54 protein-coding genes (2 of these 54 cut by a window edge) are annotated in these 56,557 nt (G+C 71.1%); 26 read left to right on the top strand and 28 right to left on the bottom strand.

Annotation, left to right across the window (positions count from 1 at the left end):
* On the bottom strand, positions 1–1,804 hold the 5' portion of the coding sequence (locus ACZ7CF_RS29170) for a nitrate- and nitrite sensing domain-containing protein (protein ID WP_470371047.1). The gene continues 875 nt to the left of window position 1, outside the view; 1,804 of the gene's 2,679 nt are visible here — the first part of the coding sequence; the start codon lies at positions 1,802–1,804; its stop codon lies beyond the left edge, outside the window.
* 332 nt (positions 1,805–2,136) lie between these two features.
* On the opposite strand from ACZ7CF_RS29170, the gene ACZ7CF_RS29165 reads away from it, so the two are divergent.
* Together ACZ7CF_RS29165 and ACZ7CF_RS29160 are read left to right on the top strand one after the other, a co-directional pair.
* Entirely contained in the window at positions 2,137–2,547 is a 411-nt protein-coding gene (locus ACZ7CF_RS29165) for a DUF485 domain-containing protein (protein WP_360400249.1), read from the top strand.
* Complete coding sequence (locus tag ACZ7CF_RS29160; RefSeq protein ID WP_360400246.1) at positions 2,544–4,121, top strand: solute symporter family protein; 1,578 nt, start codon at positions 2,544–2,546, stop codon at positions 4,119–4,121. The genes ACZ7CF_RS29165 and ACZ7CF_RS29160 overlap by 4 nt, the downstream gene beginning before the upstream one ends.
* Here ACZ7CF_RS29160 and ACZ7CF_RS29155 read toward each other — a convergent pair.
* From ACZ7CF_RS29155 to ACZ7CF_RS29145, 3 genes are read right to left on the bottom strand one after another with little or no spacing between them, the layout of a single operon-like run.
* Complete coding sequence (locus tag ACZ7CF_RS29155; RefSeq protein ID WP_470371046.1) at positions 4,107–4,901, bottom strand: alpha/beta fold hydrolase; 795 nt, start codon at positions 4,899–4,901, stop codon at positions 4,107–4,109. The genes ACZ7CF_RS29160 and ACZ7CF_RS29155 overlap by 15 nt on opposite strands.
* 28 nt (positions 4,902–4,929) lie before the next feature.
* A complete protein-coding gene (locus tag ACZ7CF_RS29150; protein ID WP_360400240.1) occupies positions 4,930–5,775 on the bottom strand; it encodes an ATP-grasp domain-containing protein in 846 nt (281 codons plus the stop codon).
* The gene (locus tag ACZ7CF_RS29145; protein ID WP_360400237.1) at positions 5,772–6,062 is read right to left on the bottom strand and encodes a hypothetical protein; all 291 of its coding nucleotides are present in this window, start codon (positions 6,060–6,062) and stop codon (positions 5,772–5,774) included. The genes ACZ7CF_RS29150 and ACZ7CF_RS29145 overlap by 4 nt, the downstream gene beginning before the upstream one ends.
* 37 nt (positions 6,063–6,099) lie before the next feature.
* On the opposite strand from ACZ7CF_RS29145, the gene ACZ7CF_RS29140 reads away from it, so the two are divergent.
* Together ACZ7CF_RS29140 and ACZ7CF_RS29135 are read left to right on the top strand one after the other, a co-directional pair.
* Complete coding sequence (locus ACZ7CF_RS29140; protein ID WP_360400234.1) at positions 6,100–7,686, top strand: DUF885 domain-containing protein; 1,587 nt, start codon at positions 6,100–6,102, stop codon at positions 7,684–7,686.
* A 99-nt stretch (positions 7,687–7,785) separates the two neighbouring features.
* On the top strand, positions 7,786–8,727 hold the full coding sequence (locus tag ACZ7CF_RS29135) for a quinone oxidoreductase family protein (RefSeq protein WP_470371045.1): 942 nt from the start codon (positions 7,786–7,788) through the stop codon (positions 8,725–8,727).
* 192 nt (positions 8,728–8,919) lie between these two features.
* Here ACZ7CF_RS29135 and ACZ7CF_RS29130 read toward each other — a convergent pair whose 3' ends face one another.
* Positions 8,920–9,429: an FKBP-type peptidyl-prolyl cis-trans isomerase gene (locus tag ACZ7CF_RS29130; RefSeq protein ID WP_360400228.1), complete on the bottom strand. Its 510-nt coding sequence runs from the start codon at positions 9,427–9,429 to the stop codon at positions 8,920–8,922.
* A 405-nt stretch (positions 9,430–9,834) separates the two neighbouring features.
* Between ACZ7CF_RS29130 and ACZ7CF_RS29125 the strand changes: the two genes are divergently transcribed.
* The 3 genes from ACZ7CF_RS29125 (at position 9,835) to ACZ7CF_RS29115 (ending at position 12,205) form a co-directional block, all read left to right on the top strand.
* Entirely contained in the window at positions 9,835–10,839 is a 1,005-nt protein-coding gene (locus ACZ7CF_RS29125) for a hypothetical protein (protein WP_360400335.1), read from the top strand.
* Positions 10,840–10,845: 6 nt separating this feature from the next.
* Complete coding sequence (locus tag ACZ7CF_RS29120; protein ID WP_360400225.1) at positions 10,846–11,493, top strand: hypothetical protein; 648 nt, start codon at positions 10,846–10,848, stop codon at positions 11,491–11,493.
* 61 nt (positions 11,494–11,554) lie between these two features.
* The gene (locus tag ACZ7CF_RS29115; protein ID WP_470371063.1) at positions 11,555–12,205 is read left to right on the top strand and encodes an HD family phosphohydrolase; all 651 of its coding nucleotides are present in this window, start codon (positions 11,555–11,557) and stop codon (positions 12,203–12,205) included.
* A 2-nt stretch (positions 12,206–12,207) separates the two neighbouring features.
* Here the strand turns inward: ACZ7CF_RS29115 and ACZ7CF_RS29110 are convergent, their stop codons facing one another.
* Both ACZ7CF_RS29110 and ACZ7CF_RS29105 read right to left on the bottom strand, forming a co-directional pair.
* Positions 12,208–14,205 (bottom strand): hypothetical protein, encoded by a 1,998-nt coding sequence (locus ACZ7CF_RS29110; protein WP_470371044.1) that lies wholly within the window; start codon positions 14,203–14,205, stop codon positions 12,208–12,210.
* Positions 14,206–14,227: 22 nt separating this feature from the next.
* Positions 14,228–15,160 (bottom strand): heme o synthase, encoded by a 933-nt coding sequence (locus ACZ7CF_RS29105; protein ID WP_360400217.1) that lies wholly within the window; start codon positions 15,158–15,160, stop codon positions 14,228–14,230.
* Between the two features lie 264 nt (positions 15,161–15,424).
* Between ACZ7CF_RS29105 and tkt the strand changes: the two genes are divergently transcribed.
* The 7 genes from tkt to ACZ7CF_RS29070 all read left to right on the top strand — a co-directional run bounded on the left by tkt (position 15,425) and on the right by ACZ7CF_RS29070 (position 26,740).
* The gene (tkt, locus tag ACZ7CF_RS29100) at positions 15,425–17,515 is read left to right on the top strand and encodes a transketolase (protein ID WP_470371043.1); all 2,091 of its coding nucleotides are present in this window, start codon (positions 15,425–15,427) and stop codon (positions 17,513–17,515) included.
* Entirely contained in the window at positions 17,512–18,624 is a 1,113-nt protein-coding gene (tal, locus tag ACZ7CF_RS29095) for a transaldolase (RefSeq protein WP_360400211.1), read from the top strand. Before tkt ends, tal begins: the two co-directional genes overlap by 4 nt.
* A 25-nt stretch (positions 18,625–18,649) precedes the next feature.
* A complete protein-coding gene (locus ACZ7CF_RS29090; protein WP_458431205.1) occupies positions 18,650–20,236 on the top strand; it encodes a glucose-6-phosphate isomerase in 1,587 nt (528 codons plus the stop codon).
* Between the two features lie 53 nt (positions 20,237–20,289).
* Entirely contained in the window at positions 20,290–21,777 is a 1,488-nt protein-coding gene (gene zwf / locus ACZ7CF_RS29085) for a glucose-6-phosphate dehydrogenase (RefSeq protein WP_360400332.1), read from the top strand.
* Entirely contained in the window at positions 21,774–22,823 is a 1,050-nt protein-coding gene (gene opcA, locus ACZ7CF_RS29080) for a glucose-6-phosphate dehydrogenase assembly protein OpcA (RefSeq protein ID WP_360400205.1), read from the top strand. The genes zwf and opcA overlap by 4 nt, the downstream gene beginning before the upstream one ends.
* Positions 22,820–23,599 carry a 6-phosphogluconolactonase gene (pgl, locus tag ACZ7CF_RS29075; protein WP_470371042.1) on the top strand — a complete coding sequence of 260 codons (780 nt, stop codon included), beginning with the start codon at positions 22,820–22,822 and terminating at the stop codon, positions 23,597–23,599. The genes opcA and pgl overlap by 4 nt, the downstream gene beginning before the upstream one ends.
* 237 nt (positions 23,600–23,836) lie before the next feature.
* On the top strand, positions 23,837–26,740 hold the full coding sequence (locus ACZ7CF_RS29070; RefSeq protein ID WP_470371041.1) for a substrate-binding domain-containing protein: 2,904 nt from the start codon (positions 23,837–23,839) through the stop codon (positions 26,738–26,740).
* On the opposite strand, the gene ACZ7CF_RS29065 is transcribed toward ACZ7CF_RS29070, so the two are convergent.
* A complete protein-coding gene (locus tag ACZ7CF_RS29065) occupies positions 26,728–27,117 on the bottom strand; it encodes a response regulator (protein ID WP_360400196.1) in 390 nt (129 codons plus the stop codon). The two genes, ACZ7CF_RS29070 and ACZ7CF_RS29065, sit on opposite strands and share 13 nt — an antisense overlap.
* A gap of 226 nt (positions 27,118–27,343) precedes the next feature.
* Between ACZ7CF_RS29065 and ACZ7CF_RS29060 the strand changes: the two genes are divergently transcribed.
* Both ACZ7CF_RS29060 and ACZ7CF_RS29055 read left to right on the top strand, forming a co-directional pair.
* Positions 27,344–27,940, top strand: coding sequence for a DUF4360 domain-containing protein (locus ACZ7CF_RS29060; RefSeq protein ID WP_470371040.1), 597 nt, complete (start codon positions 27,344–27,346; stop codon positions 27,938–27,940).
* A 256-nt stretch (positions 27,941–28,196) separates the two neighbouring features.
* On the top strand, positions 28,197–29,444 hold the full coding sequence (locus tag ACZ7CF_RS29055; protein WP_360400190.1) for a sensor histidine kinase: 1,248 nt from the start codon (positions 28,197–28,199) through the stop codon (positions 29,442–29,444).
* Positions 29,445–29,523: 79 nt separating this feature from the next.
* On the opposite strand, the gene ACZ7CF_RS29050 is transcribed toward ACZ7CF_RS29055, so the two are convergent.
* Together ACZ7CF_RS29050 and ACZ7CF_RS29045 are read right to left on the bottom strand one after the other, a co-directional pair.
* Positions 29,524–31,116, bottom strand: a complete 1,593-nt coding sequence (locus ACZ7CF_RS29050) for a serine/threonine-protein kinase (RefSeq protein ID WP_470371039.1) — start codon at positions 31,114–31,116, stop codon at positions 29,524–29,526.
* A gap of 10 nt (positions 31,117–31,126) precedes the next feature.
* Positions 31,127–31,855 carry a hypothetical protein gene (locus tag ACZ7CF_RS29045; RefSeq protein ID WP_360400184.1) on the bottom strand — a complete coding sequence of 243 codons (729 nt, stop codon included), beginning with the start codon at positions 31,853–31,855 and terminating at the stop codon, positions 31,127–31,129.
* Positions 31,856–31,964: 109 nt separating this feature from the next.
* On the opposite strand from ACZ7CF_RS29045, the gene ACZ7CF_RS29040 reads away from it, so the two are divergent.
* Positions 31,965–32,828 (top strand): hypothetical protein, encoded by an 864-nt coding sequence (locus ACZ7CF_RS29040; protein ID WP_470371038.1) that lies wholly within the window; start codon positions 31,965–31,967, stop codon positions 32,826–32,828.
* A gap of 94 nt (positions 32,829–32,922) precedes the next feature.
* Here the strand turns inward: ACZ7CF_RS29040 and ACZ7CF_RS29035 are convergent, their stop codons facing one another.
* The 9 genes from ACZ7CF_RS29035 to ACZ7CF_RS28995 all read right to left on the bottom strand — a co-directional run bounded on the left by ACZ7CF_RS29035 (position 32,923) and on the right by ACZ7CF_RS28995 (position 41,046).
* A complete protein-coding gene (locus tag ACZ7CF_RS29035) occupies positions 32,923–33,267 on the bottom strand; it encodes an RNA polymerase-binding protein RbpA (RefSeq protein WP_053738343.1) in 345 nt (114 codons plus the stop codon).
* Between the two features lie 66 nt (positions 33,268–33,333).
* Complete coding sequence (gene secG, locus ACZ7CF_RS29030) at positions 33,334–33,579, bottom strand: preprotein translocase subunit SecG (protein WP_030470276.1); 246 nt, start codon at positions 33,577–33,579, stop codon at positions 33,334–33,336.
* A 94-nt stretch (positions 33,580–33,673) separates the two neighbouring features.
* On the bottom strand, positions 33,674–34,462 hold the full coding sequence (gene tpiA / locus ACZ7CF_RS29025) for a triose-phosphate isomerase (RefSeq protein WP_360400177.1): 789 nt from the start codon (positions 34,460–34,462) through the stop codon (positions 33,674–33,676).
* Position 34,463: 1 nt separating this feature from the next.
* The gene (locus tag ACZ7CF_RS29020) at positions 34,464–35,657 is read right to left on the bottom strand and encodes a phosphoglycerate kinase (protein ID WP_470371037.1); all 1,194 of its coding nucleotides are present in this window, start codon (positions 35,655–35,657) and stop codon (positions 34,464–34,466) included.
* 20 nt (positions 35,658–35,677) lie between these two features.
* Positions 35,678–36,682 (bottom strand): type I glyceraldehyde-3-phosphate dehydrogenase, encoded by a 1,005-nt coding sequence (gap, locus tag ACZ7CF_RS29015; protein ID WP_053738345.1) that lies wholly within the window; start codon positions 36,680–36,682, stop codon positions 35,678–35,680.
* A 135-nt stretch (positions 36,683–36,817) separates the two neighbouring features.
* A complete protein-coding gene (gene whiA / locus ACZ7CF_RS29010; protein WP_360400170.1) occupies positions 36,818–37,804 on the bottom strand; it encodes a DNA-binding protein WhiA in 987 nt (328 codons plus the stop codon).
* A complete protein-coding gene (locus ACZ7CF_RS29005) occupies positions 37,795–38,763 on the bottom strand; it encodes a gluconeogenesis factor YvcK family protein (RefSeq protein ID WP_458434354.1) in 969 nt (322 codons plus the stop codon). Before ACZ7CF_RS29005 ends, whiA begins: the two co-directional genes overlap by 10 nt.
* Before the next feature lie 5 nt (positions 38,764–38,768).
* Entirely contained in the window at positions 38,769–39,626 is an 858-nt protein-coding gene (rapZ, locus tag ACZ7CF_RS29000; RefSeq protein ID WP_053738354.1) for an RNase adapter RapZ, read from the bottom strand.
* Positions 39,627–40,473: 847 nt separating this feature from the next.
* Complete coding sequence (locus ACZ7CF_RS28995; protein ID WP_470371036.1) at positions 40,474–41,046, bottom strand: HD domain-containing protein; 573 nt, start codon at positions 41,044–41,046, stop codon at positions 40,474–40,476.
* Positions 41,047–41,095: 49 nt separating this feature from the next.
* On the opposite strand from ACZ7CF_RS28995, the gene ACZ7CF_RS28990 reads away from it, so the two are divergent.
* Positions 41,096–41,524: a hypothetical protein gene (locus tag ACZ7CF_RS28990; RefSeq protein ID WP_470371035.1), complete on the top strand. Its 429-nt coding sequence runs from the start codon at positions 41,096–41,098 to the stop codon at positions 41,522–41,524.
* A gap of 139 nt (positions 41,525–41,663) precedes the next feature.
* On the opposite strand, the gene uvrC is transcribed toward ACZ7CF_RS28990, so the two are convergent.
* The 4 genes from uvrC to ACZ7CF_RS28970 all read right to left on the bottom strand — a co-directional run bounded on the left by uvrC (position 41,664) and on the right by ACZ7CF_RS28970 (position 45,117).
* Positions 41,664–43,586: an excinuclease ABC subunit UvrC gene (gene uvrC, locus ACZ7CF_RS28985; protein ID WP_360400161.1), complete on the bottom strand. Its 1,923-nt coding sequence runs from the start codon at positions 43,584–43,586 to the stop codon at positions 41,664–41,666.
* A 42-nt stretch (positions 43,587–43,628) separates the two neighbouring features.
* The gene (locus ACZ7CF_RS28980) at positions 43,629–44,114 is read right to left on the bottom strand and encodes a Rieske (2Fe-2S) protein (protein WP_360400158.1); all 486 of its coding nucleotides are present in this window, start codon (positions 44,112–44,114) and stop codon (positions 43,629–43,631) included.
* 106 nt (positions 44,115–44,220) lie between these two features.
* The gene (locus ACZ7CF_RS28975; RefSeq protein ID WP_360400155.1) at positions 44,221–44,619 is read right to left on the bottom strand and encodes a Rieske (2Fe-2S) protein; all 399 of its coding nucleotides are present in this window, start codon (positions 44,617–44,619) and stop codon (positions 44,221–44,223) included.
* A gap of 9 nt (positions 44,620–44,628) precedes the next feature.
* Entirely contained in the window at positions 44,629–45,117 is a 489-nt protein-coding gene (locus tag ACZ7CF_RS28970) for a hypothetical protein (protein ID WP_360400152.1), read from the bottom strand.
* Between the two features lie 268 nt (positions 45,118–45,385).
* Between ACZ7CF_RS28970 and ACZ7CF_RS28965 the strand changes: the two genes are divergently transcribed.
* The 4 genes from ACZ7CF_RS28965 (at position 45,386) to ACZ7CF_RS28950 (ending at position 48,848) form a co-directional block, all read left to right on the top strand.
* Positions 45,386–46,930 carry a helix-turn-helix domain-containing protein gene (locus tag ACZ7CF_RS28965; protein WP_360400149.1) on the top strand — a complete coding sequence of 515 codons (1,545 nt, stop codon included), beginning with the start codon at positions 45,386–45,388 and terminating at the stop codon, positions 46,928–46,930.
* Positions 46,930–47,406 carry a hypothetical protein gene (locus ACZ7CF_RS28960; RefSeq protein ID WP_360400146.1) on the top strand — a complete coding sequence of 159 codons (477 nt, stop codon included), beginning with the start codon at positions 46,930–46,932 and terminating at the stop codon, positions 47,404–47,406. The genes ACZ7CF_RS28965 and ACZ7CF_RS28960 overlap by 1 nt, the downstream gene beginning before the upstream one ends.
* 123 nt (positions 47,407–47,529) lie before the next feature.
* Positions 47,530–47,991 (top strand): hypothetical protein, encoded by a 462-nt coding sequence (locus ACZ7CF_RS28955; RefSeq protein ID WP_360400143.1) that lies wholly within the window; start codon positions 47,530–47,532, stop codon positions 47,989–47,991.
* On the top strand, positions 47,988–48,848 hold the full coding sequence (locus ACZ7CF_RS28950) for a hypothetical protein (RefSeq protein ID WP_458431196.1): 861 nt from the start codon (positions 47,988–47,990) through the stop codon (positions 48,846–48,848). The genes ACZ7CF_RS28955 and ACZ7CF_RS28950 overlap by 4 nt, the downstream gene beginning before the upstream one ends.
* A 56-nt stretch (positions 48,849–48,904) precedes the next feature.
* Here ACZ7CF_RS28950 and ACZ7CF_RS28945 read toward each other — a convergent pair whose 3' ends face one another.
* Positions 48,905–49,096 carry a S1 RNA-binding domain-containing protein gene (locus ACZ7CF_RS28945; RefSeq protein ID WP_360400137.1) on the bottom strand — a complete coding sequence of 64 codons (192 nt, stop codon included), beginning with the start codon at positions 49,094–49,096 and terminating at the stop codon, positions 48,905–48,907.
* A gap of 186 nt (positions 49,097–49,282) precedes the next feature.
* Here ACZ7CF_RS28945 and ACZ7CF_RS28940 point away from each other — a divergent pair, with 186 nt between their 5' ends.
* The 4 genes from ACZ7CF_RS28940 to ACZ7CF_RS28925 all read left to right on the top strand — a co-directional run bounded on the left by ACZ7CF_RS28940 (position 49,283) and on the right by ACZ7CF_RS28925 (position 53,162).
* Entirely contained in the window at positions 49,283–50,245 is a 963-nt protein-coding gene (locus ACZ7CF_RS28940) for a helix-turn-helix transcriptional regulator (RefSeq protein ID WP_458431195.1), read from the top strand.
* Positions 50,242–51,168 carry a sigma-70 family RNA polymerase sigma factor gene (locus ACZ7CF_RS28935; protein WP_360400131.1) on the top strand — a complete coding sequence of 309 codons (927 nt, stop codon included), beginning with the start codon at positions 50,242–50,244 and terminating at the stop codon, positions 51,166–51,168. Before ACZ7CF_RS28940 ends, ACZ7CF_RS28935 begins: the two co-directional genes overlap by 4 nt.
* 129 nt (positions 51,169–51,297) lie before the next feature.
* A complete protein-coding gene (locus ACZ7CF_RS28930) occupies positions 51,298–52,014 on the top strand; it encodes a sulfite exporter TauE/SafE family protein (protein WP_470371034.1) in 717 nt (238 codons plus the stop codon).
* Entirely contained in the window at positions 52,011–53,162 is a 1,152-nt protein-coding gene (locus tag ACZ7CF_RS28925; RefSeq protein WP_458431192.1) for a hypothetical protein, read from the top strand. Before ACZ7CF_RS28930 ends, ACZ7CF_RS28925 begins: the two co-directional genes overlap by 4 nt.
* Here ACZ7CF_RS28925 and ACZ7CF_RS28920 read toward each other — a convergent pair.
* The 4 genes in view from ACZ7CF_RS28920 to egtB are tightly spaced (at most 59 nt apart) and all read right to left on the bottom strand, a layout consistent with a single transcriptional unit that may run on beyond the window.
* Positions 53,110–54,729, bottom strand: coding sequence for an alpha/beta hydrolase (locus ACZ7CF_RS28920; protein ID WP_470371033.1), 1,620 nt, complete (start codon positions 54,727–54,729; stop codon positions 53,110–53,112). The genes ACZ7CF_RS28925 and ACZ7CF_RS28920 overlap by 53 nt on opposite strands.
* Before the next feature lie 59 nt (positions 54,730–54,788).
* On the bottom strand, positions 54,789–55,760 hold the full coding sequence (gene egtD / locus ACZ7CF_RS28915) for an L-histidine N(alpha)-methyltransferase (RefSeq protein ID WP_470371032.1): 972 nt from the start codon (positions 55,758–55,760) through the stop codon (positions 54,789–54,791).
* The gene (egtC, locus tag ACZ7CF_RS28910; protein ID WP_458431188.1) at positions 55,757–56,482 is read right to left on the bottom strand and encodes an ergothioneine biosynthesis protein EgtC; all 726 of its coding nucleotides are present in this window, start codon (positions 56,480–56,482) and stop codon (positions 55,757–55,759) included. Before egtC ends, egtD begins: the two co-directional genes overlap by 4 nt.
* A gap of 3 nt (positions 56,483–56,485) precedes the next feature.
* Positions 56,486–56,557 carry the 3' portion of an ergothioneine biosynthesis protein EgtB gene (gene egtB / locus ACZ7CF_RS28905; RefSeq protein ID WP_458431187.1) on the bottom strand. 1,218 nt of this gene lie beyond the right edge of the window, so only the last 72 of its 1,290 coding nucleotides appear in the window; the start codon falls outside the window, past its right edge; it ends in the stop codon at positions 56,486–56,488.

Here is a 56,557-nt window from a genome sequence, read left to right as displayed (position 1 = left end):
GCACGTCCTCCTCGGTGCCGGAGGACAACCGGTCGTTGGCCTCGGCCAGCTCGGCGGGGCCCATGCCGATGCCCTGGTCGGCGACCTCGACGAGGACCGCTCCCTGCTGGTCGAGCCGGGAGCCGATGACGACCTGGGTGCTGGGCGCGGAGAACGCGGTGGCGTTGTCCAGCAGCTCGGCCACGAGCCGGACGAGGTCGCTCGCCGCGTAGCCGACGATCTCGACCGACGGCGTCGACTTCACGACGACGCGCTGGTAGTGCTCGATCTCCGACGCGGCGGCGCGCAGCACGTCGGCCAGCGCGACGGGCTGGTGGAAGCGGCGTGCGACGTCGGTGCCGGAGAGGACCATCAGGTTCTCGTTGTTGCGGCGCATGCGCGTCGCGAGGTGGTCGAGCTTGAACAGGTTCGCGAGCTGCTCGGGGTTCTCCTCGTGGCGCTCCAGCTCCTCCATGAGCTTGAGCTGGCGTTCGACGAGGCCCTGCGAGCGGCGCGACAGGTTGACGAAGATGTTCTTCATGCCCGACCGCATCGACGACTGCTCGACGGCGGAGCGGATGGCCTGCTCGTGCACCGCGTCGAACGCGCGGGCGAGCTGGCCGAACTCCTCGCTGGTGTGCACGGGCACCGGTTCGATCGTGGTGTCCGGCTGGCGGTCGGCGCGGATCGCGGCGACGACCTGGGGCAGGTGGTGGTGCGCCACGTCGAGCGCGGAGTGCCGCAGCTCCGACAGCGAGCGCAGCAGGTAGCGGCCGATGACGAAGCCGAGCGTCACGGCGACGAGCAGCATCGCCAGCAGGACCACCGCGGCGGCACCGGCCTTGTCGGACGTGTCGTCCTGCAGCGCGGCCGACGAGCTCGCGAGCTCGTCCTGCAGGCCGCGGGTGACCTGCTCCATGAGCCGCGCGGTGGTGCCGGAGGCCTTGTTCCACTCGTCGACGGCGATGCCGAGCGTCGAGGCGGGGTCGGGCCGGGGCTGACCGGGCCTGACCGGGATCGGGGTGCCGTCGGGCTGGGTGAGCGCGCGCTCGACGAGCTTGCCGCGGGCGGCGACCTCGGCGCCGGTGACGGTCTGGTCGTAGTCGCGGCGCTGGCCGCCGGTGGCGACGGCCTGGAAGTCGCCGAGGCGGTCCTGCAGGCGGATGTCGGACTGCTCCAGCGAGCGGACCTCGGTGCCGAGCAGCTTGCCGCGGCCGATGCCCGCGAGCACGATCGCGTGCTGCTGCGAGACCTGTTCCTGCGCGATGACCATGTTGTGCAGGCCGATGGCGGTGCCGGAGATGGCCTGGTCGCCGAACTGGCTGATCAGCGCCTGCTCGAAGTCCAGCAGCGACTTCACGACACCGGTGTAGCCGGCGGTGGCCTCCGCCGAGTCGCCGTTGCCGGTGGTCACCTTCTCGCGGAAGGTCTTGAGCTGACCGATCTGGTCGCCCATCTCCGTGAAGCGGCTGCGGGCGACGTCGCTCAGGCCGGCGGTGCGCTCGACGCGGCGGCGCACGGTCGCGGCGGCGTTGTCCGTGGCGCTGATCTGGTTCTGGTAGGCGCCCACGCCGGAGCCGCTCGTGGCGCTCTGCGCGGCGAGCGTGCGTTCCTGCTGGACGCTGGAGATCAGCGGCGCGAGGTCGGCCCTCAGCTTGACCAGTCCCTGCATCCGCACGTACGAGTTCGACCGGTCGACGTACCCGTTGATCTGCAGTGCGCCCGCACCGACGGCCACGGCCACGGGGACCAGCAGCACGACGCCGAGCTTGACCGGCAGCCTCCAGTTGCGCCAGTCGCTGATCTTTCTCCACTCGACATTCACGAAATGATCCCCACGGCGCGCTCGAAGTGCCCCACTATCGGCTACCTCCTGGCCGGTGAATCCCCACGAGTTGAGTCACCCGGGGGTTCGATATCGAGATCCGCCGCATCGGGTGTGTGCGGATAGTAGGCCAGAGAGCGTGCGGCTACAACGACCTCAGGCGTGCACGATTGATCACCGGCTGTCACGAACAACCTCTTGGGGTGGTGTTGCACGCGCAAGGGATTGACTCGCCGCCACGCGTGGTTACGCTGGCGCCCTCCACCTCCGGCACGGCAGCGGCGTCCGCGCACGCGCCCGCCGGGTACTCCCCGTAACGAAACGAGCGGTTGATGACGAAGGCGCTGCCCTCCGTGTCACGCCCGGCGACGCCCGGTTTCGCGACCTTTGACGACTCCCGTCACTCATTGCTCATAGACGGTGACGGTGAGCCGGATTTCAGTGCCATCCAAACGAGTGAGGATTTCCTCGTCCTGAAGCGCCGGGTGACACGTTTCATTCTTCCCGCAACCGGTTTGTTCCTCACGTGGTACGTCACGTTCGTGTTGCTTTCGGCTTACGCCGCCGATTTCATGCGCACTCCGCTGTTCGGAACGGTGAACGTCGGCCTGACGCTCGGATTCCTCCAGATCGTCACGACCGTCGTCATCACAATGGCGTACGCGCGCTACTCCAAGAAGCGGCTCGACCCCCAGGTCGACCGGGTCCGTGCGCTCGCCGGCGCTGATGAGGAGCTCGCGTGACCGGGGCGAACACCGCGATCAACCTGTCCGTCTTCGGCATCTTCGTCCTGCTCACGCTCTACGTCGTCTACCGGGCGTCGACCAGGAACGTGAGCGCGTCGGACTACTACGCCGCGGGCAGCAGCTTCACCGGGACGCAGAACGGCATCGCACTGTCGGGTGACTTCCTGTCCGCCGCGTCGTTCCTGGGCATCTCCGGTGCCATCGCCGTCAACGGCTACGACGGGTTCCTGTACTCGATCGGGTGGGTCGTCGCCTGGCTGATCGGCCTGATGCTGATCGCCGAGCGCCTGCGCAACACCGGCCGCTACACCATGGGCGACGTCATGGCGTTCCGGATGCGCCAGCGCCCGGTGCGCGCCGCGGCCGCCAACTCGACGCTGGTCATCTCGATCTTCTACATGATCGCCCAGATGGCGGGCGCCGGCGGTCTCATGGCGCTGCTGCTCGACGTGCACAGCAAGGTCGGCCAGGCCGTCATCATCGCCGTCGTGGGCATCGTCATGGTGCTGTACGTGCTGGTCGGCGGCATGAAGGGCACCACGTGGGTGCAGATCATCAAGGCCGTCCTGCTCCTGCTGACCGTGTCGCTGCTGACCATCTTCCTGATCGGCAAGTTCGGCTTCGACCTGTCCTCGATGCTCGACCGCGCCACCCAGCGGTCGCCGCGCGGTGAGGCCGTGCTGTCGCCGGGCGTGAAGTACGGCGCCACCGACCTGTCCAAGATCGACTTCCTGTCGCTGGCACTGGCCCTCGTGCTCGGCACGGCGGCACTCCCCCACGTGCTGATGCGCTTCTACACGGTGCCCAACGCGCGCGAGGCGCGTCGTTCGGTCGTGTGGGCGACGTGGATGATGGCGATCTTCTACTCGTGCACCCTGGTCATCGGCTTCGGCGCGATGGCGCTGGTGGGCTCGGACAAGATCACCAGCGCTCCCGGCGGCGAGAACTCGGCGGCCCCGCTGCTGGCGTTCCAGATCGGCGGGGCGGTGCTGCTCGGCGTCGTGTGCGCGGTGGCGTTCGCGACGATCCTCGCGGTGGTCGCCGGTCTGACGCTGACCGCGTCGGCCTCCTTCGCGCACGACGTGTACGCCAACGTGATCAAGCGCGGTGAGGCCGACCCGCGCGACGAGGTCAGGGTCGCCCGCTACACCGCGGTCGGCGTCGGCGTGCTCGCGATCGCCGGTGGCATCGCGGCGAACGGCCAGAACGTCGCCTTCCTGGTCGCGCTCGCGTTCGCGCTGGCGGCCTCGGCGAACCTGCCGACGCTGCTCTACTCCATGTTCTGGAAGCGGTTCAACACCCGCGGCACGCTGTGGAGCATGTACGGCGGCCTCACGTCGTGCGTGCTGCTCATCGTGTTCTCCCCCGCCATCTCCGGTTCGCCGTCGTCGGTGTTCCCCGACGTCGACTTCGCCTTCTTCCCGCTCAGCAACCCCGGCATCGTGTCGATCCCGCTGTCGTTCCTGGCCGGGTACCTGGGCACGGTGTTCGGCGGCGAGCCGGCCGACCGGGAGAAGCAGGCGGAGATGGAGGTCCGCGGGCTGACCGGGATCGGGTCAGACCTCCGCTAGCAGGGAGCCGAGCGCCTCGTTGAAGACCTCGGGGCGTTCGAGGTTGGGCATGTGCGCGGCCCCGTGCACGACGACGAGGGTCGAGCCGGGGACGCGTTCGTGCATGTACTCCGCGTCGCGCACCGGCGTGTACTCGTCGTCGCTGCCGACCACCACCAGGGTCGGCACCTCGATGGTGCCCAGCAGGTCGGTGTAGTCGGGGCGTTCGGCCCTGCCGCGCAACGCCGCCGCGGCACCCTTCGGCGGCGCGTCGTGCATCATCCGGCTGACGTGGGCGGCGACCTCGGGCAGCGCCTCGGCGTTGTGCGGCGCCACCATCTTCGTGAGCACCTCGCCGGCGTAGCCGGACATGCCCTCGCGCAGCAGCCGGTCGGCCATGGCGTTGCGGTGGACCTTGCCCTCCGGCGTCTCAGCCTGGGCGAAGGTGTCCGCGAGCACGAGACCGCGGATGCGCTCGCCGAACAGCCGCTGGCACTCCAGGACGACCTGGCCGCCCATGGACAGGCCGCCGAGCACGAACCGGTCGACGCCGAGGTGGTCGAGCAGGCCCGCGACGTCCTGGGCGAACGCCGACAGCGGCGTGACACCGGGCACGACGGTCGTCTCGCCGTAGCCGCGCAGGTCGGCCGCGACCACCCGCCAGCCCCGCCGGCCGAAGTGCTCGACCTGCGGGCGCCACATCGTGCGGTCGAACGGGTGGCCGTGCACCAGGACGAGCACGTGGTCGCTCACGCCCTCGTCGTCGTAGCCGATCGTGATGCCGTTGACGTCCGCCTTCACCGAATCCCCCCGAGGTGGTGTGGAACGACTACCGGGTGGCCGCCGCCCTGATCGCCGCGCTCATCCGGGCAGCCGCCTCCTCACCGGTGTACCGGAACCCGAGCGTCGGCTCGGTCAGCTCCAGCTCCAGCAGCAGCGGTGCCCCGTCCGCGTCCTCGACGACGTCGACGCGGGCGTACAGCAGCTCCTCGCGCGGCACCGCGAGCAGGTCCGCGGTCGCGTCCAGCACCGCGTCACCGAGTGCGCGCTGCGCCGCCGACGGTTCGACGCCCGCCAGCTTCTCCTCCAGGTACAGGCCGTTGTCGGACCCGGCACCGCCCCTGGCGAGCATCGGTCCCTTGTGGAACGAGTGCGAGTACTCGCCGGCGAAGTACACCAGCGCCGTCTCCCCGTTGGCGTCCACACTGGACTGGTAGGGCTGCACGAGCGCCGTCTTCCCCAGCGAGCGCAGGTGTGCCAGCGCCAGGTCGTGGTCGGTGAACCGGCCCGCGCCGCGCGAGCCCGCGCCGACCGCCGGCTTCACCACGAACTCGCCGGACGGCCACTCGGGCGTCTCATCGGGCCGCACGACGAACGTCGGCACCACCGGCACCCCGCGGCCGGCCAGCTCGACCAGGTAGGACTTGTCGGTGTTCCAGCGGACCACCGCGGCCGGGTTCGCGAGCACCGGCACCGTGTCGCACCACGCCAGGAACTCGTCGAACCGCTCGGGGTAGTCCCACGGCGCCCGCAGCACCGCGAGGTCGGCGTCGACCGGACCGCCCCACACCTGCCACGTGACGTCCACGCCGTCGCGGGCCAGCGCGTCGAACAGCGCGTCGTCGTCACCGTCGCCCTTGGGCAGCTCCGCGCAGGAGACCAGGACGACCCTCACGACTGCATCTTGGCCATCTTGCGGCGGTGCTCGGCACCGATCTTGGTCGCGGCGGTGGTCTCGCGGTCCCACTCGGCGGGCTCGACGCCGGGGGCGGCCTCGACGGCGGCGGTCGCGGACTCCACGTCCTCGGTCATCACGTCGCCCATGGCACCGTCCGCACCGACGAGCACGATCCGGGCACCGGCCCGGCCGATCGGCTCGACGACCGCGCGAACGGCCTGGTCCGGCTTGCCGTGGGCCTTCACGAACTCGGCGATGCGCTTCTGCGCGGTTTGATCAGACACGTCCCACACTCTAAAACCAGCAGGTAACTTCGGACGGGTGACCACCGACACGCTCACGTCCTACCTCGCCTGGTACTTCGACCAGCACCCCGCGCACGCGGCGCAGGTCGGTTCCCTCCCGCACTACGCGACGTTCGGCGACTTCTCCTCCTCTGCCTTCGAGAACCGGGCGAGGGAGAACGCGGCGTGGCTCGCGAAGCTGGAGGCGGAGCCGGCGTCGGTGGACCGCGACCTCGTGCTGTCGGTGCTGCGCGGTGAGCTGGCCGCGGAGACGTGGCCCGCGTGGCGGCGCGACCCGCACGCGTACACGGGCATGTTGTTCTTCGGGCTGCTCGCACCGTTCCTGCACCGCCTGCTGCCCGAGGCGGAGCTCGTCACCGCCATCGCCGCGAAGCTGCGGGAGGTGCCGTCGGTGCTGGCGGCGGCCCAGCACAACCTCGACCCGGCGCTCGCGGCGCCGCTGGTCGTGCGGCGCGCCCTCGGCCAGGTGCGGACCGGGCGGTCGTTCGTCCTCGACACGCTGCCGCTGGAGGTGTCCGCACCGGAGCTGCGCGCGGAGCTCGTGGAGGCCGCGCTGCCCGCCGCGGAGGCGTTCGACCGGTTCGCGGTGTTCCTGGAGGACCTGGCCCTGCGCGCCACCGGCGACTGGCGGATGGGCGAGAAGCTGTACTCGACCCTCTTGCAGGACAAGGAGATGCTCGGGTACGGGGCGCCGGAGCTGCACCGCCGCGGGCAGGACGCGTACGCGGGGCTGGAGGCCGAGCTGGTCGAGCTCGCGGGCACACCGGACTGGCGCGCGGTGATGAGCTCGCTGCAGGACGACCACCCGCCGACGCTGGCGGCGATGCGCGCGGAGTACGAGGCCGAGACGGCGCGGGCGCGGGCGGCGCTGGTCGAGCACCGGCTGGTGACGCTGCCGGAGGGCGAGGAGTGCCGGGTCGTGCCGTCGCCGCCGTTCCACCGCGCGGTGATGGCCGTGGCGAGCTACGTCGGCCCGCCGCCGATGACCGCGGGCCGGCTCGGGCACTTCTTCGTGCCGTTCACCCCGGACGGCGCCTCCGACGTCGACGTCACCCAGCGGCTGCGCACCAACGCCCGTTCGCAGCTCCCGACGATCTCCGTGCACGAGGCCTACCCCGGCCACCACTGGCACGCGTCGTGGGTCGCGGCGCAGGGGGACGCGCACCCGCTGCGCTGGGTGTTCCGGACGCCGTACTTCTCCGAGGGCTGGGCGCTGTACGCGGAGAAGCTGCTGCGCTCGGTCGGCCACTACACGACACCGGGCGCGGTGATGGGCCACGTCGAGGCGCGGCTGTTCCGCGCGGCGCGGATGGTCGTCGACACGGCGTTGCACTGCGGCGACATGACCCCGGACGAGGCCGAGTCGTTCATGGTGGAGCGCACGGCGCTGACGCCCGGCACGGCGGCGGGTGAGGTGCGCCGGTACTGCTCGTGGCCGACGCAGGCACCGTCCTACCTGACCGGTGCGCTGGAGATCGACCTGATCCGCGAGGACTACCTGGCCGCGGGGCTGGGGTCGCTGCGCGACTTCCACGACCGCATCGCCGGGTCGGGTGCCCTGCCGCTGGGGCTCGCGCGGCGCGTGGCGCTCGGCGAGGAGTAGCGGTCACGGGGTGGACCGCCCCGTGCTCCCGCGTGGTGGGACCGGGAACATCGGGTGGCGGGCCGCAGTTGTCCGGGGTGAGCCGATCTAGGAGGACAGATGCCCAAGGCAGTGGTGGTGCGCGCGGCCGGTGGTCCGGAGGTGCTGGAGCACGCGGACGTGGACGCGCGCACACCCGGTGACGGCGAGCTGCTGGTGCGGGTGAGCGCCGCGGGCGTGAACTACATCGACACCTACCAGCGCAGCGGGCTCTACCCCGTGCCGCTGCCGACCGCACTGGGCCTGGAGGGCGCGGGCGAGGTCGTCGAGTCCCGCTCGCCGGACTTCGCGGTGGGCGACCGGGTGGCGTGGATGTCGGTGCTGGGCAGCTACGCGACCGAGGTCGTGGTGCCGGCCGCAGCCGCCGTGAAGGTGCCCGGCGGGCTGGACGTGGAGCTCGCGGCCGCCGCGCTGCTGCAGGGCATCACCGCGCACTACCTCGTGCACTCGACGTACCGGGTGAAGGCCGGTGACCGGGTGCTCGTGCACGCGGCGGCCGGCGGTGTCGGCCTGCTGCTGACCCAGTGGGCCAAGTCGTACGGCGCGCACGTGATCGGCACCGTGTCGACCGACGAGAAGGAGGCGCTGGCCCGCGAGGCCGGCGCGGACGAGGTGCTGCGCTACGGGGACTTCGCCGCGCAGATCGACAAGGTCGACGTGGTCTACGACGGCGTCGGCGCGGACACGTTCGACCAGTCACTGGCCTCGCTGAAGCCACGGGGCCTGCTGGCCCTGTTCGGCGCGTCGTCGGGCCCGGTGCCGCCGGTGGACCCGCAGCGGCTCAACGCCGCCGGCTCGGTGTTCCTGACCCGGCCGTCGACCGGCGCGTACCTGCTGGACCGCGCCGAGTTCGAGTGGCGCGCGGCGGACCTGTTCTCGGCGATCTCCTCGGGCACGCTGTCGGTGCGCGTCGGTGGCCGCTACCGGCTGGCCGAGGCCGCGCAGGCGCACACGGACCTGCAGTCGCGCCGCACGACCGGCAAGCTGCTGCTCCTGCCCTGACCCTGACCGAGGTGCACGCGGGGACCTTCCGTGCACTTGCGGCGCACGCGGGGAGCTTTCGTGCACTTGCGGCGCACGCGGGGACCTTCGTGCACTTGGAGTGCACGCGGGGAGCTTTCGTGCACTTGGAGTGCACGCGGGGAGCTTTCGTGCACTTGTGGTGCACGGAAGGTCCCCGCGCGCGGTCAACGGCTACTGCGCGGCGGTGACCTTCACGCCGTCGATCACGAAGACGAGCGTTTCGTTCGGCTTGATGCCGCCGCCACCCTGCCCGTAGCCCTTGGCGGGCGGCACGACCAGCAGCCGGCGCCCCTTCTCCTTCAGGCCGACGATGCCCTCGTTCCAGCCGTCGATGACCTGCGCCTGCCCGACGTTCTCCACGTCGAACGGCTCGCCGCGCTCGAACGAGCTGTCCAGCACCTTCTTGTCGCTGAACGTCGTGAGCTGGTAGTTCACCGACGCCGTCGTACCCGGCTTCACCTCGGCACCGGTGCCGGTCACGAGGTCCTTGACGATGAGCTCGCCGGTGGGCTTGCAGGCCGGGATCTCGACCTTCGGCGCCTTGCCGAAGTCCCCGGTGACCTTGAAGTCCTCCGCCTTGCAGGGGGCGGAGGCGTCGGCGGCGGGCTTCTCCTCGGTGCCGCACGCCGCGAGTGCGGTGGTGGCCAGGGCGAGGGAAGCGATGAGCAGGACGGTGCGCATGACCGGGCAGCTTATGGGCGGCGGTGTGAGCGGGGTGTAGCAGGCCGGTCGCGGGACGCCGCCCCGATTCCACCTGACTCGGAAATGCGTGCCGAGCGGGTGAAAGGAGTCCGCCGCTTGGAGCGGGTCCAATCCGGGCGAACACAGGCCACGGGTGCGTTCGGGTGGGTGGGTCACCCTCATCCGACACGAGGGCGGAACTTCGCGACGCCGCGTCACCGGAGCGCACGGGTGCGAACGAGCGGGTGCGCCGGAAGATGACTATTCCGGCCGGGAATATCGCACGATCAGCAGCTTCCTTATCTTTTGACCGACGCGTACAGTAACTCCGCGCACTTGATCGGACACTGAGAGCATTCGTCCGATCGGGTAGCGACCATTGAGGTGATCCAGGAGGTGGGACTTGTGTCCGCGGAGGCCGGAGGCATCCGCAGCAACCTGATCCAGGAGTTGTTCTGGACCCGGACCGGGTTGCTACTCCTCGTACTCGTCGTCACGTCCGGGGTGTCGCTCGCCATTTCCAGTCAAATGGACGTGGGGACGGCGCGGAACTTCTTGACGTCGGTCGGCACCGGAACGCTCATTTCCGCTGTCGTGAGCTTCACGCAGACGCTGATCACGTCCAGGGCGGCGCACACGGCGCTGCTCACACCCGTGGTCGAGGAAAGCCGCAAGGCGCTGAAGGAGCTGAGCGAGGAGTACCGGGCGCTCGACCGGGAGTTCTTCCCCAGCCACGTGTTCGAGCCGACGGCCACGCCGGACCCGGTGTTCAACCAGCTCATGATGCAGGACCTGGAGCGGACGCGGCTGTACTGCTTCCGCGGGTTCGCGGGGCGGTACGCGGCGGGCCGGGTGCTGCTGTCGCAGACGGAGTGCGAGCTCAGGGCGGTGCTGGCGGACCCGCGCGACGACAACGCCCTCAGCGGTCGGGCGCGGTACCTGTTGCGCAACGAGGGCGCCGACGGCGACTACGAGGAGATCCAGCGCCGGCTCAAGGAACAGATCAGAATCGGTCTCGTCGGGCTGTACGCGGCCAGGAGCAGGTGCAGCAGAATCGACGTCACCATCGTTTCCGACCCACCGCTCGACCGGCTCGAACTGTTCGACGACAGCGCCTGGCTCACGTTGTACAGCAACACGGCCGGAGTGCTCAGGCCATATCCGCGGACGCTGCGGTTCACGGAGAGTTCGTTCCTGTACGCAATGGAGCGCGCGGAGTTCCTGCGGATCAGCAACTCCAGGGCCGGATACCACTTCGTCATCACGCCGGGCACCTCCCGCGCCGACTTCCTGGCGTTGTTCGAGAAGATCACCGGAACACCCCTCGGCGACGACGGGTTCACCGAGCTCGAAGAGAAGTTCCACGCATTTCGCCGCGAATTCTCCGCTTCCGCTCAGTTGAGGAGCTGATCGATCTTGCTAGCCGAGTTCACCGGGGTGTCCGCGCTCGACGAGCTCACCGCTCGGGTCAAGCGCGCCGACCCTCCCGTGGTCGAGCACTGGGCCGAGGTCGGCGGGTGGTTCCGCGAGTGGGCGGCACGGCCGGAGCTGCGCAAGGAGCTGCGCGCGCACATCGACGGGCTCACACCGCAGCAGGCGACGTGGGTGATCGCGCACTCGCGGGAGACGACGACGCACTTCGCGTGGTGCCTGCGCGACGAGCCGGGTGAGCCGTTCACGTTCTGGCTGCACGAGTACAAACCGCTCGCCGACTGGCGCACGGGCTACGCGGACTCGGTGCACAACCACCGCTACCACTTCTGCACGACCATCCTCAGCGGCGCCTACCTGCACGAACGCTTCGACGCACGGCTGGGCGTCGGCGGACGTTCGATCATCAGCACCGAGCTGACCAAGCGCACGCAGTGCGCCGCGGGCACCACGGGCACGCTGCTCGCGCACGAGTTCCACCGGATCCCCCGCGCGGCGGACGGCACGATGACGTTCCTCGTCAAGTCACGGGCCGTCACGCCGTGGAGCCTCAGCTACGACCCGGACACCGGCGTCAGCCACCGGCACGTGCCGGTCGAGGAGCGGCTGGAGGATCTGACGAACAACCTCTGAAGCCTCTGCGGCCGGGTTCGGCGCGCGCCTACCATCAGCCCACCTGCCAGGAGGGCTGATGATGCGTACGCGCACGATGATTCCGAGATCTGTCATAGCGGACGTGGAGCAACGGGTGCGGCGGCTGTGCGAGGACCTGGCCGCCAAGCTGCAGTTCCACGGCTGGCACCACGTGAGCTTCGTCCGCGACAAGGCCGTGCACTTCGCCGGCCGCAACGGCGCCGCCGCCGACGTCGTCGAGGTGGCCGCGCTGGTGCACGACCTCAACTACATGGTCCGGCGCAACTCGCTGCCGACCGACGGCGCGGCGCTGCGCCGCAAGACGCTGTTCGTCGCGGGGGTGTGCGTCGGCGACATCGACTGGATCGAGCGGATCGTGGTCGAGGCGGAGATGCGGACCCGCCACCGCGACATCTCACCGGAGGCGCAGGCGCTGTCCGACGCGGACACCCTGTTCAAGGCGCTGCCGGTCACACCGGTCGTCCTCGCCCACAAGTACCTGCAGGAGAACGGCATCACGCTGCGGGAGCTCGCGCACAAGATCGTCGGCGAGCAGGTGGGCAAGGCCGACGAGGGCTACTACTTCTACGACGAGGAGGCCGCCGCGACCTACACCCGGTGGGCCGAGGCGAACCTGTCGCTGTGGCGGTGCATCGTGGAGTCGCTCGACGACCCGTGCGTCGAGGACCTGCTCGCGAAGGTGGCTTCGTGACCTCAGCCGCCGGCCCGCAGCCGCAGGTCGGCTGACGCGTTCAGGGCGTGGGCGAGGCCCAGCACGTTGCCCCGGCCGAGCATCTCCCACCGGGTCAGCCGCAGCGCCTCGCCCGCGCCGAACCCGGCCGCGAGCCGGGCCAGCACCATGCCGGTCACCCACCCGGCCATGTCCTGCGGCACCGCCACCGCGGGGCTGATGACGCCGGACGCGCCGTGCCGGACGAGCGGCCGGACCAGCGCGCTCAGCGGGGAGGTGGCCACCACCAAGGGCTTGCGGGTGGGCCAGTGCGGCTGCGGCCACACACCGTCGTGGCTCCACCGTTCGACCTCCTCCGCGTCGAGGGACCCCTCGCGGAAGTGCAGGTGCACGACGTCCGCCGACTCATCGGCCAGCGCGTGCCCCAGCTCCGACGGGCTGACGTACGCCGACGACACGGCCTCCGGCGGAAGCATCGACATCAGCTCGGCGGCGTGCCGTTCGGTCAGCGCCCGGTCCATCCCGGGGTCGACCGCCATCATCACCTCGAACGGCCGCGGGGTCTGCGACACCTGCCGCACGAGCGGTCCGACCGGCTGTTCCAGCACAGTGGACAGGCCCCAGAAACCGAAGGGGCACAGCACGTTCCCGCTGTGGTCGGACACCGGGCAGTGCGCGGGCACCTCACCGCCGGGCCCGAACGGGCCGAACCGCCCCACCGACGCGCACAGCCGATAGGGCCCATCGGCGAACGGCAGGTCGTAGACCAGCGACCACGGCACCGGCGACTCGGTCACCTCGGCCACCAGCACCCCGGCCGGGCGACCGGAGGCACGCGCCGACCGCCGGAGCAGCTCCGGCAACGCGGACCCGGCGAACAGCCGCGCGTACAACGCCGCACCGTCGCGCGCCAACGCCGCCAGGTCCGCGCAGTACGCCGGGAAGTCCTTGCCGTACCAGGGGTCCAGCCCCGCCACGGGCAGCGCCGGGTGCCCGCAGCCGGCCAGGCCGACCCACGACGGCACCTCGTCACCGGCCGCGACCAGCGCCCGCTCCCCCACCACCAGGATCGACGCCACCCGTGACGCCAGCGGTGCCACGTCGGCGAACGTCCGCGACAGCCGGTACCGCGGCACCGCACGCCACTCACCACCACCGACCGGCAGCACGACCTGCTGGACGTGCACCGGCACCGCACCGCGGTAGAGGACCAGCTCCCCGGTCCACCGCGCCGCGGCGTACGGCGTGGTCACCGGGAAGCTCACCCACGGGCCCGCCCCGTCGGCGGGCAGCACGAACGTCTCGGTCCGCACCGCGCGACCGGACATGGCGAGCACCGCCCGCAGCTCCAGGTCACCGGGCAACGGCGTGGCGTGCGCCCCGACGTGCACCCACACCTCGTAGTCGGCACCCGGCCGCAACGCTCCCGCGACGCCCTCGGTCGCACCGGGCAGCGCGACCACGACGGTGACCGCGCGGTCGTCGGGCACGGGCGGCTGCGGCAGCGGGACGAACCCGGCCCGCCCCCGCCGTTCCAGCTCGCGGAACTGCCACAGGACGTCCTCGACCCGCACCTCGCCCGCCCGCACCGGCGCGGCCAGCACCACGTGCGGCGTGCTCCAGCCCAGGACCACGGTCGCCGGATCCACTCCGGACACCCACGCGTGCACGGCGGTGAACAGCACGACCGGCCGCCCGAGCCCGCGCAGCGCGGCGACGACCGGCGCCGAGTCCCACGTCCGGGTGTCGTGCAGCGCGACCACGTCGCCGGGCACGTCCGAGATCGGAGGCAGGCCGTCGGCCGAGGCGAAGTGCCGGAGGTCGAGCACCGCGAACCGCAGCGTCCGCAGGCGGGTCCGCACGGCGGCCGAGCCGGCCCGACCGACCGCCAGCCCCCGGCTGACCTGCGCCCACCCGCCCGGATCGGTCACGACGAACAGCGACACCCGGTCCGCGAGCGCGGCGACGTGCTCCAGCGGCGAGCCTTCGCCGCCGGAGACGGTGAACTCGACGGGCGCCACAGCCGTACGCCTGGAGGTGCAGCTAGAACGGCCAGCCCAGCACCGGCAACCCGACCACGGCGTCCACGGCGAGCCCGCAGAACACCAGCATCAGGTAGAGGTTCGACATGTGGAAGAACTTCATGGTGTTCGTGGAACCACCGCGGCGCACGACGTTGTGCAGCTTGTGGGCGAACACGGCGAACCACACGCCCGACAGCGCCGCCACGGCGACGTAGATCCACGAGGTGACCGGGGCGAGTGCGAGCGTGCAGACCACGGTGATCCAGCTGTAGATGACGATCTGCCGCGTCACCTGCGCGGCTGTGGCCACCACCGGCAGCATCGGCACGCCTGCCCTGGCGTAGTCGTCCTTGAACTTCATCGCGAGGGCCCAGGTGTGCGGCGGGGTCCAGAAGAAGATGACGCCGAACATCACGAGGGCGGGCCACTCGACCGTGCCCGTCACCGCGCTCCAGCCGATGATCACCGGCATGCAGCCCGCCATGCCGCCCCAGATGATGTTCTGGGAGGTGCGGCGCTTGAGCACGAGCGTGTACACGAAGATGTAGAAGAGGATCGTCGCCACCGCGAACGCGGCCGACATGAGGTTGACGAAGATCCACAGGAACGCGAACGAGACGACCCCGAGCACGATGCCGAAGATCAGGGCGTTGCGCGGCGGGATGGCGTTGTGCGCGAGGGGCCGGCCCGCGGTCCGCTTCATGACCGAGTCGATGTCGGCGTCCACGAAGCAGTTGAGGGCGTTTGCCGACCCCGCGGCGAGGGTACCGCCGGTGAGGGTGCAGGCGATCAGCCACAGCGGTGGCAGACCGTGCTGGGCCAGCAGCATCGCGGGGATCGTGGTGATCAGCAGGAGCTCGATGACCCGCGGCTTGGTGAGCGCCACGTAGGCGCCGACAACCTGGCGAGGCGACCTGCCCGGGGCCTCGGCAACGAGACTGTCGGCACTCATCGCGGGAACGCTCCTCATGTCGCGAGTGGGGGGAAATCCAGCAACTGATGGTAACCGCGCGCAGGATTCACAGCCCGTTCGGGTGCTGGTGTGCCTGGGCACACACCGGCCCGGGACCTTTCAGAGCACCTTCGGCAAGTGTCAGGACTAGGCTGGCCGCAGGACGAGGGACACACGCGGGTCAGGCCTTTCGGGATCGATCCACCAAGGTCGTCTGCAGACAGGTCGGGACCCGCCCAACCGACAGAGTGGAGCTGTAAGTCCGTGAGCGTCACCGACGACATCACCCGGCTCACCAAGGCCGATCTGCCTGATGACTGGACGGAGTTCGACAAGCGCGCCGTCGACACCGCTCGGGTGCTCGCGGCGGACGCCGTGCAGAACGTCGGCAACGGTCATCCCGGCACCGCGATGAGCCTCGCGCCCCTCGCTTACACGCTGTTCCAGCGGGTGCTGCGGCACGACCCCGCCGACCCGGACTGGATCGGCCGCGACCGGTTCGTGCTGTCCGCGGGCCACTCCAGCCTGACGCTGTACGTCCAGCTGTTCCTGTCGGGCTACGGCCTGGAGCTCGACGACCTCAAGCACCTGCGCAAGTGGGGCTCGAAGACGCCGGGCCACCCCGAGCACGGCCACACCCGCGGTGTCGAGATCACGACCGGCCCGCTGGGCTCCGGTCTGGCCGCCGCCGTCGGCATGGCCATGGCCGCTCGCCGCGAGCGTGGTCTCTTCGACCCGTCGGCCGCGCCGGGCGAGAGCCCGTTCGACCACCACGTCTACGTGATCGCCTCCGACGGTGACATCGAGGAGGGCGTCACCTCCGAGGCCTCGTCGCTCGCGGGCACGCAGCAGCTGGGCAACCTGGTCGTCTTCTACGACGACAACAAGATCTCCATCGAGGACGACACGACGATCGCGCTGTCCGAGGACACCGCGAAGCGCTACGAGGCCTACGGCTGGCACGTCCAGGTCGTGGAGTCCGGCGAGAACGTCAAGGGCATCCTCGAGGCCGTCGAGAAGGCCAAGGCCGTCACCGACAAGCCGTCGTTCATCCTGCTGCGCACGATCATCGGCTACCCGGCGCCGAACAAGCAGAACACCGGTGCCGCGCACGGTGCCGCGCTGGGCGTCGACGAGGTCAAGGCCACGAAGGAGATCCTCGGGTTCGACCCCGAGCAGACCTTCGAGGTCGCCGACGAGGTGCTCGCGCACGCCCGCGAGGTCGTCAAGCGCGGCGAGCACGCCAAGGCCGAGTGGCAGAAGTCCTTCGACGCGTGGGCCTCGGCCAACGGCGAGAACAAGGCGCTGCTCGACCGGCTCGTCGCCCGCGAGCTGCCGCAGGGCTGGGACGCCGACCTGCCCTCCTACGAGCCGGGCGGCAAGGAGATCTCGACCCGCAAGGCCTCCGGTGAGGCGATCAACGGGCTGGCGAAGCACCTGCCCGAGCTGTGGGGCGGTTCCGCCGACCTCGCCGAGTCGAACCTGACCACGATCAAGGACGCCAAGTCCTTCGGCCCGGCCTCGATCTCGACCGAGATGTGGAGCGCCGACCCGTACGGCCGCGTGCTGCACTTCGGTGTCCGCGAGAACGCCATGGGCATGATCCTCAACGGCATCGCGCTGCACGGCCCGACGCGCCCGTTCGGTGGCACGTTCCTCGTGTTCTCCGACTACATGCGCCCCGCGGTGCGCCTGGCCGCGATCATGCAGGCCGCCGTCACCTACGTCTGGACGCACGACTCCATCGGCCTGGGTGAGGATGGCCCGACGCACCAGCCGATCGAGCACCTCGCGGCCCTGCGCGCGATCCCGGACTTCGCTGTCGTGCGCCCCGGTGACGCCAACGAGACCGCGTACGCGTGGAAGGCCGTCGTCGAGCAGCTCGGCCCGGTGGGCCTCGCGCTGAGCCGGCAGAACCTCCCGATCCTCGAAGGCACCTCCGCGGAGGGCGTCAAGCGCGGCGGTTACGTGCTCCTCGGTGACGACAACCCGGAGGTCGTGATCATCGGCACCGGCTCCGAGCTGCAGGTCGCCCTGGAGGCCGGAAAGGTCCTGCAGGGCGAGGGCGTTGCGGTGCGCGTGGTCTCCATGCCGTCCGTCGAGTGGTTCGAGAAGCAGGACGCCGAGTACCGCGAGTCGGTCCTGCCGAAGGCGGTCAAGGCGCGCGTCGCGGTGGAAGCCGGTATCGCACAGCCGTGGTACCGCTACGTCGGCGACGCCGGCGAGATCGTCTCGATCGAGCACTTCGGTGCCTCGGCCGACTACCAGGTCCTGTTCAAGGAGTTCGGCTTCACGACGGAAGACGTCGTCGCCGCCGCCCGCCGTTCCCTTGACAACGTGAGGGGTAACAAGTGAGCAAGCCGCATCTCGACGCACTGTCCGGCGCCGGTGTCTCCATCTGGCTGGACGACCTGTCCCGCGAGCGCCTGACCAGCGGCAACCTGGACGAGCTGATCCGCGACTGGAACGTCGTCGGTGTCACGACGAACCCGACGATCTTCGCGGGCGCCCTGTCGAAGGGCGAGTCCTACGACGAGCAGGTCCGCGAGCTCGCGAACCGGGGCGCCGACACCGAGGCGACCATCCGCGAGGTCACCACGACCGACGTGCGCAACGCGTGCGACAAGTTCCGCGACGTCTACAACAGCACGAACGGTGTGGACGGCCGCGTCTCCATCGAGGTCGACCCGCGCCTGGCGTTCGAGACGGACAAGACCGTCGCCGAGGCGCAGGACCTGTGGAAGACCGTGGACCGGCCGAACCTGCTGGTGAAGATCCCGGCCACCGAGGCGGGCATCCCCGCGATCACGAAGGTGATCGCCGAGGGCATCTCCGTCAACGTCACGCTGATCTTCTCGGTCGAGCGGTACGAGAAGGTCATGGAGGCGTACATCGCCGGCCTGGAGCAGGCCAAGGCGAACGGCCACGACCTGCGCTCGATCCACTCGGTCGCGTCGTTCTTCGTGTCCCGGGTGGACACCGAGATCGACAAGCGGTTGAAGGCGATCGGCACGGACGAGGCCACCGCGCTGCTGGGCAAGGCCGCGCTGGCCAACGCGTGGATCGCCTACGGCGCGTTCGAGCAGACCTTCCAGGGCGAGCGCTGGGAGGCCCTCAAGGCGGACGGCGCGAACGCGCAGCGCCCGCTGTGGGCCTCGACCGGTGTGAAGGACCCGAGCTACTCCCCCACCCTCTACGTCGACCAGCTCGTCGTGAACGACGTCGTGAACACGATGCCGGAGAAGACGCTGCAGGCCGTCGCCGACGCGGGCGAGATCACCGGTGACACGGTCACCGGGCGCGCCGCGGAGGGCCAGGAGGTGTTCGACCGGCTCAGCGCCGTCGGCATCGACCTCCAGGACGTGTTCGTCGCGCTGGAGACCGAGGGCGTCGAGAAGTTCGAGAAGTCCTGGGAAGAGTTGCTCGAGACGGTGACGAACCAACTGGCGAAGCTGAAGGGCTGATCATCAAGTGACCTCCGTCGACATCGTGAGGTCACCGAACGCCGACCAGGTCAGCACGATCGCTGCTGACCTGGTCGCGGATTCGGTGCCGAGCAAGCTGACCGCGCAGGACCCGACCCTGTGGGGGCCGGAAGCCGAGTCCGAGGCGGGCATCCGCCTCTCCTGGACCACGCTGCACGAGTCGTCCCGTGCGCTGCTCCCCGACCTCGTGGCCCTGCGCTCCGCACTGCACGCCGAAGGCGTCGACCGCGTCGTGCTCGCCGGGATGGGCGGCTCGTCGCTGGCCCCCGAGGTGATCACGCGCACCGCGGGCGTCCCGCTGGTCGTGCTGGACACCACCGATCCCGCCCAGGTCGCCGACGCGCTCGCCGGTGACCTCGAGCGCACGGTGATCGTGGTGTCGTCCAAGTCCGGTGGCACCGTCGAGACCGACAGCCACCGGCGGATCTTCGAGAAGGCCTTCGCGGACGCGGGCATCGACGCCGCGTCGCGCATCGTGGTGGTCACCGACCCCGGCTCGCCGCTGCAGAAGGCGTCCGAGGAGGCGGGCTACCGCAAGGTGTTCCTGGCCGATCCGCACGTGGGTGGCCGCTACTCCGCGCTGACCGCGTTCGGCCTGGTGCCGTCCTACCTCGCGGGCGCCGACGTCGAGTCCCTGCTCGACGACGCCGCCGCCGAGGCGAAGGTCCTCTCCCAGGACTCGGTCGACAACCCCGCGGTGCGGCTGGCCGCGATCTTCGGTGCCGCGCACGCCAACGGCGCGGAGAAGGTCGTGTTCGCCGACACCGGCTCGGGCATCAAGGGCTTCGGCGACTGGGCCGAGCAGCTGATCGCCGAGTCCACCGGCAAGAACGGCACCGGCCTGCTGCCCGTCGTCGTCGAGGGCCCCGGTGCCCCCGGCTTCGTCGACGCCCGCTCCGACGCCACCACCGTCGCGATCGGACCGGCCACCGGGTCGGCGCACGTGGCCGTGGAGGGCCCGCTCGGCGCGCAGTTCCTGCTGTGGGAGTACGCGACCGCGCTCGTCGGCCGGGTGCTCGGCATCAACCCGTTCGACCAGCCCGACGTCGAGGCCGCGAAGAAGGCCGCGCGGGCGCTGCTCGACGCGCCGGCGGTCTCGGCCACCGCTCCGTCCTTCGTGGACGGTCCGGTCGAGGGCCACGGCACCGACTGGGCCCCGCGGGAGGTCCACACCGTCGCCGAGGCGCTCGCCGCCCTGGTCGAGGTGGCGCCCGAGCACGGCTACATCTCCGTTCAGGCGTACCTGGACAGGATCGACGACGCGTCCTTCGAGCTGCTCCGCGCGGAGATCGCGAAGAGGACGCACCTGCAGACCACGTTCGGCTGGGGTCCGCGGTTCCTGCACTCGACCGGCCAGTACCACAAGGGCGGTCACCAGAACGGCGTGTTCATCCAGATCACCGGCGAGTCCGGTGACGACCTGGAGGTGCCCGGCCGTCCCTACACGCTGGCGCAGCTGCAGCTCGCGCAGGCGGCCGGTGACGGTCAGGTCCTCGTCGAACACGGCCGCCCGGTGCTGCGGCTGCACCTGCAGGACCGCATCGCAGGTCTGGCCCAGCTCGTCGAGGCAGTCCAGGAGGACGGCTCGTGACCACATCCGCCGCCAAGTGGCGCAACCCGCTGCGGGACGCGCGCGACAAGCGCATGCCGCGCATCGCGGGGCCGAGCGCGCTGGTCATCTTCGGTGTCACCGGTGACCTGTCGCGCAAGAAGCTCATGCCCGCGATCTACGACCTCGCGAACCGGGGTCTGCTGCCGCCGGGCTTCGGTCTCGTCGGCTTCGCCCGCCGCGACTGGGCCGACCAGGACTTCATGAAGGTCGTCCACGACGCGGTGAAGGAGCACGCGCGCACGCCGTTCAACGAGGCCGTGTGGCAGCAGCTCGCCGAGGGCATCCGGTTCGTGCAGGGCACGTTCGACGACAACGAGGCGTTCGACAACCTGGCCTCCTGCCTCGCGGCGCTCGACACCGAGCGCGGCACGGGCGGCAACCACGCGTTCTACCTGTCGATCCCGCCGGGCGCGTTCCCGACGGTGATCAACCAGCTCAAGCGCGCGGGTCTGGCGCAGGCGCAGAACGACCAGTGGCGCCGCGTCGTCATCGAGAAGCCGTTCGGCCACGACCTGGCCTCGGCCAAGGAGCTCAACCGCACGGTCAACGAGGTCTTCCCCGAGGAGTCGGTGTTCCGCATCGACCACTACCTCGGCAAGGAGACCGTGCAGAACATCCTGGCGCTGCGGTTCGCGAACCAGCTGTACGAACCCATCTGGAACTCGAACTACGTCGACCACGTGCAGATCACCATGGCCGAGGACATCGGTCTCGGTGGCCGCGCCGGGTACTACGACGGCATCGGCGCCACGCGTGACGTCATCCAGAACCACCTGCTGCAGCTGCTCGCGCTGATCGCGATGGAGGAGCCCGTCTCCTTCAAGCCGTCGGACCTGCGGGCGGAGAAGGTGAAGATCCTCTCGGCGACGCGTCCGGCGGAGCCGTTCGAGGAGACCACCGCGCGCGGCCAGTACACCGGTGGCTGGCAGGGCGGCCAGAAGGTGCCCGGCCTGCTGGAGGAGGGCGGTTTCTCGCCCGAGTCGAAGACCGAGACGTTCGGCGCGATCACCTGCGAGGTCAACACCCGCCGGTGGGCCGGGGTGCCGTTCTACCTGCGCACCGGCAAGCGCCTGGGCCGCCGCGTCACCGAGGTGGCCGTCGTGTTCAAGCGGGCGCCGCACCTGCCGTTCGACGACACCGCGACCGAGGAGCTCGGCCAGAACGCGCTCGTCGTGCGGGTGCAGCCGGACGAGGGCGTGACCATCCGGTTCGGCTCGAAGGTGCCGGGCAACACGATGGAGGTCCGCGACGTCACGATGGACTTCGGCTACGGCCACTCGTTCACCGAGTCGTCGCCGGAGGCCTACGAGCGGCTGCTGCTCGACGTGCTGCTCGGCGAGCCGTCGCTGTTCCCGAAGAACGACGAGGTCGAGCTCTCCTGGGAGATCCTCGACCCGATCCTCGAGTTCTGGGCCCGCAAGGACGAACCGGCTCTCGAGAAGTACAAGGCCGGCACCTGGGGACCGCCGTCGGCGGACGCGATGACCGCCAGGACCGGAAGGCACTGGAGGCGTCCGTGATCATCGACCTTCCCTCGACCACCACCTCGCAGATCAACTCCCGGCTCGTCCGGCTGCGCGACGAGGGCGGTGCGACGACGCTGGGCCGCGTGCTGACCCTGGTCATCGTGACCGAGGACGGCCAGCGCACCGACGCCGCGATCGACGCGGCGAACGACGCCTCGCGCGAGCACCCCTGTCGCGTGATCGTCGTGGCGCGCGGTGCCCGGCAGGCGGCTCCCCGGCTGGACGCCCAGATCCGCGTCGGCGGTGACGCGGGCGCGTCCGAGGTCGTGGTGCTGCGCCTGTACGGCGAGCTGGCCAAGGAGGGCGCGTCCTGCGTGATGCCGCTGCTGCTGCCGGACACCCCGGTCGTGGCGTGGTGGCCGTTCGACGCGCCGATCTCGCCGTCGAAGGACCCGATCGGCCAGCTCGCGCAGCGGCGCATCACCGACGCCGCCGCCGAGAAGAACCCGATCAAGGCCCTGGAGACCCGGCGGGCGCACTACGCGCCCGGCGACACGGACCTGGCGTGGACGCGGCTCACGTTGTGGCGCGCCATGCTCGCCTCGTCGCTCGACCTGCCGCCGTACGAGAAGGTCGTCGACGCCGAGGTGACCGGTGAGGCCGACTCGCCGTCCACCGACCTGCTGGCCGCGTGGCTGACCGACCGGCTGAAGGTGCCCGCGAAGCGCTTCAAGGCGACCTCGGGCGAGGGCATCGTCCAGGTCACGCTGAACCGGGCGTCCGGTCACGTCGACCTGCACCGCCCGGACGGCAAGGTGGGCACGCTGACCCAGCCCGGCCAGCCGTCGCGGCGGGTGGCGCTGCAGCGGCGTTCGGTGCGCGACTGCCTGGCGGAGGAGCTGCGCAGGCTCGACCCGGACGAGGTCTACGCGGCGGCGCTGAAGTCGCTGTCGAAGATCTCCCGGGGCCGCACGCCGGCGGCGAAGCCCGAGTCGGCCGCGGCCGCGGCGGCGGCCGGTGAACCGGAGGCCGCAGCGGACCTGCCCGCGCCCAACGGCAAGGCGGCCGCGAAGAAGCCCAAGGCGAAGGCGGGTTCGTGAGCACTCCGCAAGTAGTGGTCCACCGCGACGGCGACCTCCTGGCCGCCGCCGCGGCGGCCCGCCTGGTGACCCGCGTGGTCGACGCTCAGGCCGCCCGCGGCTCCGCGTCGGTCGTGCTCACCGGCGGCCGCACCGGCACCGCGGTCCTGGAGCACCTCAACCGCAACGGCGCCCGTGACGCCGTGGACTGGTCCCGCGTGGACCTGTTCTGGGGCGACGAGCGCTTCCTGCCGTCCGGTCACCCGGAGCGCAACGAGACGCAGGCCCGCGCGGCCCTGCTCGACCACGTGCCGGTCGACCCGGCGCGCGTGCACGTCATGGCGCCCTCCGACGGCGAGTTCGGCGACGACCCGGAGGCCGCCGCCGAGGCGTACGCGGCGGTGCTGGCCTCGCTGGCCCGCCCGGAGGACCACGGCGACGTGCCGTCGTTCGACGTCTGCATGCTGGGTGTCGGCGAGGAGGGCCACGTGGCGTCGGTCTTCCCCGCTTCCCCTGCGGTGTACGAGGAGGAGCGGTCGGTCGTGGCCGTCCGCAACTGCCCCAAGCCGCCGCCGACCCGCGTGTCGCTGACGCTGGGGGCCGTGCGGAACTCGCAGGAGGTCTGGCTGATGACCACCGGGGAGGCCAAGGCCGCCGCGGTCGCGATGAGCCTGACCGGTGCGGGCGAGGTGCAGCTGCCGGCCGCCGGTGCCACCGGACGCCGCCGCACGCTGTGGCTGCTGGACACGGCGGCGGCCTCGAAGGTGCCCGCCTTGTTCACACCCCCGCTGGCATGACGAGGGCCCCCGGTTCGCACCGGGGGCCTTTTTCGTCGGGGGAACACGGTCGTACAGCGCGTGGGGCAGATCAGGCCGCCAGACCGTGAACTCCGTGCAGTACGGCCAAATCCACCGAAGAGTTCCCCCTCGCAACAGTCCGGGCATTCCCCCGGCTGCGCGTATCATCTCGAATCGCGTTGAGGCAGCGGGGGTTTTGTGGCGAACGGCAGTGCGGAGCGGCGGCCCACCATCGGGATGATCACCGCTGGCCCGCTGATCGAGCTCGCGGGCGAGCAGTGGCGCGGTGTCAGCGAGGGTGCGCAGCGGCTCGGGTGCGACCTGGTGTGCTTCGTGGGCACCGAGCTCGGCCACCCGGACCCGCACAAGCGCCAGGCCAACTCCGTGTACGAGCTCGTGTCACCGGACCGGGTCGACGCGCTCGTCGTGTGGACCACGCGCGTGGGGCAGCTCATCGGCTCCGAGGGCATGCAGGAGTACGTGAAGCGGTACGCACCGACGCCGATCGTGAGTGTGGAGACCTCCCTCGCGCAGTGGCCGGCCATCTTGATGGACAACCGCAAAGGCATGGAACAGGCCGTCGACCACCTCATCGAGGTGCACGGCCGCAGGCGCATCGCGTTCGTGCGCGGGCCGCGGTCGCACGCCGGGGCGCAGGAGCGGTACCAGGGGTACGCGGACTCGTTGCGCAAGCACGGGATTCCGCTCGACCCGCGGCTGGTGACGGTGCCCGGTTCGTTCGTCTGGGAGCCGAGCACCGCTGCGGACGCGGTGCGCGCCGTGCTCGCGTCGGTGGACCGGCCGCCGGACGCGGTCGCCGCCGCCAACGACGACTACGCGATCGGTGTCGTGTCCGCGCTGGAGGCCCTGGGGTTCCGCATCCCGGAGGACATCGCGGTCGTCGGCTACGACAACCACACCAACGTCCGCACCCACGACCTCGGGTACGCCACGACGTCCGGTTCCGGTCACCAGGTCCGGGTGCACCGCAAGGTCGACATCGACGCGGCGATGCCCGCGTTCACCACGGTCCGCGCCCCCTTCCACCAGATGGGGGTCCGGGCGGCGGAGCTGGCGCTGGCGCTGGCGCGCAAGCGGCCGACGCCGCCGGTGCAGACGATGCGCACCGAGCTGGTGGTGCGCCGGTCGTGCGGCTGCCTGCCCACCGGGCTGGGCGAGCACGCGCCCGCGCACGGCCGGCTGAACCTCGCCGAGTCGGCGAGCGCGCACACCGTGGCCGGGCACCTGCGGTCCTCGCTCGGCCCGTCGGCGGAGGCGCTGCCGGAGGGCTGGGCCGAACAGCTCGTCGTCGAGCTGATGGCCGCCGGACGCGGGGAGGTCGAGGGGGCGGAGTTCCTCAAGCTGCTCGCCGAGTACATCCGGGCGAGCGCGCGCGCCGGGTGTTCGCCGGAGAGCTGGTGGGCGCCGCTGTTCGACCTCTACCGGTTCGTCACCGCGCGGGTCACCGACGCCGCCGTGTTCCAGGAGCTGTGGTTGCGCGTGCAGCTGCTGGTGGGCGACGCGTTCCGCACAGACGCGAAGTTCGCGTACCTGTCGCACGAGCGCCACGACCAGACGGTGCGCGAAGCCGGGCAACGGCTCATCGCGTCGAGGACGGTCAGCGAGCTCACCGACGCGCTGGTCGAGGAGCTGCCGCGGCTGGGCATCCCCGGTTGCCACGTCATGGCGTACGAGGCGCCCGGCATCGCCCGTGTGCTCGTCCGCTACGAGCGGGGCGCGGTGCGGACCGCTCCGGCCAGGCCGTTCCCCGCCATCGCGCTGACGCCGTACCCGTTCCGCCGCGATGAGCCGTTCAGCGCGCTGGTCGCCCCGCTCCACGCCGACGACGAGCAGCTCGGGTACGTGATCTTCGAGGAGGGCCCGGAGCAGGGCTGGATCTACGAGGCCGTGCAGCAGCAGCTCAGCAGCGCCCTGCGCGGCATCCGGCTGATGCAGGAGCTGAAGGACGCGCGCGCCCGGCTCGAGGAACGCGTCGGCGAGACCGAGGCGCAGCTGCGGCACGCGCAGAAGATGGAGGCCATCGGCCGGTTGACCGGTGGCATCGCGCACGACTTCAACAACATCCTGACCGTGGTGAACGGCAACAGCGAGATGCTGCTGCGGCGCACCCTGCCCGACGACCCGCGGCGCGCGGCGATCGAGGACATCCGCCACGCCGGTGAGCGGGCGGCGAACCTGACCCGGCAGCTGCTCGCGTTCACCCGCCAGCAGGTGCTGCACCCCGAGTCGCTCGACCTCAGGGAGAACCTCACGAAGGTCGGCTCGATGCTGCGCACGCTCGTGGGCGAGGGGATCGAGCTGGAGCTCGACCTGCCCGGCGGCGTCTCGCGGGTGTGGGCGGACGCGGGCCAGATCGAGCAGATCCTGTTCAACCTCGCGGTGAACTCGCGCGACGCGATGCCCCAGGGCGGCACGCTGACCGTGCAGATCGGCGACGCCACGCTCGGGCCCGGTGACACCGGCCGGATCGTGGGCGTGCGGCCGGGCGCGTACGTGGTGATGCGGGTGCGCGACACCGGTGCGGGCATGGACAAGTCCGTGCTGGCGCAGGTGTTCGAGCCGTACTTCACGACGAAACCGGTCGGCAAGGGCACCGGGCTGGGACTGTCCACGGTGTTCGGCATCGTGCAGCAGAGCGGCGGCCAGATCGAGGTCATCAGCGCCCCCGGCAAAGGCACGACCATCGAGGTGTACCTACCGGTGCCGCACGAGAGAGAGGGCACGCCCACGGCGCCGTTCACGCGTCGTGTCACCACCCAGCTGGGCGCGGGCACGGTGCTGCTGGTGGAGGACGACGCCCAGGTGCGGGCCATGACCCGCCGTTCGCTGGAGGCCGCCGGGTACGTGGTGGTCGAAGCGGGTGACGGCCAGGAGGCGCTGCAGCTCGCGACCGAGCACCGCAGCACGATCGACCTGGTGCTCACCGACGTCGTCATGCCGAAGATGGGCGGACCGGAGCTCGTGGCGCTGCTGCGGTCAGCGGGGGCGGCGCCGGCCGTGATCTACATGTCCGGCTACACCACCGACGAGCCGATGACCTCCGAGGTGCTGATCAGCAAGCCGTACGTGGAGTCGGAGCTGCTGGAGGCGGTCCGCCAGGTCCTCGATCAGGACGTCTGAGCGCGCTGGGCGACCGCGAGCCGCACGGTCTCGTCGAGCGCTTCGATCCGGAACGGTTTCTGCAGGTAGCCCGCCACGGCGTGGCCCGCGAACCGGTGTTCCAGGACCGTGCGGTCGTGGCCGCTGGTCAGCACGACGGGCACGGACAGCCCCTCGCGCTCCAGCTCGGCCAGCACCTCGCCGCCGGACAGGCCGGGCATGCTGTGGTCGAGCAGCATCGCGCTGATCTCCGCGTGGCGCGCGCGCAGGACCGCGATCGCCTCCGCGCCGTCCGCCGCCTGCAGGACGCGGTAGCCCAGCTCCTCGAGCAGGCTGACGGTGTACCTCCGCACGGGGTCCTCGTCCTCGACCACGAGCACCAGACCGGCTTGCTGCATGCGCGTCATTATGCCGGAAACCATTCGTGTCCTCAGCACCAGGTGCGCGACTATCACCGAGAATTGTCCACCTGCTGCCCCACCGGTGTGACCACGGCCGTTCGGGCTACATCGTCGGATGTGTTTCTGCGCTAGCCTCCGTGCACCGCTGCCGCTCCACGCTGAGAAAGAGGCTCCAGGAAAGGCGACCTCCATGCGCAAAGCGACGGCAGCAGCCTGTCTGGCCGTGCTGTTCACATTGTCGTCCACGCCCGCGCAAGCCGCTGTGACTCCTGCGGAGCGGGTGACGATCGACGTGGTCACGATCAACGGGTCCGGGTGCGAACAGGGCACCGCGGACGTGGTCGTGGCGCCGGACAACACGTCGTTCTGGGTGCTCTACAGCGACTACCTGGCCCAGGCGGGCAAGGGCGCGGGCGCCACCGACTTCAGGAAGAACTGCCAGCTCAACCTGCAGATCAACATTCCGCAGGGCTTCACCTACGGCATCGCGGAAGCCACCTACGGCGGTTTCGCGCACCTCGAACGGGGCGCGACGGGCCACCAGTGGGTGAACTACTACTTCCAGGGCCAGTCGGCCGGCAACCTGAAGAAGCACTCGTTCACCGGGCCGGTCGACGACAACTGGCGGGTCACCCACCGCACCGAGTTCGCGGACATCGTCTACGCGCCGTGCGGTGAGAAGCGCAATCTCAACGTCAACAGCTCGTTGCGCGTCGACAAAGGTTCCGCCGACCCGAATGCGAACAGTTTCATGACGATGGACTACTCGCGGGGCGAGGTGCGCACGTTGTTCCAGTTCTCGTGGAAGCGCTGCGACTGAACCTGACGATTTTCTGACAATTCGCCGCCGGTCCGCCTCGCGAGCTGCGCCGGAAAGGTGTCCCGTGCTCAACGCGGTTGCCGCCGCCACGCCGGTTCTCGTGGAAGCGCTGCCCGCAGGCGGCTGACCTCCCCCGGAGCTGCCGCACACGCCCCGTGCGTGTGCGGTAGCACATTAGTGGGGACAGCGGCGTACCGATCCGCGAGCGGGGCCGTCCTTAACTCGTGACGGAGCAGGTCGGGGTGAAGGGGCAGCCATGCCAACCGCCGCATACGCGCAGTACGGTGAGGATCGCACCGCTCACAGGGGAGGTCGGATCCTGACCACGACGCTGCTTCCGGCCCGGCGGTCGACGGCGACCGGGGCCGGGTCGCTCTGGCCGCTGACCGGTGGCGTCCGGCAGGTCGCGGCCGACCTGGGGCTCGTGCTCGTCGGGGTGCTCGACGTGTGGCTCGGCATGTCGTGGCTGGCCGACGAGCACCCGCCGGCCTACTCGCTGTGGCTGTCCTGGATCGCGGCCGCAGTGCTGCTGCTGCGCCGCCGGTTCCCGTTCGTGGTGGCGCTGCTGACCATCCCCGGTTTCTTCTTCGGCTGGGCGCAGATGGCCGCGATGATCGCCCTGTACGCGGTCGCGCGCCGGTACGTGTGGGGCTGGCAGACGCTGGCCGCGGGCGTGCTGGTGTGGCTCAGCCGCTCGGCGCTGTGGCCGCCGGAGGACTTCCTCAAGTTTCCCTGGTACGCCCACCTGCACTCGGCGATCCGCGGCGTGATGATCGCGGGCCTGCCGATCGCGCTGGCCCTGCTCGCCCACGCCCGCCAGCAGCTCGCCGACCGCATCGCCGAGCTCGCCGAGTCCCGTGAACGCGAACGGGTCCTGAATGCGCACGCCGTCCGTGCCGACGAACGCGCGCGCTTGGCCCGTGAGATGCACGACGTCGTGTCGCACCAGGTCAGCTTGATCGCCATGCAGGCGGGCGCGCTGCGGATGGCCGTGGCGAACGCCGAGCACAAGCAGGTGGCCGCGACGATCCGCACGTTGTCGACCAGGACCCTGGACGAGCTGCGCCAGCTCGTGTCCGTGCTGCGCACCGCCGACGGTGACGACGTGACCCAGCCCGGTGTCGGTGAGCTGCCCGAGCTCGCCGCCGACGCCGGTTTCGAGGTGGAGCTGCAGGTCAACGGGCCGGTGAACGACGTGGCGGCCCCGGTGTCCGGCGCGGTCTACCGGACCGTGCAGGAGGCGCTGACCAACGTCCGCAAGCACGCACCCGGTGCCACGGCGCAGGTGGTGGTGGACGCGGGCGACGAGGCCGTGCGCGTGGAGGTGCGCAACGCGGCGTCACCCGAGCCCGGCCAGTCGCTGCCCAGCGGCGGTCACGGCCTGGTCGGCCTGCGGGAGCGCGCCACGCTGCTCGGCGGCGAGTTCTCCGCGGGCCCCACCGAGGAGGGCGGCTACCTCGTGACGGCGTCGTTCCCGACCCAGCGCACCGCCGCCGACAACTAGCCGTTTGATGTTGAGGTGGTAGTACTTGCAGACGCCTTGAGAGGCAGGCGCGGGAGATCGCGGAACTGTTCGAGTGCGGTCAGCGCTTGGAGGCCAGCGCCGCGGAGAGGCCGGCTGCCGCGCCCAGCACGCCGCAGGTGATCGCGATCGGCAGCACCGGTTCCCTGTCCAGCAGCACCGACACGAGCAGCCACACCGCGAGCCCCAGGCCGAACCCGAGGGGCACCGACGCGATCACCGCGCCCACCCCGGTCTGCCGGCGCCGCAACGCCCGCAGGTTCGACTCCAGGTACGCCAGCGTGAACAGCAGCAGCAGCGCGGACCCCGTGCCCATGATGCTCAGCCACGGCGTCTGGTTCGACACAAGCAGGAACTCGCGTCCGTCCACCGCCGCCGTGACCGCGCCGCCGACGACCCACCGCGCCGCACCGGGCAGCTCGAACCCCTCCTGCCCGCGCACCACGTCCGCGAGCGGGAGACCGGCCAGCGACACCGTCAGCCGCTGCCCCTCGACCGCCACCGGCTCGGACAGGTTCGCCGGGTACGACGGCAGGTCCCGCCCGGACACCGCGAACGGCACCGCCACCAGCGCGATCAACGCAGCCGCGGCCACCAGCCACAGCCACCACGGACGGGCCGCCGGCGTGATCACCTGCGCGGCGGGCACCAGGGTGCCGCTGCCGCTCAGCCGGGCGGCGGGCACCGGGTCGGTGAGCGTGGCGCGGACCGGCTGCTGGGTGATCGAGATCGTGTCGCGCGGCTGGGTGGGCCGCGCGGACGGCCGCGCGGCGGACACCTGCGGCGCCAGGTGCACGGGCATGCCGAGGTGCATCAACCAGTCCGGCCCGAACAGGTGGCCCGCCGCACCGGCGAGGTCCACGGCGAACGTCTCCGCGTTGCGGTAGCGGGCCGACGGGTCGCGGGCCAGGCTGCGCATGACCACGCCGGCCAGCGGACCGGGGACGTTCGTCAACGGCCGCGGGTCCTGGTGGACCCGCTTCTGGATCATGGCGAGCGCTCCGCCGCCGCGCTCGAACGGCAGGTCGCCGCTCAGCAGCTCGTACAGCACCGTGCCCGTGGCGTAGACGTCCGCGGCGGGTGTGAGCGCGTTGCCCAGCGCCTGCTCCGGCGCGATGTAGGCGGGTGTGCCGAGCACCGCGCCGGCGTGCGTGACGAGCGTGGCGCCCTCGGACACCACCTGCGAGATGCCGAAGTCCGCGACCTTGACCAGGCCGTTCGAGGTGAACAGCAGGTTCTTCGGCTTCACGTCGAGGTGCAGCACCCCGGCCTCGTGCGCGGCGTGCAGCCCGGAGAGCGCCGCCAGCACGATGCCGCAGGACTGCTGGGCGGTGAGACCGGCGGAGGCGAACCGGGACCAGACCGTGCCGCCGTCGAGGCGTTCCATGACGAGCAGGTGCTCGCCGTGCTGCCGGACGTAGTCGTACACGGGCACGATGTGCGGGTGGTCGAGCCGGGCGAGCAGCCGTGCCTCGTGCTCGAACCGCTCGCTCATCCGCGGGTCCTCCGCGACCGCGGCCGGCAACCGCTTGATCGCCACGGGACGGCCGAGCTGCCGGTGCACGCCGCCGTACACGACGCCCATCCCGCCCTCGCCGATCTGCTCGCCGACGGCGTACTGCGGGAGCGCGGCGACCACACTGGACAATGTCACCGGGCAGTCCTCACAGTCTCGGGATCCTCACGGTATCCACTTCGGACAGTTGCTGTTGCTGTTGCTGTTCGCCCGGATGCGGCGTCACGTAGCCGAGGAGCAGTGCCACCGCGGCCGCGCCGACGACGAACGGGATCTCGGCGGAGGGTGACGGCGCCACGAGGCGCAGCACCGACAGCGTGAACACCGCGATCAGCCCGGTCCCGATGCCGGCCGGCAGGAACCGCATCGCCCGCTGCCACCGGTTCGCGGGCAGCCGCCGCCGCGCCAGCGCGATCAGCGCGCCCAGCCACGACAACGCCGTCAGCGCCAGCACGCCCAGCCCGAACGCGCCGTAGACCGACCACAGCGAGCCCCGGATGTCACCGGTGGCGTCGATCGAGGCGAGCACCTCGCGCTGCGGGCCGATCACCTCGACCGAGACCGGCAGCAACCCGATGGCCTGCGCCCCCAGGTCAGCGGGCTCCAGCGGGAACGACCGCGTCTCGGTCTCCCCCGCCGGCACGTCGAACGGAACCGTTGTGTCGTAGGCGAAGAAGGTCAGCGCCAGCGCGGACCCGCTGATCCGCACCGTCTTCACGTGCTGCACCGTGTCCGTGTCGTTGCGGACCGTGACCGAGACCCTGGCGGTGCGGTCCGGGTCGAGCACCATGACCGTCGCGCCCACCGGGGTGCTGTCCACTGTGGCTTCGAGCGTCACCGACCCGCCCTGTGCGGACGCGGTTGACGGCAGCAGCATAATTCCGCACCACAGCAGTAAACCTGCACCGGTCGTACGACGTCTCACTAGCGCACCTTCGGTTCTGATCCGGGGAGAGGGAATGCGGTCTTCAGTCTTACTCGCGGCCTTGACGGCCGGTGTTACGGTGCTGGTCGCCACACCGGCAGCCGCCCAGCAGCAGCTGACCGTGTCCGCGAACCCCGGCACCGGACCCGCGGGGTCGAGCGCGACCTTCACCTGGACGGGCTTCTACAGGTGCAAGGGCACGATGCGCATCAACTGGCCGGGCGGAAGCGTACTGGCCACCGCGCCGTGGGTGGCTAACGGTTCGGTCACCGCGACCATCCCGGCCGGCGCCAAGGCCGGTCAGTACGTCTTCACCGCGACCGACGAGTGCAACCGGATGGCCCGCAACACCTTCGTCGTCACCCCGCGGCCGGCCACGACGACGACGCAGCCGCCGGTCACCATCCCCCCGGTGACGAACCCGCCGGCCACCGACCCGCCCGTCACACGCCCGCCGGTCACCACGACCACCACGACCACTCCCCCGGTCACGACGACCACCACCACGACGACGACCACCGCACCGTCGTCGTCGGGCACGTCGTCGTCCACCGACCCGTTCGGCTCCTCCGGTGACGGCGTCCTGGTGCTGGACAAGGAGAACATCCAGCCCGGTGAGGACCTGACCGCGACCGGCACCGGCTGTCCGAAGGGCGCCGGCGTGACGCTGAAGTCGCTCGGCCAGGACGTCGGCAAGGCCACCGCCGACGACAACGGCGGCTTCACCGCGCCGGTGCGGTTCACGAACATCGAACCCGGCCGGCACAAGGTGCGCGCCGAGTGCGGCATCACGCTCGTCGGCAACGTCGACGTGACGCTGTCCAGCTCGTCCGGTGGGAGCAGCAGCACGCTCGTGGTGCTGGTGTTCTTCCTGCTGGTCGGTGCCGCGATGCTGCGCCGCCAGTTCTCCGGCCTGCGGCGGTGACCCTCCGGCACCCCCAGGTAGTGCCTGAACACGCGAAAGGCCCCCTCTCCGCAGATGAGGGGGCCTTTCGCGTTGATCGGGAACTCCGTGAGCCCTACGGCTCCTCGCGCTGACGGCGCAGCTTGGCGAGAGCCTCTTCGAGGATCGCCTCACCGTCCGCGTCGGAGCGCCGCTCCTTCACGTACGCGAGGTGCGTCTTGTACGGCTCGTTGCGCGGAGGCGCGGGTGGCGTCTGCTCGTCACGACCTGCCGGCAGGCCGCAGCGCGGGCAGTCCCAGTTCTCCGGAATCTCCGCGTCGACCGCGAAAGACGGCCGGGACTCGTGACCGTTCGCGCACCAGTACGACACCCGACGGCGGGGCGCGGACTCGCCGCGCTCCGACTCACCCATCGGTCCTGCGCCGACGCGGGTACCGCGAATCGCGTTACCACCGGACATCGACCGTTACACCCCCACCAAGTGGTTACCCCAAGCCCCGGAGGGCTTCTGCCGCTGAACGGTTGATCAGCTGCCCGCGCCGGGCAGCTTGATCAGCAGTCCGATGCCCACGATCGCGATGATCCAGACCGCGCCGACGAACAGCGTCAGGCGGTCGAGGTTCTTCTCGACAACGGAGGAACCGGACAGACTCGACTGCATACCGCCGCCGAACAGCGAAGAAAGGCCGCCACCACGGCCGCGGTGCAGAAGCACGAGCAGCACCAGCAGCACGCTGGAGACGATCAACAGGATCTGCAGGAACAGGATCATTTCTTCCTCGCTGTCAGGCAGCCGACGCCATAGAGTACCTGTTCGACTGCCGAACGTGTGCAACCAGTGGGATTAAGGGTTTGTCCAGATCAACCTAGGGTAGAGGCCCGCCGGCAGCCAGAGCGCAGAGCTTGGTGAACTCGTCGGCCTGGAGGCTCGCGCCGCCGACCAGGGCGCCGTCGACGTCCTTCTGCCCGATGAGCTCACCGATGTTGGACGACTTCACCGAGCCGCCGTAGAGCACGCGGACGACCGCGGCGGTCTCCTCGCCGTAGGACTCCGCCACGAACGAGCGGACCAGCGAGCACACCTCCTGCGCGTCGGCCGAGGACGCGGTCTTGCCGGTGCCGATCGCCCAGACCGGTTCGTAGGCGAACACGATCTTCGCGACCTGCTCGGCGGTGAAGCCCTTGAGACCGGCCTCCAGCTGCCGGCGGACGAGCTCCAGGTGGCCCTTCGCCTCGCGGACGTCGAGCTTCTCGCCGAAGCAGAAGATCGGCGTGACCTCGTGCTTGAGGGCGGCGGCGATCTTGGCGTTGACCAGTGCGTCGGTCTCGCCGTGGTACTCGCGGCGCTCGGAGTGCCCGACCACGACGTAGTGGCAGCCGAGCTTCTTGAGCATCAGGCCCGACACCTCGCCGGTGTAGGCGCCGGAGTCGTGCTGCGAGATGTCCTGCGCGCCGTACTTGAGCAGCAGCTTGTCGCCGTCGACCAGCGTCTGGATGCTGCGGATGTCGACGAACGGCGGGAGGACGGCCACCTCGACCTTGGCGAAGTACTTCTCCGGCAGGGCAAAGGCGATCTTCTGCACGAGGCCGATCGCTTCGAGGTGGTTCAGGTTCATCTTCCAGTTGCCCGCGATGAGCGGGGTGCGCGCTGCCACCTCAGTCCTCCAGGACGCTGATGCCGGGGAGTTCCTTGCCTTCGAGGAACTCCAGGGACGCACCACCACCGGTGGAGATGTGCGAGAACCCGTCCTCGGGCAGACCCAGTGCGCGGACGGCCGCCGCGGAGTCGCCACCGCCGACGACGGTGAACGCGCCGGAGGCCACGAGCGCCTCGGCCACGGCACGGGTACCGCCGGCGTAGGTCTCGATCTCGAAGACGCCCATCGGGCCGTTCCAGAACACGGTCTTGGCGTCGGCGAGCTTCGACGCGAACAGCTCGCGCGACTTCGGGCCGATGTCGAGGCCCATCCGGTCGGCGGGGATCGAGTCGGTGCCGACGACGTCGTGCTCCGTGCTGCCGAACTCGGCGGTGACCAGCACGTCGACCGGCAGCACGAGCTCGACGCCGCGCTTCTCCGCCTCGGCGAGGAAGCCCTTGACCTGGTCGAGCTGGTCTTCCTGCAGCAGCGACGTGCCGACCTCGTGGCCCTGGGCCTTGAGGAACGTGTACGCCATGCCGCCGCCGATGAGCAGCCGGTCGACCTTGCTCAGCAGGTTCGCGATGACGCCGAGCTTGTCGGAGACCTTCGCGCCGCCGAGCACCACGACGTACGGGCGCTCCAGGTCGTCGGTGAGCTTCTTGAGCACACCCAGCTCGGCCTCGACGAGACCGCCGACGTAGGCGGGGAGCTTCTGCGCGACGTCGTAGACCGAGGCCTGCTTGCGGTGCACGACACCGAAGCCGTCGGACACGAACGCGTCGGCGAACGCGGCGAGCTCGTCGGCCAGTGCCGCGCGCTCCGCGTCGTCCTTCGAGGTCTCGCGGGCGTCGAAGCGGACGTTCTCCAGCATCACGACGCCACCGTCGGTCAGCGCGCCGACCGCGGCGGTCGCGGACGGGCCGACCAGGTCCTCCGCGAGCACCACCTCGGTGCCGAGCAGCTCACCGAGGCGAGCGGCGGCCGGTGCCAGGGAGAACTTGGGGTCCGGCTCGCCCTTGGGGCGGCCGAGGTGGGCGGTGACGACCACGCGGGCACCGGCACCGGCCAGTGCCTTGATCGTCGGCACCGACGCGCGGACGCGGCCGTCGTCGGTGATCTTGTCGCCGTCGAGGGGGACGTTCAGGTCGGCGCGCACGAGCACGCGCCGACCTGCGACACCCTCCGCGAGCAGGTCGCTGAGAGTCTTCACTGACTGTCCGTTCCCGCTGCTCAGATCTTGGAGGCGACGAGCTTGACCAGGTCCGCGAGGCGGTTGGAGTAGCCCCACTCGTTGTCGTACCAGCCGACGACCTTGACCTGGTTGCCGATGACCTTGGTCAGCGGCGCGTCGTAGATGCACGAGTGCGGGTCGGTGACGATGTCGGCCGACACGATCGGGTCCGTCGAGTACTTGAGGATGCCGGCCAGGGGGCCCTCGGCGGCGGCCTTGTACGCGGCGTTGACCTCGTCGACGGTGACCTCGCGCTTGAGCGTGACGGTCAGGTCGGTGGCCGAGCCGGTGGGGATCGGCACGCGCAGCGCGTAGCCGTCGAGCTTGCCCTGCAGCTCCGGCAGCACCAGGCCGATGGCCTTCGCGGCACCCGTGGAGGTCGGCACGATGTTCAGCGCGGCGGCGCGGGCGCGGCGCAGGTCCTTGTGCGGCGCGTCCTGCAGGTTCTGGTCCTGCGTGTACGCGTGGATCGTGGTCATCAGGCCCTGCTCGATGCCGAAGCTGTCGTTGAGGACCTTGGCGAGCGGCGCGAGGCAGTTCGTGGTGCAGGACGCGTTCGAGATGATCGTCTGCGACCCGTCGAGCTTCTCCTCGTTCGCGCCGATGACGACCGTCAGGTCCTCGTTCTTGGCCGGCGCGGAGATGATGACCTTCTTGGCGCCACCCTCGTCGACGTGCGAGCGGGCCTTGGTGGCGTCGGTGAAGAAGCCGGTCGACTCGACCACGACGTCGACGCCGAGGTCCTTCCAGGGCAGCTTGCCCGGCTCGCGCTCGGCGAGGGCCTTGATGACCTTGCCGTCGACGGAGATGCCCTCGTCGGTGACCTGCACGTCGGCGTCCAGGCGACCGAGGATGCTGTCGTACTTCAGCAGGTGGGCCATGGTGGCGACGTCACCGAGGTCGTTGAACGCGACGATCTCGATGTCGTGGCCGCCGGCACGCACCGCGCGGAAGAAGTTTCGGCCGATGCGACCGAACCCGTTGACACCTACACGAACCGTCACGACGGACTCCTTGCGTTCAGCTGGCTAGGAACAAGCCCACCCTATCTGCCGAACTGCGTCGCTGGTCACAGGGATAGTGAGTATCTCTGGATCGAGCCAGAAAAACAGGCCCTGACTAGGCCGTTCGGCCCATGGTCAGACCTCGGCCTCCAGCATCTCCGCCGTGACCGCCGACTCGGTGTCTGGCAGGCCCAGGTCCTTCGCGCGCTTGTCGGCCATCGCCAGCAGACGCCTTATGCGGCCGGCGACGGCGTCCTTCGTCATCTGCGGCTCGGACAGCTGGCCGAGCTCCTCCAGCGACGCCTGCCGGTGCGCCAGCCGGAGCTGGCCCGCGGCGGCGAGGTGGTCGGGGGCCTCCGGGCCGAGGATCTCCAGCGCGCGGGCGACCCGTGCGGCCGCGGCGACCGCGGCGCGGGCCGAGCGGCGCAGGTTGGCGTCGTCGAAGTTCGCCAGGCGGTTGGCGGTGGCGCGGACCTCGCGGCGCATGCGGCGTTCCTCCCAGGCCAGCACGCTGTCGTGGGCGCCGAGGCGGGTGAGCATGGCGCCGATGGCGTCGCCGTCGCGGATGACCACGCGTTCGGCGCCGCGGACCTCGCGCTGCTTGGAGGCGATGCCCATCCTGCGGGCCGCGCCGACCAGGGCCAGTGCCGCCTCCGGTCCGGGGCAGGTGATCTCCAGGGAGGAGCTGCGGCCTGGTTCGGTCAGCGAGCCGTGCGCCAGGAACGCGCCGCGCCACGCCGCCTCGGCGTCGCACACGCCACCGGACACCACGGGGGCCGGCAGGCCGCGCACGGGTCGGCCGCGCGGGTCGAGCAGACCGGTCTGGCGGGCGAGGCCCTCGCCGTCCTTGACCACGCGGACGACGTAGCGGGTGCCCTTGCGCAGGCCGTTCGACTGGATCGTGAACACCTCGGCGTGGTGGCCGTAGAGCGCCTGGATCTCCTTGAGGAGCCTGCGGGCCGCGGAGCCGAGGTCGAGCTCGGCCTCGACGACCACCCGGCCGGACACGATGTGCAGGCCACCGGCGAACCGCAGCAGGGACGAGACCTCCGCGCGGCGGCAACAGGTCTTGGATACCGCGAGCCTGCTCAGCTCGTCCTTGACCGCCGACGTCATCGCCACGGGTCTGTCCCTCCCACTCCGGTCTCCTCGACCACTTGCCTCAGGCAGCCTGCCAGTGCCTCCGGATCGTGCCGGTCGGCGGCGTCCGGTGCGGCGATCCTGGCCAGGTGCGTTCGCGCACCCAGTGCCGAGGCGGCTCGCGTCAACCGGTCCGGCGTCGGGACCGAGTCGACGTCGGCGATGACCGCGTCCACCTTCAGCTCGGGTGCGTGCTCGCAGACTACGTCCAGATGCCGCTCCGGTGAGAAACCGGCGGTTTCGCCCGGTTGGGGGACGAGGTTGAGCACGAGGACCTTCTTGGCACGCGTCCGCACCAGCGCGTCGTGCAGCTCGGGGACCAGCAGGTGCGGCAACACGCTGGTGAACCACGATCCCGGGCCGAGTAGCACGAGATCGGCGGCAAGTACAGCCTCCACCGCCTGGGGGCAGCCGGCAGGTCGCCCGTTCGGGGCAGTCAGCCGGATGCGCCGCACCAGTCCGGGCGTGGTGGCGATGGCGACCTGCCCGCGGATCCGGCGCACGTCGGTCTCGTCCTCGTCGAGCCCGGTGACGTCGGCCTCGATGTCGAGCGGGTCGTTCGACATGGGCAGCACCCGCCCCCGCACGCCCAGCAGCCGCCCGGCCACGTCGAGCACCGCCACCGGGTCGCCGAGCTGTTCGAGCAGCCCGGCGAGCACCAGGTTGCCGATCGCGTGACCGGCCAGCGCACCCGTGCCACCGAAGCGGTGCTTGAAGAGCGAGGTCCACAGCACGCTGTGCTCGTCCTCCCCCGCCAGCGCCGCCAGCGCCTTGCGCAGGTCACCGGGCGGCAGCAGGTCGGACAGCTCACGCCGCAACCGCCCCGACGAGCCCCCGTCGTCCGCGACGGTCACCACGGCCGTCACGTCCCCGGTCACCCGCCGCAACGCCGACAGCGTCGCGTGCAGCCCGCGCCCGCCGCCCAGAGCAACTGCCTTCAACTCCGTCACTCGCGTCCCAGATCCCTGTGCACAACCTTGACCGCCATGCCGTCCTCACTCGCCAGCCGCGCCGACAGCTCCTCGGACAGGGCGACACTGCGGTGCTTGCCACCCGTGCACCCGATCGCGAGCGTCAGGTACCGCTTGCCCTCACGCCGGTATCCGGCGCCGACCAGCCTGAGCAACTCGTGGTACCGGTCCAGAAATTCCTCGGCCCCCTCCTGCGACAGCACGTAGTTGCGCACCTCGCCGTCCAGTCCCGTCTGCTCGCGCAGCTCCGGGATCCAGAAGGGGTTCGGCAGGAACCGCACGTCCATGACGAGGTCGGCGTCCATCGGCAGCCCGTACTTGTAGCCGAAGCTCAGCACCGTGACCCGCGTCCGGGTGGCGGCCTCCGTGCCGAACGTGTCCTCGATCTTGGCCCGCAGCTGGTGGACGCTGAGCGCTGACGTGTCGAGCACCAGGTCGGCCTCCTGCTTGAGCGGCGTGAGCAGGACCCGCTCCGCCTCGATGCCGTCCTGCAACCGCCCGTCCCCCTGCATCGGGTGACCGCGCCGCACCGCCTCGAACCGCCGGATCAGCACGGCGTCGGTGGCTTCGAGGAAGAGGACGCGGGGCTTGTACCCGCGCGCGTCCAGGTCCTTGATGATCGACGCGAGGTCCTCGGTGAACGCACGACTGCGCACGTCCATGACGACGGCGACCCTGGTGATCGCCCCTCGCGCCTGCGCGCCGAGCTCGACCATCGTGGCGATGAGCTCCGGGGGCAGGTTGTCCACGACGAACCAGCCGAGGTCCTCCAGGCACTTGGCCGCGGTGCTGCGACCCGCACCGGACAGCCCGGTCACCACGGCGACTTCGATGCCGGACTTCTCCGCGTTCACGACTACGACTCCGTTACCTGTTCATGAGCGGGAGCGTCAGCTTCCGCTTCTCGGTGGGCTGTGCTGTGGGCGGTTCTGGGGTTCGGGCAGTTCTGGGCGGTTCTGGGGTTGGTGGGCAGCTCTGCGGTTGGGGCAGGTCTGCCGGTTGTGGGCAGCTCTGCGGTTCGGGCAGGTCTGCCGGTTCTGGACAGGTCTGCCGGTTCGGCGCGCCTTCCGTTCTTCCAGCGCGCCGGGTGCAGTCTCCACTGCGAGGCCCTCCGCGCGCGGCAGGTTCGGGCCACGGTGACGCGCGCGTCACGGTGAGGGTGCGCGCTTGGCCCACTTGGTTGGGCGCTTCGGGGCTGGTTGTGCTCCCGACTGCGGTGGCCGTCACTCGGACGGGTGAAGCTTGTCCGGATCTGCGCCTGGCGCCGTCTTTCAGATGTCTCAACACCATGGTCGTCTTCGCCGCGCCGAGAAGGAAGGGGGCGGGGGGCGGAGTGGTGGGCCGCCGAACGGGAGCAGTGGCAGTTGGGCGGGAGCAACGGTGGCTGAGCCAGACCGGTGGCTGAGCCGGAGCGGCGGCTGAGCCAGAGCGGTGGCTGAGCCGGAACGGCGGGCGGGTGCGTGGCGGCCGGACGTACGTGGCGGGCCGGTGTGCATGGCAGGCCGGTGCGCGTGGCAGGTGGGTGTGCATGGCTGGCCGGGTATGCGTGGCAGGCGGGTATGCGTGGCCAGCCGGGTGTACGTGGGGGACCGGTGTGCATGGCGGGCGGGTATGCGTGGCCGGCCGGTATCCGTGATGGGTGGGTGTGCGTGACGGGCGGGTGTGTGGCGAGCATCGGGGTCAGCCTGCGATGGGGTGGCTCGACTGGAAGGCCAGGCGGGCGTCCGCGGTGGAGGCGATGCGGTCGAGCTCGTCGTCGAGGGCGAGGAAGACGTCCCAGGGCTCGCGGGCGCTGGCCGTGGCGAGGTGGGTGGTCACCAGTTGTTCGAGGTCTTCGACGCGTTTGGCCTTCCAGGCCTTGTCGGCGAGGCTCACCAGGTGGTCCTCGAAGGTCGTGCCGGGGGCGGTCCAGGAGCCGTGGGTGCCGGCGAAGCGGGCCAGGTGGTCCGGCACGCCGTGGCGGAGGAGGAGGGCGTGGCCCGCCGGCTCGTGGGAGGAGCCCGGGGCGGAGAGTTCTGCGGGGTGTTCGACCTTGCCGATGTCGTGGGTGGCGGCGCCGAACAGGACCGCCTCGCGGTCGAACGGCACTTCGGGGTGGTGCTGGGCGACCCAGTCGGACAGTTGGCGGGCCACGTCGTGCACCGCGCGCAGGTGGGCGATCAACCGGGGTGGGGCCTGCAGGGTGATCAGGAGGTCGGCGGCCTGGGCGGGCAACGGGGAGAGCCAGTCGGCTTCGGTCAGGGCGCGGGTCATCGCTGCGGTGAGTGGCGGGGGCGAGGGTGTCGGCAGTCGCGGTGAGGGCGTGGGCGACGGAGACGGGACACGTGACTCGGCCGGGGTGCGCGGCGCGGTTGGGGCGGACGACGCGGCCAGGGTGTGCGGACCGGTCAAGGTGCGTGATGTGGCTGTGGCCGGCGATGCGGCTGGGGTGCGCGGCACGACTGGGGCGGGCGTCGCGGCCGAGGTGTGTGGCACGACCGAGGTGCGCGATGTGGCTGGGGCCAGCGATCCGGCCAGGGCGGGCGACGACGCGGCCGGGATGCGCGGCACCGCCGAGGTGCGCGACGCGGCCAGGGCAGGTGACGCGGCTGGGATGCGCGGCACTGCCAAGGCGCGCGACGCGGCTGGAGTGCGCGGCGCACCTGGGGTGGACGGCACGACCGGCGTGGATGGCTCCGCGTCGGCGGGTGGCTGGGCCGCGGCGGGTGCAGCAGCCGGACCAGGCGGCTGAACTGGTGCGAGCGGCTGCTCCGGAACCGGAGTGCTCGGCGGAGCCGAAGCAGCTGACGGAGCCGGAGCGCCCGACGGGGTCGGGGTGTGTGAGCAAGCCGCCGGTGTGGGTGGCTGGGGTGGGTCGGTGGGAGCGGGGGTCATGGGGCTGGGTCGGGGTGGGGCGCCGGGGTGGAAGGGGCGGACAGGGCCACGACCACGGCCTCGGCGGTGCGGCGGCCGAAGCCGGGGAGGTCGCTGATTTCGTCCACTGTGGCCTGTTTGAGTTTGCGGACCGAGCCGAAGTGGCGGAGCAGGGCGGCTTTGCGGGTTTCGCCCAGGCCGGGGACGTTGTCGAGCTCGGAGGCGATCATGCGCTTGGAGCGCTTTTGGCGGTGGTAGGCGATGGCGAAGCGGTGGGCCTCGTCGCGGATGCGTTGGAGGAGGTAGAGGGCGTCGCTGGTGCGCGGGAGGATCACCGGGTCGGGTTCGCCGGGGACCCAGACCTCCTCCAGGCGTTTGGCGAGGCCGACCACGGCCACGTCGGTGATGCCGAGCTCGGCGAGGACGTCGGCGGCTGCGGCGGCTTGGGGGGCGGCGCCGTCGACGACCAGGAGGTTGGGCGGGTAGGCGAACTTGCGGGGTTTGCCGGTGTCCGGGTCGATGCCGGGGTTGGGGCCGCCGGAGGCGGTTTCGCGGAGCATGGCCTGGAAGCGGCGGCGGACAACCTCGGCGATGGAGGCGACGTCGCCCTCGGTGGCGGCTTCGCGCAGGGCGAAGCGGCGGTACTCGGACTTGCGGGCCAGGCCGTCCTCGAACACCACCAGCGACGCGACCACGTCGGTGCCCTGGACGTGGCTGATGTCGATGCACTCGATGCGCAGCGGCGCGGTGTCGAGGGCCAGGGCGTCCTGCAGCTCCTGCAACGCGGCCGAGCGCGCGGTGAGGTCGCCGGCGCGGCGGAGCTTGTGCTGGGCGAACGCCTCGGAGGCGTTGCGCGCCACGGTTTCCAGCAGTGCGCGTTTGTCGCCGCGTTGCGGGACGCGCAGGGCGACGCGGGAGCCGCGCTGTTCGGAGAGCAGGTCCTCCAGGGCGGGGGCGTCGTCGGGCAGCACCGGCACGAGGACCTCGCGCGGTGTGCTCTCCGTGTTGTCGCCGTAGAACTGCATGATGAACTGGTCGACGATGGCGCCGTCGTCGACGGCCTCGACCTTGTCGAGCACCCAGCCGCGCTGGCCGCGGACCCGGCCGCCGCGCACGTGGAACACCTGGACGGAGACCTCGAGCTCGTCCTGCGCGAACGCCATCACGTCGGCGTCCGTGCCGTCGCCGAGGACCACGGCCTGCTTCTCCATCGCGCGGCGGAGTGCTCCCAGGTCGTCGCGCAGCCGGGCCGCGCGCTCGAACTCCAGCTCCTCCGACGCCTGCAGCATCTCGCGTTCGAGGCGGCGGACCATGTGGTCGGTCTTGCCGGCCAGGAAGTCGCAGAAGTCGTCGACGATGTCGCGGTGCTCGTCCGCGGACACCTTGCCCACGCACGGCGCGGAGCACTTGTCGATGTACCCGAGCAGGCACGGGCGGCCGATCTGGTTGTGGCGCTTGAACACACCGGCCGAGCAGGTGCGCGCGGGGAACACGCGCAGCAGCAGGTCCAGCGTCTCGCGGATCGCCCACGCGTGGGCGAACGGGCCGAAGTAGCGCACGCCCTTCTTGCGCGGGCCGCGGTAGACGTGCAGCCGCGGGTAGTCCTCGAACAGCGTGACGGCCAGCACCGGGTACGACTTGTCGTCGCGGTACCGGACGTTGAACCGGGGGTCGTACTCCTTGATCCAGTTGTACTCCAGCTGCAGCGCCTCGACCTCGGTGGTCACGACGGTCCACTCGACCGACGCGGCCGTGGTCACCATCTGCCGCGTGCGCGGGTGCAGCCCGGACAGGTCCGCGAAGTAGGAGTTCAGCCTGCTGCGCAAGCTCTTCGCCTTGCCGACGTACACGACCCGGCCACCGGCGTCGCGGAACCTGTAGACGCCGGGGGCCTCGGGGATCGAGCCCGGAGAAGGGCGGTACGTCGAAGGATCTGCCACGTGACCCAGCCTAACGACGGGGTCTGACAAAAGTGGAAAGGGTCAGGCCAGGACCACCTGGTCGCCGTCGACGCGGACCTGCACGGCGCGCAGGCCGGAGGTGGCGGGGCCCTTCTTGACCTTGCCGTCCGCGGCGGCGAACTGGCTGCCGTGGGAGGGGCAGGTGATGGTGCCGGCGGACGGTTCCGCGACCATCGAGCCCTGGTGCGGGCAGGTGGCGTCGTAGGCCTTGACCTCGGTGGCCGAGATGCGGGCGACGACGATCTTCTTGCCGCCGGGTGCGTCCACGACGGCGCCGCCGCCCTCGGGCACGTCGGCCAGCGCGACCAGCGCACCTCCCGCCGCACCGGTCGAGCCGGTGGAGCCGGTGGAGCCGGTGGAACCGGTGTTGCCGCTCCCCTGCTGGGTCGGTGCGGTGCCGGACGACGTGCCGGGTGAGCTGCAGGCCACGAGGCCGCTGGGCACGGCGAGGGCAACCGCGATTCCGCACAGGGCAGCCCGCCTGCTGACTGGGCTTTCGGTGGTCACGACCGATCCTCCGTGGTGGGTGGTGTTCGGGGTCACACCACAGCAGTACGCGATCCGGGCGGCGGAAGTTCAGCGACGGGCCGGATGCACAGCAATTCCACAGGTCTCAGGCGAGCAGCAGGTCATCACCGGACAGGGTGATGGCGACCTCGGTCAGGCCGGACGTCGCGGGTCCTCTGCGGACGGCGCCGGTGGCCGGGTCGAAGGTGCTCCCGTGCAGCGGGCAGGTGATCACGCCAGCGGCGGGCGGGTTCACCAGGGAGCCCACGTGCGGGCACGAGGGGTTGAACGCCCGGTACTCACCCGGCCGGGGCTGCACGACGAGGAGCTGGGCGTTGCCGGGCATGTCCACCAGCACGCCGCTGCCCTCGGGCACGGACGACGCGGGGGTGACCCGGTCCCCCGCACGGGCGGTTCCGACACCGCCCGTCTTGCGCGGCGCAGGCTCGCCACACGCACTCAAAGCCGCGACGAGCCCGCACAACAACACTGAACGACGGTCCACGGGTGCCGATTATCGGCGCTGGTCCTCCGCGACGGCCGTCCGGGCCAGGGCGAGCACTGCGGTGAACGGCGGGAACCAGTGCCGCGAGTGCGACGGCGGGTTCGCCCACCGCAGGGAGCCGTACCTGGTCATCGTGGGTGGCAGCGCGATCCGGTGGGGCGAGCGCACGAACTGGACCTCGGCCGGGGCCTTGAGGTGCGTCGGTAGCAACGCGACCAGCTCGGCGAGGAAGATCCAGTGCTCGCGGGGGCCGGGGATGACGGTGACCGGTCCGGCGAGCATGCGCGACTTCAGGTCGGCCAGCACGCGCGACCCGATGCGGGCCGGCATGGCGAGCGCGGTGGTGGCGGGCCCGAGGGGCAGGAACACGCCCTGTTCGGTGACCTGCACCTGCCAGCCGAGCAACCGGTAGCCAGCGACGGCCTCCCCGATCGCCCGGTCGTGTGCCCTGTTCTGTGGGACACCGGCTTTGCCGGTCTCCGCGGTCGTGAGGCTCATCGGCGGTCGTCCTCCCCTTCGGGTGGGTCAGGCACTCGGTCACGGGGATCGACCCGCGACCCGACGATGTGCAGGGTGCTTCGCACTTCGCGTCAGCACCACTCGCCCGGTGCATGGGCTTCATGCAGCGGACGCATGAAGCTCATCCGCCGGGCGGGGGTACCGGGGGTGCGACACGCGTACCCATTACGTCTTATGCATGAGATGGATGGACTGACGATCACGGCTCCGTACACTTGGTAATCGCTCAGTGACGGGAGCGATGCCGATGGATGCCGCGAGACCCAAGTCCAGGCGCGCCTGCCCGTGTGGGGCGTTCATCGCCGCCGACAACACCGACCGGTTGTGCCACCGGTGCCGCCGCAACGCCCGTTCCGGCGTGCACGGCCCTCCCGCGGTCCCCGACGACTTCTGGGACCACCCCTCGGTCGCGGCCGCCTGCACCGACCGCGACATGGGCGCGTTGATCTCCGCGTACCGCCACCACCCGCACCACCTCAGCCGGGTGTCCCAGGACCGCATGGCGGCGTGGCTCGGCATCAGCCAGGCCCAGCTCTCGCGCTACGAGTCGGGTGAGAACCCGATCGACCGCCTCGACCGGTTGCGCCACTTCGCGCTGGTGCTCGGCGTGCCGGGCGAGCGGCTGTGGTTCGACCGGGTCGTCATCCCAGCTCAGGTGGGTTCCCCCGGTTCGGGCCCACCGGATGTGCTCGCCGCCCCGTGGGAGGCGACGAGCATTGCCCGTTCGGTCGAGGAGACGGCGAGGAGCGACTTGGCGATCAGCAGACGAGCGGCGCTCACGGGAGCGGCCGCGGTGACGGTGGGGTCCGCACTGGTCGAGCCGTTGCAGCGCTGGCTGCACCCGTTGCAGAACCTGTCGCGGTGGTCGTCGCACTCGGCGATCAGCGAGGAGGAGCTGGCGGCGTTGCAGCAGGTCGCGGACGGCCTGCGCGGCTGGGGCGGCCGCGGTGGTTTCGGGCTGGCCCGCAAGGCCGTGCTGGGTCAGCTCGACGAGCTGGCCGAACGGCTCCAGCGCGCCCCCGCGGGCCCGTTGACGGAACGAGCGTTCTTCATCGGCGCCGAGCTGTCGAAGGTGGCCGCGAGCATGTCGTTCGACGCGGGCCTGCACAACGCGGCCCAGCGCTACTACGTGCTCGCCATCCGGATGGCGAAGGCCGGTCAGAACGACGGTTTCGCCGCGTTGTGCCTGGCCGCGATGGCCCGGCAGATGTTCGACCTGGGCCGCCCGGAGGACGGTCTGGAGCTCGTGCAGCTCGGCCAGTACGGCACCCGCCGCACCGGCACGCCGACGTTGAAGGCCCTGCTGCTCACGCGCGAGGCCTGGGCCTACGCGCAGCTGGGCAAGGTCCGCGAGTTCCACCAGGCCGTCGGCATGGCGCAGGACAGCTTCGCGCAGCGCGACTCGTCGCACGAGCCGGACTACCTGCACAGCTTCGACGAGGCCGAGCTGGAGGGCGTCATCGGCGCCCGCTGCCGCGACCTCGCGATGCATGACCCCTCTCAGGCCGTGTACGCCGAGCAGCACATTCGGCGTGCGTTGGAGCTGAGGGACCCCTCGAAGGTGCGCAACCGCGCCTTCGACGTGATCGGACTGGCGCGCACCAAGATGGTCGCGGGAGACCCGGAGGCGGCGTGCGGGTTGATCAACGAGGTCCTGCCGACGGCGGCGAAGCTCTCCTCGGGCCGGGTGCTGCGCAAGCTGGAGGACTTCGCGAAGGAGGCGGCACGGCACCGCCACATCCCCGCCGTGCAGGACACGCGCGACGCGATCAGGGCGATTCGGACCGCCTGATGCGCGTCGGTGTCACCGGTCACAGCAACCTGGTCCCCGAGTGCGTCCCGGCCGTCCGCGCCGCGCTGTCGGCGGTCTTAGCCGGCTTGGGCCGGCCGCTGGTCGGCGTCACGTGCCTCGCGCCGGGCGCCGACCAGGTGTTCGCGCGCGCGGTGCTGGACCTGGGCGGGCAGGTGGAGGTGGTGCTCCCGGCGCTCGACTACCGCGACCGGCTCAAACCGCACCAGGTCGCCGAGTACGACGAGCTGCGGTCGGCCGCGACGGTCGTCAGCGTGCTGCCGCACATGACGTCGGGCCGGCTTGCCTACGTCGCCGCGAACGAACGCGTGCTGGCCTCGGTCGAGCTGCTCGTGGCGGTGTGGGACGGGGTGCCGGCGCAGGGCAGGGGCGGCACGGCGGACGTGGTCGAGCAGGCACGGGCGTCCGGGGTGCCGATCGAGGTCGTGTGGCCGCCGGAGGCGCGCAGGAAGTCGTGAGCACGGGGGTGGGGCCGTGCCCGGGGTTGCGCTACGCCACCTGAGCGAAGTTCGTCGGCAACCGGACCAACTCGTCGCGCAGCCCTACCCACACCCCGCCCCCGTTGATCACGCTTCCGGGACATGGCAGCCGATCCGTTCGCCCGCTTGGCCGACCGCCAGCACTCCCTGCGAACAGCACTGCGCGCACTCCAGGCGACCCACCCCGGCAGCCCCGAGCTCCCCGCCCTGCTCGCCGACACCGACCGGGAGGTCCAGGCCGTCGTGCAGGCGCGCAGGGACGTCGAGTCGGCGCGGCTCACCGTCCCGAACCGGGTCGTCGCGGCCGTCACGGCGGTCGCGGCGCTGACCGTGGTCATCGGGTGGTTCGACCCCTGGTCGCTGGTGTCGGTCGTCCTCGCGCTGGCGGTCGCGGCCGCGGTGCTCGTGGACCCCACCGGCACGCGGCTGTGGGAGCCGCGGGCCCGCACCGCCGCCATCTCCGCCGCGCTCGCGGGGGTGCTGCTCACCCCGGTCCTGCGCGGGTGGGCGGCACTGGCCGTGGTCGCGGGTGGCGTGTGGTGGGCGTGGAGGACGCTGCGGTGAACATCGACCCGGTCAAGGCGCTCGGCGACAAGGTCGAACGGCTCAGGAAGGACCTCGGCACCCTCACCGCGCGCCTCGACGACGTCGAGACCGCGGGAGCGCAGCAGCAGCTCAGCGCCACCAACCAGATCAGGGACAACAACCGCAGGCTCACCGGGACCAACGACCGGGTGAGCGAGCTCGCCGAGAGCGTCCACCGGCTCGAGCGCCTGCTCGTCGCGCTCAACCGCAAGGTGCGGGCGGGGGTGGCGGAGAGGGCCGACTTCGACGACTGGCCCGGCATCGACCAGACGCTCGTCGACACGATCCTCGCGGGGCAGGACGCCTACGCGCGCAAGACGTTCACGCCGCAGGAGGCGCAGGACACGCGCAAGCTGATCGCGCGGTACGACGCCCGGCTCGCCGAGGCGATCGACGCCGCCGAGGGGCTCACGAACCTCCCGGCGAACGCGGAGTCGTTGTGGCGCGCCAAGTACGCGCGGTGGCAGGCGTTCGGGAAGCTCGGGCGGCGGCCGCCGGCACCGGACGACGAGGCGCACGCCGGGGACGCCGCCGCACGGTCGCAGGGCAACGAGGCGGTCGCCGAGGCACGCCGGCAGATCCGCGAGCGCATCGAGGACGCGGTCGCGCGCGACCTGCTGTTCCCGGCGTGGTTCGAGAACGCGCTGGGACCCGCCGCACCACCGGGGTGTGCGGACGACTGGCTCTGCACGGCAACGGACGTGGTGCTGTACCGGCTGTTGCACGGCGTCGACAGCCCGGCGGACGCGCTCGGCCCGGCACCCCGGGAACAGGGGCACCGCAGGACCTTGCACGACCGGCTGGTCGGCGAGTGCGCGGAGTACCGCAGGGCGTGAGCACAGGACCGGACAGGGCGCCTCTGTCCGGTCACGCGCTCATGCGGTCAGGCGGATCAGGCCAGTTCGAGGCTGAACCGCTGCTGCGCGTCGTCCACCACCAGCACCTTCACCTGCACGGTCGAACCGACCTCGGCCTGCTGACCGTGCAGCAGCCCGTGTGCCCCGGCGGGGTGCTCGACGAACGAGCCGAACGGGACGGTCGAGACGACCTTCCCGGAGAAGACATCACCAACGTTGGGAAGCATTGCGCATCACCTCCTCTCCCGTGCGCAGTTCCCCTTGAGAACGGAGGAAGCGCGGGGGTGGAGGGGCCCTGATCAAGTCAGGGCCGGGCAACCGTTCCGCTCACGGCACAGGGCCGACCCGGCAGTCATACCGGGAAGACTAGCCACTTCCCGCGGTTGTCCGCAATGGAACTTAGACTTCCGCCCATGCTGGAGACGTCCGCACGGCTGCTGAAGCTGCTCTCGTTGCTGCAGGTGCGGCGCGACTGGACGGGCCCGGAGCTCGCCGGCCGGCTCAGCGTCGACGTGCGCACGATCCGCCGCGACGTCGACAAGCTGCGCAGCCTCGGCTATCCCGTCACGTCGCTTCCCGGCGCCACGGGCGGGTACCGGCTGGGGGCGGGTGCCGAGCTGCCGCCGCTGCTGCTGGACGACGACGAGGCGGTGGCCGTCGCCGTAGGACTCAGGACCGCGGCGAACGGCACGGTCGCGGGCATCGAGGAGACGTCGGTGCGCGCGCTCACCAAGCTGGAGCAGGTCCTGCCGAGCCGGTTGCGCAGGCGCGTCCAGGCGTTGCAGGCCCACACCACTCCCCTGGTCGCGGGCGGGCCGGTGGTCGACGCGGAGACGCTCACGGTCATCGCCGCCGCCTGCCGGGACCACCAGCAGCTGCGGTTCACCTACGCCGCCACGCACGGCGAGCCCGCGAAACGGCTCGTCGAGCCGCAGGGGCTCGTGCACACCGGCCGCCGCTGGTACCTCGTGGCGTGGGATGTGTCCAAAGAGGACTGGCGGACGTTCAGGGTCGACCGGATCACCGAGCAGCCGGCGCTCGCGGCCCGGTTCGCGCCGCGCGAACCGCCTGCCCCCGAGCTCGGCGAGTTCGTGTCGCGCCAGGTCGCGTCGAGCGTCTACACCTACCAGGCCGTGCTCACGGTCCACGCACCCGTGCGGGCGGTCGCCGAACGTTCGACGCCCACCTCGGTGTCGCTGGAGGCGATCGACGACGACACGTGCCTCGTGCGCACCGGCGCCGAGTCGCTCGACCGGATGGTGTTCTTCCTGCTGTACCTGGGTTTCGACTTCGAGGTGCACGAACCGCCGGAGCTCAGGGACCACATCGGCACGCTCATCGACCGCATGCGCACCGCGATCGGGGTCCGGGGATGACGGCCACGACCGACTTCGCCACCGCGGTGGACCCGTACCGCCGCGAGCTGCTCGCGCACTGCTACCGGATGCTCGGCTCGCTGCACGACGCCGAGGACCTGGTGCAGGAGACGTACCTGCGGGCGTGGAAGTCCTACGACCGGTTCGAGGGCCGGTCGTCGGTGCGCACCTGGCTGTACCGGATCGCCACGAACGCCTGCCTCACCGCGCTGGAGAGCCGCGCCCGCCGGCCGTTGCCGTCCGGGCTCGGCACCCGCGGCGCCACGCAGGACGACCCGCTCACCCAGGACCACGAGGTGCCGTGGCTGGAGCCGTTCCCGACCGACCCGGCGGCGATCGTCGCGGAACGGGAGAGCACGCGGCTCGCGTTCGTCGCGGCGCTGCAGCACGTGTCACCACGGCAACGCGCGGTGCTGATCCTGCGCGACGTCCTGCGGCTCAGCGCCGCAGAGACCGCCGACCGGCTGGACATGACCGTCGCCGCGGTCAACAGCGCCCTGCAACGCGCCCACGACCGGCTCAAGGACCTCAGCGAGGACCAGGTCACCGAACCGGGCGGGGCGCGGGAGCTGCTCGACCGGTGGGTCGAGGCGTTCGTGGCCAAGGACATCCCGGCGATCGTCGCGCTGTTCAGCGAGGACGTCGTGTGGGAGATGCCGCCGTACCCGCAGTGGTACCGCGGCCCGGACATGATCGCGTGGCACCTCGTGCACCAGTGCCCGGCCGTCCCCGGCAGGGCGCGCATGATCGCGACGGAGGCGAACGGCCAGCCCGCCTACGGCCTGTACCTGGCGGACGGGGACGGCGTGTTCCGGCCGTTCAACCTCCAGGTGCTGGAGGTCGGGCACGACCGGATCACGCGCGTCTCGTCGTTCTTCGACCTCAGCCTGTTCCCGCGGTTCGGGCTGCCTTCGACCGCATGAGGTCCGAGCAGGAAGCCGCGGCGGGACGAGGTCGTGGCGCGGACCGCGGGTGCGCTTGACCGACGTCAGGAGAACACCGGGCGAAACCGGGCCCTCCGCCGATCGGACCACTCGCTAGCATCGCGACCCATGGGCTGGGGGATTGTGGTCGCAGGAGCGGTCGTCGCGGTGGGCGGGCTGTTACAGGGGTTGATCGGGTTCGGGCTGGCGCTCGTGGCGGTGCCGTTGATCGCGCTGCTGGACCCGGCACTGCTGCCGGTGCCGGTGCTGATGGTCGCCGCCGCACACGCGTCGATGTCGCTCGCCCGCGAGTTCGGCCACGTCGACTGGCGCGGTGTGGGCTGGGCGATGCTCGGCCGGCTGCCCGGCACGGTCGTGGGCGTGCTGGTCGTCGACGCGCTCGACCCGAAGGGGTTCGGGCTGGTCGTCGGCGGGTCGGTGCTGGCGTGCGTGCTGCTGTCCACCACGACCTGGCGGCCGGCGCCGAGGCCGGGGTCGCTCGTCACGGCCGGGTTCGCGAGCGGGTCGTTCGGCACGGCCACGTCGGTGGGCGGGCCGATGGTGGCTCTGCTCTACCAGAACCAGGCGGGTCCGCAGGTCAGGGCGACGCTCGCGGCGTTCTTCGTGCTCGGCTCCGGTGCCTCGATCCTCGCGCTGGCCGGCGCCGGGCAGGTCACCGCCCACCAGTTCCGGGCAGGGGTCGCGCTCATCCCGTTCCTCGTCGCCGGCTTCCTGCTGTCCGGGCCGCTGCGCGAGCGGGTCGACGCGGGTGGGATCCGCACGCCGATGCTCCTCGTCGCCGGGCTGAGCTCGGTCGTGCTGATCGTGCGGAGCGTGCTGTCGTGATCTGGTTCGCGGCCGCGACGGCGGTCTTCCTCTACTTCGCCCGGCCCGCGTGGGTGACGTTCGTCCTCGCCGGGCTCGCGACGATCGCGGTGCAGCCCTTCGGCCCCGGCTGGATCGGCGCGACCTCCGGGGCGCTGGCCCCCGACCTGGCCTCGCCGCGGCTGGTGATCGCCGCCGGGCTCGTCGCGTGGGCGGTCCGGCACCGCAGCTGGCGGATGGGCGCCGCGGCCGTCGTTTTCGGCGCGCTCGTGCTCTGCACCGACCGGGCGTTCATCCCGGTCCTGCTGCTCTTCACCGCCGCCGCGCTCGCCGCGGCCCCGCGCAGGCCGCTGCACTCCGGCGGGATCGTGGTCCTCGCGGTCGCGCTCGGGCTGACCTTCCTCGGTGTCCTCCCCGCCCGCCCGGTGGTCGAGGCCATGCCGGAGGTGGTCTGGATCGCGTTCGGGGTGGCCCTGCTGCTCGTCGCCGTGGCGCCGAGACCCGCCTGGGTGGCGCTCTCGATCGCCGGGTTCGGCTCGCTGGCGGCGTACACGGTGACGCTCAGCCCGATGTTCCTCACCAACCCGTGCACCCTGCCCGGAGCCGTGTGCGGCAGTGCGCCCGGCTGGTACTCCTCTGACGAACGCCCGGCACAGGTCGTCGTGTCCAGCGGAGCCACCGGGATCGGCAGCCTGGGCCGCGACGACATGCTGACCTACACGCCCGTGTGGTTCGTCGTGGCCGCGGTGCTCGTCTGGGCGATCAGGCGCCGCAGCTGGCGGGTCGCCGTCGCGGGCGTGGCGTTCGGCGCCGTGCTGCAGGCCGCTCCCGAACACGCGGCCATCCCGGTGTTCGCCGCCGCGGCCGCGGCACTCGGGCCGCGGCGGGACCCGTTCTACCTGGCGGGCATCGGGGTGCTCGCCCTCGCGCTGGCCGACCGGCAGGAACCGTGGACGCTGGCCGTCACGATCATCGCCATCACGGCCGGCCTCGCGCTCGGCTTCTGGTCCTGCGCGCGGAAGAACGGCGCCGACGGGGCCATCGCCGTGGTCGCGCTGGCGGTGGCCCCGGTGACGCCGTTCCTCACCGCGGGAGTGCTGCTCGCAACACCTTTGCTCAGAAGGGCTGCGTGTTGGGCTGGTACACCGAACCGTTCACCGGCGCCGTGAGGTCGACCAGGTACCTGGTCACCGCCGCGTCGGCACCCGCGGAGTCGCCCAGGATGCAGTGGCCGAACGCGTCGACGCTGATCAGCCGCGCGTTGCCGAGCTGCTGGGACATGCGGCGGGCGAACTCGTACTGCGTGGCCGGGTCGTAGTAGTTGCCGACCACGACGACCGGGTTCTTGGTCTTGCGGTGCCACGGGCCGATCCAGCGGTCCGGGTTGCGCGCCGGCCACGTCGGGCAGGTCAGCGCGTCAGAAGCGGCCTGGTAGCGGCCGAACGTGGGCGACTCCTTCTCCCACTTGGCCGCGGTGGACGCCCAGGTGCGGGTCGTCCTGGTGAACGGCTTGTCGATGCAGTTGACCGCGTAGTACGAGTCGTCGCTCGTGTACGGGGTCTCCGGCAGGCCGCGCACGTCGGCCAGGCCACCGTTGTTGTTCAGCGCGGGAACGTCCACAACGGACTGGACGCTCATCGTCTGCGCGGTGGCCGTCGCCGCGGCCGGGTTCTGCGCCGCGTGGATCGACTGCAGCCACGTGGCGAGCGCCTTGAACGTGGCCGGGTTGTACAGGTTGCTCGCGGTGCGGCCGACGACGTCCGTCAGCGTCACCTGCGTGCCGTCCGGCAGCGTCGTCGGGCCCTTGCGCAGGGTCTCGCGGATGCCGTCGAACTTCTTGCGGGCGTCACCGGCGAACGCGCACTTGGCGGTGCCCTCGGCGTCGCAGCGCTTGAGGAACGCGTCGAGCGCGATCTCGAAGCCCTTGGCGCGCTGGCGGTCGTACTCGGCGCCGTTGGTCAGGCGCAGCTTCGGGTCGACGTTGCCGTCGAGCACGAGCGCACGCGACCGCTCCGGGAAGATGTTCGCGTAGGTGGCGCCGAGCAGCGTGCCGTAGGAGAAGCCGACGTAGGTCAGCTGCCGGTCGCCGACCGACTCGCGCAGCACGTCGAGGTCGCGGGCGACGGCCTCAGTCGACATGTGGTTGAGCAGCGGACCGGCGTTGATCCCGCAGTAGTCCGTGTAGGCCTTCGACTGGCGGATCGAGCTCTCGATCTCCGCCTTGGTCGTCGGCAGGGCGAACCAGCCCTCGTTGACCGCGTCGGCCTCCTCCTGGGTGCGGAAGCAGCGCAGCGGGGCGCTGCGGCCGACACCGCGCGGGTCGAAGCCGATGAGGTCGAACTTCTCGAGGACCTCCTGGCTGAAGAAGCTCGCGCCGAACGCGCCGTAGATCAGACCGGCGCCACCGGGGCCGCCGGGGTTGATGAACAGCGAGCCGATCTTCTTCGCCGGGTCGGTCGCCGGCCGCTTCATCATGATGATGCCCGTCTTGTCACCGCGCGGACGCGAGTGGTCGACGGGAACTTCCTGGATGGCACAGCTGACCCTGGTGCGTTCGGCAGCAGGGATCGAAGCGAGCACATCCGCCGCGCACGGCCCCCAAGCGGCGGGTCTGACTGCTGCGGCGCCGGGCTGGGCGGAGGCAGTGCTCGCGCCCAGACCGGAGGCGATGGTGCCGAGCGCGAGCGCCGAAGCGAGCGCCGCGCGGCCGGCACGGGTGGCAAGGGAAGACGTCACCGGTGCAGCCCATCACTGCGGGCGCACCGTTTGTACCCGCCTATCGGAGGGTTGTCGGCTCAGATCGCCCGCGCCAGCGAGACGGCGAAGCGGTCCCGCGAGTCGGTCCACCACCGGTGCAGGGTGAACCCGGCGTCCTCCAGCTCCGCGCGCACCCCGTCCCGCCGGAACTTCGCCGACACCTCGGTGCGCAGCTCCTCGCCCTCGCGGAACTCCACCGCCAGGCCGAGACCGGCGAGCGTGACCGTCATGGCGCGCGTGGCGCGCAGCCGCATCTCGATCCATTCCTGCTCGCTGTTCCACAACGCCACGTGCTCGAACGCCGCGACGTCGAAGTCGCCGCCGAGCTCGCGGTTGAGGACGTTCAGGACGTTGCGGTTGAACGCGGCCGTCACGCCCTGCGCGTCGTCGTAGGCGCGCACCAGCGTCTCGCGGTCCTTCACCAGGTCCGTGCCGAGCAGCAACCACTCCCCCGGCCGCAGCACGTCGCGGACGGTGTGCAGGAACTTCTCCCGCTCCTCGGGGATGAGGTTGCCGATCGTGCCGCCCAGGAACGCGACCAGGCGCGGTGACACGCCCGGCAGCAGGCCCAGGTGCTGGGTGAAGTCACCGACCACACCGTGCACCCGCAGGCCGGGGTAGTCGGCGATGATCGCGTGGGCGGCCTCGGTGAGCGCGGACACCGAGACGTCCTGCGGCACGAACTCGGTCAGCGTGCCGTGGTCGCGCAGGGCGCTGAGCAGCAGCCGCGTCTTCTCCGACGACCCGGAGCCCAGCTCGACCAGCGAGTGCGCGCCGGTGGTCGCCGCGATCTCACCGGCCCGCGCGGCGAGCACCTCCCGTTCCGCTCGCGTCGGGTAGTACTCGGGCAGGCGGGTGATGTCCTCGAACAACGCGCTGCCGGCCGCGTCGTAGAAGTACTTCGGCGACACCCACTTCGGGTCCGCGGTCAGCCCGGCGCGCACGTCGGCGCGCAGGGCGTGCACGGCGTCTTCCGGTTTGAGGTGAACGTCCAGCACCGGCTCGGTCATGCGGGTCTAACCTCCACAGTGGATGGATCGGCGAGGACGACGTGGTGGTCGGGGATCTCCCGCCACGCCGCGTCGGCGTCGAGCGGTTCGGAGGCGAGCGTGACGCTCACGCCGTCGTGGCGGACCCACAGCGAGTGGGTCCACGTGGTGCCGACGACGACCGAACCGTCGGTCATCAGGAAGTTGAGGCGTGACCCCGGGGCCACGGCCTCGACCTCGTCGCTGAGTTCAACAAGGACGTCGGCGGGGTTCTTCCCCGCGGCCAGCGCCCGTGCGGCGAGCGCCCACAGCAGTGCCGAGTCGGTGGGCGCGTCGAGGGTGAGCAGGTCGGTCACCGGCAGCGTCCTCGCGAGGTCCTCGACGCTGTGCGGCCAGCCCGTGACGCGCCCGTTGTGGCTGAACAGCCACGTGCCGTCGGTGAACGGCGCGCACGCCGCGTCCGCCACCGGCATGCCGGTCGTGGCGTTGCGGACCGCGGCGAGGACCGCGGTGGACTCGGTGCCGCTGAGGGCGCGCAGGTTCGCGTCGCTCCACAGCGTGCCGGCACGGCGGTAGCGCACCGGGCCGGGGAACCAGCCGACGCCGTAGCCGTCGACGTTGACCGAGCCCCCGCCGCGCATGTCCCCCGGTGCGTACGACTGGTGCTCCAGCGAATGCGGTGCGTCGTACAGCAGGCCGGACAAGGGCACGGCGGGGCCCAGGTACGCCAGGTGGCGGCACATCGCCTAGGCGTCCCTGGCGCAGCGGAAACCGGCGAAGATCTGTCGCCGGACCGGGTAGTCCCAGTTGCGGAACGT

This window comes from Lentzea sp. NPDC036955, from assembly GCF_055608005.1.
Note: the sequence above shows the minus strand (reverse complement) of the source record. Positions and strands in the feature narration are given on the sequence as shown.

What these genes read in the sequence shown, in the direction of transcription:
- ACZ7CF_RS28965 (WP_360400149.1), top strand. Translation starts at nt 45,386, where the DNA reads ATGGATGCCGCGAGACCCAAGTCCAGGCGCGCCTGCCCGTGTGGGGCG.
- ACZ7CF_RS29130 (WP_360400228.1), bottom strand. Translation starts at nt 9,429, where the DNA reads ATGCGCACCGTCCTGCTCATCGCTTCCCTCGCCCTGGCCACCACCGCA.
- ACZ7CF_RS28955 (WP_360400143.1), top strand. Translation starts at nt 47,530, where the DNA reads ATGGCAGCCGATCCGTTCGCCCGCTTGGCCGACCGCCAGCACTCCCTG.
- ACZ7CF_RS29045 (WP_360400184.1), bottom strand. Translation starts at nt 31,855, where the DNA reads ATGCTGCTGCCGTCAACCGCGTCCGCACAGGGCGGGTCGGTGACGCTC.
- ACZ7CF_RS29105 (WP_360400217.1), bottom strand. Translation starts at nt 15,160, where the DNA reads ATGAGTGCCGACAGTCTCGTTGCCGAGGCCCCGGGCAGGTCGCCTCGC.
- secG (WP_030470276.1), bottom strand. Translation starts at nt 33,579, where the DNA reads ATGATCCTGTTCCTGCAGATCCTGTTGATCGTCTCCAGCGTGCTGCTG.
- ACZ7CF_RS28960 (WP_360400146.1), top strand. Translation starts at nt 46,930, where the DNA reads ATGCGCGTCGGTGTCACCGGTCACAGCAACCTGGTCCCCGAGTGCGTC.
- ACZ7CF_RS28935 (WP_360400131.1), top strand. Translation starts at nt 50,242, where the DNA reads ATGACGGCCACGACCGACTTCGCCACCGCGGTGGACCCGTACCGCCGC.
- ACZ7CF_RS29135 (WP_470371045.1), top strand. Translation starts at nt 7,786, where the DNA reads ATGCCCAAGGCAGTGGTGGTGCGCGCGGCCGGTGGTCCGGAGGTGCTG.
- zwf (WP_360400332.1), top strand. Translation starts at nt 20,290, where the DNA reads ATGCCGCGCATCGCGGGGCCGAGCGCGCTGGTCATCTTCGGTGTCACC.
- ACZ7CF_RS29055 (WP_360400190.1), top strand. Translation starts at nt 28,197, where the DNA reads ATGCCAACCGCCGCATACGCGCAGTACGGTGAGGATCGCACCGCTCAC.
- ACZ7CF_RS29165 (WP_360400249.1), top strand. Translation starts at nt 2,137, where the DNA reads ATGACGAAGGCGCTGCCCTCCGTGTCACGCCCGGCGACGCCCGGTTTC.
- ACZ7CF_RS28930 (WP_470371034.1), top strand. Translation starts at nt 51,298, where the DNA reads ATGGGCTGGGGGATTGTGGTCGCAGGAGCGGTCGTCGCGGTGGGCGGG.
- ACZ7CF_RS28940 (WP_458431195.1), top strand. Translation starts at nt 49,283, where the DNA reads ATGCTGGAGACGTCCGCACGGCTGCTGAAGCTGCTCTCGTTGCTGCAG.
- ACZ7CF_RS29065 (WP_360400196.1), bottom strand. Translation starts at nt 27,117, where the DNA reads ATGCAGCAAGCCGGTCTGGTGCTCGTGGTCGAGGACGAGGACCCCGTG.
- ACZ7CF_RS29035 (WP_053738343.1), bottom strand. Translation starts at nt 33,267, where the DNA reads ATGTCCGGTGGTAACGCGATTCGCGGTACCCGCGTCGGCGCAGGACCG.
- ACZ7CF_RS28995 (WP_470371036.1), bottom strand. Translation starts at nt 41,046, where the DNA reads ATGACCCGCGCCCTGACCGAAGCCGACTGGCTCTCCCCGTTGCCCGCC.
- ACZ7CF_RS29115 (WP_470371063.1), top strand. Translation starts at nt 11,555, where the DNA reads ATGCGTACGCGCACGATGATTCCGAGATCTGTCATAGCGGACGTGGAG.
- ACZ7CF_RS29070 (WP_470371041.1), top strand. Translation starts at nt 23,837, where the DNA reads ATGATCACCGCTGGCCCGCTGATCGAGCTCGCGGGCGAGCAGTGGCGC.
- ACZ7CF_RS28945 (WP_360400137.1), bottom strand. Translation starts at nt 49,096, where the DNA reads ATGCTTCCCAACGTTGGTGATGTCTTCTCCGGGAAGGTCGTCTCGACC.
- ACZ7CF_RS28970 (WP_360400152.1), bottom strand. Translation starts at nt 45,117, where the DNA reads ATGAGCCTCACGACCGCGGAGACCGGCAAAGCCGGTGTCCCACAGAAC.
- egtC (WP_458431188.1), bottom strand. Translation starts at nt 56,482, where the DNA reads ATGTGCCGCCACCTGGCGTACCTGGGCCCCGCCGTGCCCTTGTCCGGC.
- egtD (WP_470371032.1), bottom strand. Translation starts at nt 55,760, where the DNA reads ATGACCGAGCCGGTGCTGGACGTTCACCTCAAACCGGAAGACGCCGTG.